The following is a 55909-nucleotide window of genomic DNA, read 5'->3' on the forward strand; positions in this document are numbered from 1 at the left end:
GGACAGGCGGGTGCGACGGCACCGGCGGCGATTGCGGGCGCCGTGGTGCAGGCAGTCGCCGAAGTGCTCGTCGGCCTTATCTATGTCAACGCGATCAAGCCCGGCCATCCGGCGATCTTCGGCACCTGGCCGTTTGTCTCGGATCTCAGGACCGGCGCCATGTCGGGGGGTTCGGCCGAGCAGGCGGTGCTGACCGCGGCCTGCGCGCAGATGGCGCAATTCTACGACCTGCCGGGCGGTTCGGCCGCCGGCATGACAGATTCGAAACTGCCTGACATTCAGTCCGGCTACGAAAAGGGCATAACCGACGTGATGGCCGGTCTCGCCGGCCTCAACCTGGTCTATGAGTCGGCCGGCATGCATGCCTCGCTGCTCGGCTTCTGCCTGGAGAGCCTGATCATCGACAATGACATGCTCGGCCACTGCCTGCGCTGCGTGCGCGGCATCGAAGTGACGGACGAGTCGCTGTCGATCGACACCATTGCCGATGTCTGCCTGAAAGGGCCGGGCCATTATCTGGGCAACGAGCAGACGCTGCGGCTGATGCAGACCGAATATTTCTATCCGGCCGTCGGCGACCGCTTTTCGCCGAAGGAATGGAATGAGAAAGGCAGGCCCGATATCCTGCAACGGGCGATCATCGAGAAGAAACGCGTGCTTGCCGAACGCTTCCCGCGCCATGTGCCAAAACCGGTCGACGACAAATTGCGCGCCCGCTTCGGCGATATGATCAAGCTGCCGCGCGACAGAATGGGCGGCTGAGCGTTACCCGCTCGCCGCCAGCAACAACACACCGGCCAGCGCCGATCCGGCAAGCGTCGGCAGCATGCCGATCTTCAGCTTCAGGATGGCGATCATCGAGGCACAGGAAAGCAGCGCCGCGCGCCAGTCTATCGATGAAAGCACCGGCACGTCCATTCCAAGCCCGACATTGCGCACTTCGCCGAAGATGACGTGCAAGCCGAACCATAGAGCGAGGTTCATGATGACGCCGACGACGGCGGCGGTGATCGCACCGAGCGCCGCCGACAGTGCCTTGTTGCCGCGCAGCGCTTCGATGTAAGGCGCGCCAAGGAATATCCACAGGAAACATGGGGTAAACGTCGCCCACAGCGTAAGCAGCGCTCCAAACAATCCGGCAAGAAGCGGCGCGAGCGCGCCGGAGTGGCGGAAGGCGGCGACGAAGCCGACAAACTGCAAGACCAGGATCAACGGGCCGGGCGTGGTTTCGGCAAGCCCAAGGCCGTCGACCATTTCACCGGGTGCCAGCCAGCCGAAGGACTCGACCGCTGCCTGCGCGACATAGGCAAGCACGGCGTAGGCCCCACCAAAGGTGACGACCGCCATGACACTGAAGAAGCCACCGATTTGCGTCCAAACGCTGGCAGGGCCGGTGACAGCCCAGACGAGCAGAACAGGCCCGAGCCAGATCGGCAGCCAGATCGCCAAAGTGCGCGGCGCATGCCATCGCGTCGGCCTGACGTGGGTCAGTTCGCCGCGCTCGAACATCAGATCGACCGCGCCCTTGATGTCGGGAACATCGCCCTTGCCCTGTGGTGCGCCGGAAAAAAATGCCGGCGCACTACGGTTGCCGATCCAGCCTGCCAGGCCGGCAAGCAGCACGATCAGCGGAAACGGCACGTTCAATGCGTAGATGGCGATGAAGGCGGCGAGTGCGATCGACACCATGACCGGGTTTTTCAGCGCGCGTCTGCCGATCCGGATCACCGCCTCGATGACAATGGCGAGCACGGTTGCCTTGACCCCGAAAAACAGCGCCGCGACGAGTGGTACATCGCCATAGAGCGCATAGAGGCTGCTCAGGACGAGCATTACAAGCGCGCCCGGCACGACGAAGAGAATGCCGGCAACAAGGCCGCCGACCGTTTCGTGCAGCAACCATCCGATATAGATGGCAAGCTGCTGGGCCTCGGGGCCAGGCAGCAGCATGCAGTAGTTCAACGCATGCAGGAAGCGCTGTTCGCCGATCCAGCGCCGTTCCTCGACCAGTTCCTTGTGCATGAGCGCGATCTGCCCGGCCGGGCCGCCAAAGCTGAGCACCCCGATTTTCGCCCAGACCTTCACGGCCTGCCGGAAGCTCGGCACAACCGGCTCCCGGATCTCCGCCGGCTTTTTCGAAAGGACGGCGCTCACGATGGTTTGCCCTTGCCGAGACTGACTGCGCCGGCGGCCGGCCAGTTATGCGTCTCCTCGGTGGCATCGCGGCACCAGCGGAAGAACGCATCGTAGAGCAGCATGCCGGCCTCGAGCTGCTCCAGATCGTCGCGAAACATCCGTGACAGGCCAAGCGAGGCGGCCAGGAACCCGGCCGCCTGTGGAACAAGATCGAGGCTCGCAGTATCGGCAGCGCGTATGATCGTGGCCAGGCGATCGAGCGCTTGGGATTTAAGCCCGAACTCCTCGATCATGGTGTCGAAGGTGCAGCGTTCGCCGCGGTGGCTCCAGAACACGTTCTCGATGTCGAAAGGCACGGCCTGAAAGCGATCGGCGACGGCCGACACTTCAGCCGGCTCGACGAAGAGAAAGACCGCGTGAGGATCGATGAAGCGCCGGATCAGCCAGGGGCAGGCGATGCGGTCGACCTTCGGGCGCGTACGCGTCACCCAAACGGTGCGGCCCTTGGCGTCGGCGGGCGGTATCTTGTCGGCGTGAACGAGAAGGCCCTTGGCATCGCGCCATGCTTCAAACCCGCCGTCGAGCGATTCGGCGGCTATGCCCTCGTGGCGCAGCCATGCGGCCACGCCTTGCGAGAGCTTTTTCCCCTGCTGGCAGACGACTGTCACTTGCCTGCCGGCGAAGTCGGCAGCCCAGTTCGAGACAGTCCTGAAATCACGCCAATCCGACCCCGGCAGCAGGCGCGGATCGGCGTTGTAGTCATCATCGATGCGGACGTCGATGATTGCGGGTGCACCCGGCAGCCCAATCAGACGGGACAGTTGCGATACAGTGATAGCGGTTGTTGACGGCATGGCGTCCACCTCCTTGAAAGAGAAGCTTGGACGCGAACGTTGGGCTGACGCCTCACGGGGTCGTCGCGATGCACCCCTTGCGATGATCGTGGATTTGTCACGCTCGCTTGTCAAGCATTTGTCCCTGCTATCGCAGGACAATCGTTTTTGACAAACGATCGCGTCCAACTCTGTGCCGGGCATTTCTCCCCGTTAGCGGGCTGTTAACGGGGAGAAATGAGGAGACCGCAACACCGGCGACCTGACGGCTGGCCCGTGCGATGGACCCTGGTCAGTGATTGTCCCTCGGCACGCCGCTTGTATGAGCCACATCCTGGTATTTCACCGCCGGCTTCAGCACCATGCCTTCGGAAAACTGGTCGACCATGCCGCGCTGGATTTCCTGCCAGGGCGTCTGGTGCTTCGGATAGTGATAGCCGCCATTGTTCTGCAGCTCGGCGCGGCGCCGCGCGATCTCGTCGTCGCTGACGAGGATGTCGGCGGTGCCCTTGCGCAGGTCGATGCGGACGCGGTCGCCGGTCTTCAGCAGCGCCAGGCCGCCGCCGATGGCGGCTTCCGGCGAGGCGTTGAGGATCGACGGCGAGCCCGACGTGCCCGACTGACGACCGTCGCCGATACAGGCCAGCGCGTGGATGCCCTTTTTGATCAGATAGGCAGGCGGCTGCATGTTGACGACTTCGGCGCCGCCGGGATAGCCGATCGGACCGGCGCCGCGCATGAACAGGATGGTGTGCTCGTCGATGCCCTGTGCCGGGTCGTCGATGCGGGCGTGATAGTCCTCGGGGCCGTCGAAGACCATGGCGTTGCCCTCGAAGGCTTCGGGGTCCTTCGGGTTCGACAGATAGCGCTCGCGGAACTCGGGCGAGATGCCGCTGGTCTTCATGATCGCCGAATCGAACAGATTGCCCTTGAGATTGATGAAGCCGGCATTGGCTTTCAGCGGCTCGGCAACCGTGCGGATGACGTCGAGGTTCTCGTTAACGGCGCCGCGGCAATTGTCGCCGATGGTCTTGCCGTTAGCGGTCGTGGCTTCCGGATAGGGCAGCAGACCGCCCTTCATCAGTTCGGCGATCACGGCCGGCACGCCGCCGGCATGGTGATAGTCCTCTCCGAGATATTCGCCCGTCGGCTGCAGATTGACGATGAGCGGTATGTTGAGGCCGACCTTCTGCCAATCGTCATTGTCGAGCGGCACGCCGAGATGGCGGGCGATGGCGTTGAGGTGGATCGGCGCATTGGTCGAGCCGCCGATCGCCGAGTTGACGACGATGGCGTTCTCGAAGGCCTTACGGGTCATGATGTCGGAGGGCTTCAGATCCTCATGCACCATGTCGACGATGCGCTTTCCGGTCTCGTAGGCGATCTGGCCGCGTTCGCGATAGGGGGCGGGGATAGCGGCCGAGCCCGGCAATTGCATGCCGAGCGCCTCGGCCAGCGAATTCATCGTGGCGGCGGTGCCCATCGTGTTGCAATAGCCGGTCGACGGCGCCGAGGAGGCAACGATATCCATGAACTCGTCATAGCCAATCTCGCCGGCCGACAGGCGCTGGCGCGATTCCCAGACGATAGTGCCGGAGCCGGTGCGCTTGCCCTTGTGCCAGCCGTTGAGCATCGGCCCGACCGAAAGCGCGATAGCCGGGATGTTGACGGTGGCCGCGGCCATCAGCATGGCCGGCGTCGTCTTGTCGCAGCCGATGGTGAGCACCACACCGTCGAGCGGATAGCCGTAGAGCACCTCCACCAGGCTGAGATAGGCAAGGTTGCGATCAAGTGCAGCAGTCGGCCGTTTGCCGGTCTCCTGGATCGGGTGGCAAGGGAACTCGAAAGGGATGCCACCCATCGAGACAATGCCTTCGCGCACGCGCTTGGCCAGTTCGATGTGGTGGCGGTTGCAGGGCGACAGGTCCGAGCCGGTCTGCGCGATGCCGATCAGCGGCTTGCCGGACATCAGTTCGGCCCGCGTCAGCCCGTAATTCAGGTAACGTTCCAGATAGAGTGCCGTCATGCCCGGATTGTCGGGATTGTCGAACCACTCCTGCGAGCGAAATTTTTTCTTGCTGGTGGGGGCGCCTGCCATCGTGGTCTCCGTATTTGTATGACAAATCGATATGACAACGCGCGGGAGCAGGCAAGGGGCACGCGCCATCCGAATCCGCACTTTGGTGCGATAGACACACATCTGCCTCCGCGCTAGTCGGGATCGTGGTTTGTCAGCCCGCTATCCCGGAAAAGCTGGAACGTGTCGCCGCGGACCTACCCGGCCGTTCCGGCCGCCCTCCCCTCAAGGTCCCCTTGGGGGAGGACATCCGCATCACTCGAACACGATGCTCGGCACTGCAGCCTCGGCCGCGCCGCGCTCTTCATTGACGCGGTCCCAAACCTTGGCGGCGATGTCGCGGTAGATTTTCGCCTCGGCGCCATCGGGTTTCGAGACCACCACCGGCGTGCCAGCATCCGAGCTTTCGCGGATGCCCATCTCGAGCGGCACCTCGCCAAGGAAGGTGACCCCGAGACGCTCGGCCTCGCGGCGCGCGCCGCCATGGCCGAAGATGTCGTAGCGTTTTCCCGTATCGGGGGCGAGAAAATAGCTCATATTTTCGACGATACCCAATAGGGGCACGTCGACCTTTCTAAACATGTTGAGGCCTTTGCGCGCATCGATCAGGGCCAGGTCCTGTGGCGTCGAGACGATGACGGCGCCGGCCAGCGGCACCTGTTGGGCCATGGTCAGCTGGGCGTCGCCGGTGCCGGGCGGCATGTCGACGACGAGCACATCGAGCGGTCCCCATTCGACCTCGCGCAGCATCTGCGTCAATGCCGACATCACCATCGGCCCGCGCCAGATCATCGGCGTCTCCTCATCGACGAGAAAGCCCATCGACATGACCTTGAGGCCATAATTCTGCATCGGTTTCAGGATCTTGCCGTCGACGGTCTGCGGCCTGCCACGAATGTTGAGCAGACGCGGCATGGAAGGGCCATAAATATCGGCATCGAGCACGCCGACCCGCAGCCCGTTGGCGGCAAGCCCAAGGGCGATATTGACCGCGGTGGTCGACTTGCCGACGCCGCCCTTGCCGGAAGCGACGGCGATGATGGCCTCGATGCCGGGTACGCCGCGCTTGCCCTGGCTGTGCGAGGCAGGCGCCTGTGGGGCGGGACGGGCAGGTGCGGCTGGTGGAGCGGGCCTCTGAGCCGGTCTTTGCGGAACCGGCGCCTCCATGCCGCCGCCCTTCTTTTCCGCCGTCAGCGCGACCACGGCGCCGGCGACACCGGGGATCGCCTTGACGACACGTTCGGCCGCCGCACGCAGCGGCTCCATCTCCTGGGCACGGGCAGCGGGAACGGTGATCGAGAAGAACACCTTGGCATCGGCAATGAAAATCTCGGAAACCATGCCGAGATCGACGATATTGCCGGTGAAATCCGGCCCATTGACCGTCTTCAGGCGCTCGATAACCATTTCCTTGGTCACGTTTTCATGGGCGGCGGGCATGAGTTTTTCCTCTACTTTTCCGCTCCAGATAATGCAGTTCCGGAACAGAACCAAGCGATGGACCAACAGTTGCAGCGGCGTATTGGGGGAGGAAGCGACCATACGACAGCATTTCCAGCGGGAGTGGCCGTCGCCAAATCGTCAACGCAACCTATTTCAGTGGACATGGAATGACCGCCAGGGAAGGAGACGAATCATGCTCGCAAACAGCAACGCAACGGCCAATCTCGCTGTGAAGGACCTGGCCAAGGCCAGGGCTTTTTACGAAGGAACGCTCGGCCTGAAAGAGGTGCACAATGAGGGTGGGGAACTGATCGTCTATGAAAGCGGCGATACCGCCATCAACGTCTACCGTTCGAACTTCGCTGGGACCAACAAGGCCACGGCTGTGACCTGGACGGTCGGCGACGAACTCGGCAAAATCGTCAAGGCGTTGAAATCGAAGGGCGTCGCCTTCGAGCACTACGATATGCCCGGCCTGGCGCTGGAGGGCGATGTCCATGTCGGCCAGGGCATGAAGGTCGCGTGGTTCAAGGATCCGGACGGCAACATCCTGAACCTTGTGGACAGGTAGTCGCCGCGCCAGAGGCGGCTCCAGGCGCTGGCCCGTTCGCATCACTTTGCCAGGCCGACCGCGAGGTAGGTGAGAGCCGCGATGGCCGCGGTTGCCGGCAAGGTGACGATCCATGCCACCACGATGTTGCCGGCAATGCCCCAGCGAACGGCGGAGACGCGGCGGGCGGCGCCGACGCCGATGATGGCGCCGGTGATCGTGTGCGTGGTCGATACAGGAATACCGAGCCAGGTGGCGGCGAACAGGGTAATCGCACCGCCGGTCTCGGCGCAGAAACCCTGCATCGGGTTCAGCCGGGTGATCTTAGAGCCCATGGTGTGGACGATGCGCCAGCCGCCGAACAATGTGCCCAGCGCCAGCGCCGACTGACAGGTGATGACGACCCACAGCGGCACGTAAAAATTCGCGCCGAGCATGCCTTGCGAATAGAGGAGCACGGCGATGATGCCCATGGTCTTCTGCGCGTCGTTGCCGCCATGGCCGAGCGAATAGAGCGAGGCGGAAAAGAACTGCATGACGCGGAAGGTGCTGTCGACGGCAAACGGTGTCTGCCGCAGGAACAGCCAGGAGACCGCGAGGATCAGGACGAGCGCCAGCAGAAAGCCTGCCGCCGGCGATAGCACGATCGCCGCCGTGGTCTTGCCCAACCCGGCCCAGACGATGGCGCCGGTGCCTGCCTTGGCGACGCCGGCGCCGACCAAACCGCCGATCAGCGCGTGCGAACTGCTGGACGGGATGCCGACGAGCCAGGTGACGATGTTCCAGACGATGGCGCCGACAAGTGCTGCGAAGATCACTGCCGGCGTGACGATGCTGGCGTCGATGATGCCGGTTCCGAGCGTCTCCGCCACGTGGAGACCGAAGAACATGAAGGCGATGAAATTGAAGAAGGCCGCCCAGAACACCGCATAATGCGGCCGCAGCACCCGGGTGGAGACGATCGTGGCGATGGAGTTGGCGGCATCGTGCAGGCCGTTGAGGAAATCGAAGAACAGCGCGACGACGACAAGGCCGACCAGCACGGGAAAGGCTATCGCGGCTTCCACTATACGTTCTCGATGACGATGCCGCTGATTTCGTTGGCAACGTCCTCGAAGCGGTCGACCACCTTCTCCAGCTGGCCGTAGATCTCGCTGCCGATCAGATAGGCCATCGGGTCGCTGCGGCCATGCCGCTTGAACAGGTCCTTCAGGCCTTGCTCGTGCAGGTCGTCGGCCCGGCCTTCGGCGCGCATGACTTCCTCGGCGATGGCATTGAGGCGCACCGTGTGCGCCCCGACCTTGCCGAGCAGCGGGATCGCCTCGGCCACCAACTTGGCGGCCTCGACGATGACGCCTCCCATTTCCTGCATCAGCGGGTCGAATTCCTTCTTCTCGAACAGCCTTACGGTCTTGACGGTCTTGTGCATCATGTCGATGGCATCATCCATCGACTGGATCAGGTCCTTGATGTCGCCGCGATCGAAGGGCGTGATGAAGGAGCGCCGCACCGCAAGCAGCACCTCCGCGGTGATCTGATCGGCTTCGTCCTCGAGATCGATGATCGTCTGACACCAGCGGTCGATGTCGTTGCCCTGCAGAAGCTGCTGCAGTGCCTCGGCGCCACCGACCACGGTGCGGGAATGCCGCTCGAACAGGTCGAAGAAGCGATCTTCGCGCGGCAAAAGCTTGCGGAACCAGCCCAGCATGTTCGGTCTCCCGTCGTGTCCAGTCCACGACCCCGTCTGATCCACATAGCGCCGCATTCCATTGCGGGAAACAGTAAGCCGGCTGAAAGATGTGGATGCGGACGATTTACACAGGCGGCTTGCGGCCGAAGGCGATTTCCACGACCTTGCGCGCTACGACAGGACATATCGTCCGTGACAGGCTCCCGACGGCATGATCGACAAGCTGGAATTCTTCATAGCACTTGCCAAGGAAGAGCATTTCGGCCGGGCGGCCGAAGTATGCGGCGTCACCCAGCCGACACTTTCGGCCGGCATCAAGCAGCTGGAGGGCCAGCTCGGCGTGATGCTGGTGCTGCGCGGCTCGCGCTTCCAGGGGCTGACGCCGGAAGGCAAACAGGTGCTGGTGTGGGCGCGCCGCATCGTCGGCGACAGCAGGACCATGCGCGAGGAGATGCGGGCGGCGCGTCACGGCCTGTCAGGGCGTATCCGCATCGCGGCGATCCCGACGGCGCTGGCCATGGTGGCGCGATTGACGACGCCGTTTCGGGCAAAACACCCCGGCGTCACCTTCTCGGTGCTGTCGCGGACCTCGATCGAGGTGCTGTCGCTGCTCGGCAATTTCGATATCGACGCCGGCATCACCTATCTCGACAACGAGCCGCTCGGACGCGTCACCAGCGTGCCGCTCTATGACGAGCGCTATCAGCTGATCACCGCCGTCGGGAACCCGTATTTCGACCGCGACAAAGTGACATGGGCCGAGCTCAGTCAGCTGCCGCTCTGCCTGCTGACGCCGGACATGCAGAACCGCCGCATCATCGACCAGCATCTGGCCGAAGCCGGCGTGCAGGTGCGGCCGACATTGGAATCCAACTCGATGATCGTGCTGTTCTCGCATATCCGCACCGGCAAATGGTCGTCCATCATGCCGCTTAACCTTGCGGAAACGTTCGGCTTTTCCGAGCCGATCCGGGCTATCCCGATCGTCGAGCCGGATGCCAGCCACACCGTCGGGCTGGTGGCGGCGCCGCGCGAACCGCACACGCCGCTGGTCTCGGCGCTGTTGGACGAGGCAATGGCGCTGGCGGACGATTTCCGCACCCGTCGCTAGGCTAGACAATGCTGGTGACCGCGAACGATAGAAAATTTCTATCGAGCAACGGATCGGCTTTATTGATTTAACGGGTTTCCTCTGATTTCCTAAGCACTTAGCGGAAGACCGCCACGACCAGGGAGGGCGCTGCATGACGATGCAGCCTGCAAGTACCGAGATCGCATCGCGCACCGCGGCGATCATCCACGAGCTGAAAGGCCTCGAAGGCCCGCTGTTGCCGATCCTGCACGGCATACAGGAAGAGTTCGGCTATGTGCCGCAGGGTGCGCTGCCGGTCATCGCCGAGGCGCTGAACATCTCCAGGGCCGAGGTGCATGGCGTCGTCACCTTCTATCACGATTATCGCAGCCAGCCGGCCGGCCGGCATGTGCTGAGGCTCTGCCAGGCGGAAGCCTGCCAGTCTATGGGTTCGGATGCGATTGCCGCCAGGCTCAAAGCATTGCTGGGCATAGGCTTCCACGAGACAACCCGCGACGGTTCGGTGACGCTGGAGCCGGTCTATTGCCTCGGCCTTTGCGCCTGCTCGCCGTCGGCGATGCTGGACGGCGAGGTGATCGGGCGGCTCGACGACGAAAAGCTCAATGAAATCGTTGCCGAGGTGCGCTCATGATCCCGCGTATCTATATTCCCGGCGATTCCGGCGCGCTGGCGCTGGGTGCGGAAAAGGTTGCCAAGGCGGTTCGGGCGGAATTGGCCGAGCGCGGCATCGAGGCCAAGATCGTGCGTAACGGCTCGCGCGGTGCCTATTTCCTCGAGCCGATGGTCGAGGTGGCAACGGCCAATGGCCGTGTCGCCTATGGGCCGGTGAAGCCATCCGACGTCAAAAGCCTGTTCGACTGCGGCTTCCTCACCGGCGGTCACCACAAGCGCTGGCTCGGCGCTCCCGACAAGATCCCATTCCTGGCGAGGCAGACGCGGCTGACCTTTGCGCGCTGCGGCGTCACCGATCCGCTGTCGCTCGATCACTACAAGGCGCATGGCGGGCTGAACGGCCTGCAGAATGCAGTGGCGATGACGCCGGCCGAAATCGTCAAGCAGGTGACCGAGTCCGGGCTGCGCGGTCGTGGCGGCGCCGGCTTCCCGACCGGCATCAAATGGAAGACGGTGCTCGATACGTCGGCCGACCGCAAATATATCGTCTGCAATGCCGATGAAGGCGATTCCGGCACGTTCGCCGACCGCATGATCATGGAAGGCGACCCTTTCGTGCTGATCGAAGGCATGGCGATCGCCGGCATCGCCACCGGCGCGACCAAGGGCTTCATCTATATCCGCTCCGAATATCCGCATGCGGTGGCGGTGATGCAGAAGGCCGTCGAGATCGCCCGCAAGGCCGGCGTGCTCGGCGTCAATGTGCTCGGCTCGGCCAATTCATTCGACATGGAAGTCCGCGTCGGCGCCGGCGCCTATGTTTGCGGCGAGGAGACGGCGCTGCTCGACAGCCTCGAAGGCAAGCGCGGACAGGTGCGGGCCAAACCGCCACTGCCGGCGCACAAGGGCCTGTTCGGCAAGCCGACGGTGATCAACAACGTCATCTCGCTGGCCTCGGTGCCGGTGATCATGGACAAGGGCGCCGCCTTCTACAAGGATTTCGGCATGGGCCGTTCGCGCGGCACCATCCCGATCCAGATTGCCGGCAACGTCAAATATCCCGGTCTCTATGAGGCGGCGTTCGGCATGACGTTGGGTGAGATAGTCGACGATATCGGCGGCGGCACGGCGACCGGGCGTCCGGTCAAGGCTGTGCAAGTGGGTGGCCCGCTCGGCGCCTATTTCCCGCGCGCCCTGTTCGACACGCCATTCGACTACGAAGCGTTTGCCGCCAAGGACGGGCTGATCGGCCATGCCGGCATCGTCGTTTTCGACGACAGCGCCGACATGCTGAAGCAGGCACGCTTTGCCATGGAATTCTGCGCTATCGAAAGCTGCGGCAAGTGCACGCCGTGCCGCATCGGCTCGACGCGTGGCGTCGAGGTGCTGGACCGGCTCGCCCAGAACATCGAACCGGAAAAGCAGATCGCACTGGTCACCGACCTTTGCAACACGATGAAGTTCGGCTCGCTTTGCGCTCTCGGCGGCTTCACCCCATATCCAGTGATGAGTGCACTCAACCATTTCCCGGACGACTTTCGGCCGACGCCGGTCGCCGAAGCAGCGGAATAGGAGCGGACAAGGCATGAACGCGGCATTCGACATCAAATCGCTGGTCCAGGAAATCGACTACGGCACACCCGCCTCCGAAGCCGAACAGCAGGTAACGCTGACAGTCGACGGCAAGTCGGTGACGGTGCCGGCGGGCACCTCGATCATGCGCGCTTCGATGGAAGCGGGCGTTGAAATCCCGAAGCTGTGCGCGACCGACATGCTGGATTCGTTTGGCTCCTGCCGGGTCTGCCTCGTCGAGATCGACGGGCGCGGCGGCACGCCGGCCTCGTGCACGACGCCGGTCGGCGAGGGCATGGTCGTGCACACACAGAGCGACCGGCTGAACGCCATTCGCCGCGGCGTGATGGAACTCTACGTCTCTGACCACCCGGTGGCGTGGGGCGAGAAGGCCGGCACCGGCGCCAGCGAGTTCGACAAGGTCGTCAGGACGGTCGGCCTGACCGAGAACCGCTATGGCGTGGACGGGCGCAACCACGTCAAGCAGGAAAACGGCGTGGCGCCCGGCCATGGCTCGCTGACCATCGACTATATCGCCCGCGATGAATCCAACCCCTATTTCACCTACGATCCGGCGCAATGCATCGTCTGCTCGCGCTGCGTGCGCGCCTGCGAGGAGGTACAGGGCACGTTCGCGCTGACCATCGAGGGCCGCGGCTTCGAATCCAGGGTCTCGGCCGGCCTGCACGAGGCGTTCGTCGATTCCGAGTGCGTCTCTTGCGGGGCCTGCGTGCAGGCCTGCCCGACCGATGCGCTGAGGGAGAAGACCGTGCTGGCGAAAGGCCTGCCCGAGCGCTCGACCGTCACCACCTGCGCCTATTGCGGCGTCGGCTGCTCGTTCAAGGCCGAGGTCAAGGGCGACGAGGTCATCCGCATGATGCCCTACAAGGCAGGCAAGGCCAACCACGGCCACTCCTGCGTCAAGGGCCGCTTCGCCTATGGCTATGCGACGCACAAGGACCGTATCCTGAAGCCGATGATCCGCGAGCGGGTCAGCGATCCGTGGCGCGAAGTGTCGTGGGAAGAGGCGCTCACCCACACGGCGAATGAATTCCGCCGCATCCAATACCAGTACGGCCGCACCTCGATCGGCGGCATCACCTCCTCGCGCTGCACCAACGAGGAGACCTACCTCGTCCAGAAGCTTGTCCGGCAGGGCTTCCGCAACAACAATGTGGACACCTGCGCCCGGGTCTGCCATTCGCCGACCGGCTATGGTCTCGGCCAGACCTTCGGCACCTCAGCCGGCACGCAGGATTTCGATTCGATCGAGCAGACGGACGTGATCCTGCTGATCGGCGCCAATCCGACCGATGCGCATCCGGTGTTCGCTTCGCGCATGAAAAAGCGCATGCGCGAGGGCGCCAAGCTGATCGTGCTCGATCCGCGCCGCACCGACATCGTGCGCTCGGCCCACGTCGAGGCGCAGTTCCATCTGCCGCTGAAGCCGGGCACCAACGTCGCCATGCTGACCGCACTTGCCCATGTCATCGTCACCGAGGGCCTGTTCGACGAGGCCTTCATCCGCGAGCGCTGCGACTGGGACGAGTTCCAGGACTGGGCATCGTTCGTGGCGCTGCCGGAAAACAGCCCGGAAGTGATCGGCCAGCTTGCAAATGTCGATCCCGACGACATACGCGGCGCGGCGCGGCTCTACGCCCGCGGCGGTAACGGCGCGATCTATTACGGCCTCGGCGTGACCGAGCACAGCCAGGGCTCGACCACCGTCATCGCCATTGCCAACCTCGCCATGGCGACCGGCAATATCGGCCGGCCGGGCGTCGGCGTGAACCCGCTGCGCGGCCAGAACAATGTGCAGGGCTCTTGCGACATGGGCTCGTTCCCGCACGAGCTTCCCGGCTATCGCCACATTTCAGGCGACGCGGTGCGCGCCATCTATGAGAGCCTGTGGGGCGTCAAGCTCGACGACGAGCCCGGCCTGCGCATCCCCAATATGCTGGATGCGGCCGTCGACGGCTCGTTCAAGGGGCTCTATGTGCAGGGCGAGGACATCCTGCAGTCGGACCCCGACACCAAGCATGTCGCCGCCGGTCTCGCCGCGATGGAATGCGTCGTCGTGCACGACCTCTTCCTCAACGAGACGGCCAACTACGCGCATGTGTTCCTGCCCGGCTCGACGTTCCTCGAGAAGGACGGCACCTTCACCAACGCCGAGCGCCGCATCAACATGGTGCGCAAGGTAATGGAGCCGAAATGCGGCTATGCCGACTGGGAAGCGACGCAGGAGCTCGCCAAGGCGCTCGGCCTCGGCTGGACCTACACGCATCCGTCGCAGATCATGGACGAGATCGCCAAGACGACGCCGAGCTTCGCCGGCGTTTCCTTTGACCTCCTCGACAGAGTGGGCTCGGTGCAGTGGCCCTGCAACGAGAAGTCGCCGGAGGGCACGCCCATCATGCATATTGGCGGCTTCGTGCGCGGCAAAGGCAAGTTCATCCGCACCGAATACGTCGCGACCGACGAAAGGACCGGGCCGCGCTTCCCGCTGCTGCTGACCACCGGCCGCATCCTGTCGCAATACAATGTCGGCGCGCAGACCCGGCGTACCGAGAACGTGGTCTGGCATAGCGAGGACCGGCTGGAGATCCATCCGCACGACGCCGAAAATCGCGGCCTGCGCGACGGCGACTGGGTGCGGCTGACCAGCCGCTCCGGCGAGACGACGCTGCGCGCGCTGATCACCGAGCGGGTGTCGCCAGGCGTCGTCTATACGACCTTCCACCATCCCGACACCCAAGCCAACGTCATCACCACCGACTTCTCCGACTGGGCGACCAACTGCCCGGAATACAAGGTGACCGCGGTGCAGGTGGGCGCATCCAACGGCCCGTCGGAATGGCAGCGCGACTATGACGAGCAGGCAAAGCAAAGCCGCCGCATCGCGAAGTTGGAAGCGGCGGAGTAGTCCTTGACCGCGCGCCGCAAAGCCATTGCGCAGATCTCGCGGCTGGCGCGCCGCGCGGGCGGCACCGCGGCCGCCAACCGGATGGTGCCGGAAGAGACACCGGTGGCGTTCTCCTTTGCCGGCACCACGCATGCGGTGATGATGGCAAGCCCGGCTGATTTCGAGGATTTCGCGCTCGGCTTCTCGCTGACCGAAGGCATCATTGCCTCGCCGGACGAAATCGAAGCGATCGAGGTCGAGGATCACGGTGCCGGCATCGACATCCAGATCCGGCTGAAGGACAGCGCCAACACCCGCTTCGAAGCGCGTCGCAGACGGCTGGCCGGCCCGGTCGGCTGCGGGTTGTGCGGCATCGAATCGATCGAGGAGGCGATGCGCTCGGTAAACCCGGTCGGTGCGTCGCAACTTACACTTCAGGCCGATGACATCGTCCGCTCGGTCAAGCTTTTGTCGAAGCTGCAGCCGCTGCACGCCGAGACCGGTGCCGTCCACGCCGCCGGTTTTTACCTCCCCGGCAAGGGCATCGTCATGGCGCGTGAGGATGTCGGCCGCCACAACGCGCTGGACAAGCTGGCTGGCGCGCTGGCCAAAGCCGGTATCGACGGCAGGTCGGGGGCCGTCGTCGTCACGTCGCGCGTTTCGGTCGAGATGGTGCAGAAGACCGCGGCGATCGGCTCGGCCGTCATCATCGCCGTCTCGGCGCCGACCGCACTTGCCATCCGCACCGCGGACGATTCCGGCATGACGCTGGTGGCGCTGGTGCGCGGCGACGATTTCGATATTTTCACCCATCCTGACCGCGTGGTTTCCGGAGTTGCCAAGCATGTCGCATGACGAGGGCCACCTCATGAGCACCAGCGAAAAGCTGGTTCGCATGGCCAACCAGATCGCCGCCTTTTTCCACTCCAAGCCGCGCGAGCAAGGCATTGCTGGCATCGCCGAGCACATCAACAAGTTCTGGGAGCCGAGGATGCGCCGGCAATTGTTCGAGATGCTGGACAGCGGGCGCGAGGGGTTCAACGAGCTTGTCGTCGCGGCCGCGCCCAGGATCAAGCGGCCGGGTGCGCCGGAGGGCGCAGGTTTCAGCGCTGGCGGAGCGAACACCGAGACGACCGCCGCGTCACAGAAGTAGGCGCCGCGGGCCCACATTCACGCTCTCTAAAGTTTCACCTGCCGCAAGCTGCGCGCCTCTGCTATGATCCGGCGATAAGAAATCGTCGGGTCGGGCGGACAACTCGTGAGGCTGATCGAAACTCGATACGCGCTCAGTGGCGACGTGCGGATCGCCTATCAGGTGGTCGGCCAGGGATCGTTCGATCTCGTCTTGGTGCCGGGCTTCATTTCCAATCTCGATCTGCACTGGGAAGACGAGGGCTACAGCCGGCTGCTGAAGCGGCTTTCCGCGTTCTCACGGCTGATCCTGTTCGATAAGCGCGGCACCGGTCTGTCCGATCGCGTCGATGCCCACCATCTGCCCAGCCTCGAAACCCGCATGGACGATGTGCGCGCGGTGATGGATGCCGCAGGCAGCGGCCGCGCCGCCTTGCTCGGGGCTTCGGAAGGCGCGCCGATGGCAATGCTGTTCGCCGCCACCTACCCGGAGCGGACGCGGGCGCTGGCGCTTTATGGCGGCTATGCGCATTTCCACAAATGGGTGATGCCGCCGGAACGCCTTGAGGCGTTCATCGCGACGGCGGAGACCGCATGGGGCACCGGCGCCACCCTGCCGCATTTCGCGCCCGGCCGCGTCGACGATCCGCGTTTCGCCACATGGTGGGCGCGCTTCGAGCGGCTGTCGGCGAGCCCGACCGCGGCAATCGCCCTGGCCCGCATGAATGCGGCTATCGACGTGCGCGGCGTGCTGGCGGCGATCAGCGCACCGACGCTGCTGGTCCATCGCCGCAACGATGCGCGCGTCGACCCGGAGGCCAGCCGCTTCCTGGCAAGGAAGATCCCGAATGCGCGGCTGGTCGAGGTGCCCGGGCGCGACCACCCGATCTGGACCGGCGATGTCGACCGGGTGGCCGATCTGATCGAGGAATTCCTGACCGGAGCGCGCGCCGTTGCCGAGGCCGAGCGCGTCCTGGCTGCACTGCTGGTCACCCGGATCTACGACACGGCGCGGCTTGGCGACCGCATGTGGAGCGAGCGCAGCCGACGTTTTCAGGAAACATGGCGGCTTACGGTCGGGCGCCATGGCGGCCGACCGGCCGGCACGCATGGCGAGCTGTTGATGGCGCGCTTCGACGGCCCGGCGCGGGCCGTACGCTGCGCGGCGGCGCTGCGCGATGCGGCGCAGGAGATCGGCATCGCCAGCGCGCAGGGCGTGCATGTCGGCGAGGTCGAGTTGCGTGGGCCGCCGACGGGGTTGACGGCTCGCGTGACGATGCAGCTTGCCGCGCATGCCGGGCGCGGCGACATCCTCGCTTCGCGGCTGGTCGCCGACCTCGCCGCCGCTTCAGGCCTTCATTTCAATGACGCCGGGCGCATCGCGCTTGACGAGCTGGATGAGCCGCTGGCGCTGGTGCAGGCGACCTCGGAACAGCACCTGGAGCCGGCCTGCCGGCCGAAGGCCAAGGCTGCCGAGCCGGCCGCACTGACGGCGCGCGAAAGCGAGGTGGTGAACCTGATCGCCGATGGCAAGAGCAATGCCGCGATCGCCGCCGAACTCGGGCTGAGCGAACACACCGTCAAGCGTCACGTCGCCAATATTCTGCTCAAGCTGGACCTGCCGTCGCGGGCGGCGGCGGCGGCGTTCTCGGCCCGGCACGCTGGCCCGCACGGGCCATAGCAGCCATGGCGCTTTCGGGCGAAGCGGCCAGGCATGCGTAAGCGCTATCACTTCGTCCCATGCAGGCCAGGCGGATGTCGCCGGGAAAGGCGCTGCGAAGGGAGGAATAAAATGCTGAAGTCGACACTCAAATCACTGGTGCTGGTGGCAGGCGTTGGCGCGCTGTTGGCGATCGTTCCTGCCAAGGCCGAAGACGCCTCGGCGACGGCTGCCTACAAGGACATCCAGGCAACGCTCGGCTCGGTGCCGGACATGTTCAAGACGCTGCCGGATGTCGCCGTTGCCGGCGCCTGGGCCGAGATCAAGGGCGTGCAACTCAACCCGAACACCGCGCTCGACGGCAAGACCAAGGAATTGATGGGCCTCGCCGTCGCCTCGCAGATCCCCTGCCAGTACTGCATCTATTTCCACACGCAGGCGGCCAAGCTCAATGGCGCCAGCGACGAGGAGATCAAGGAGGCGGTGGCTATGGCGGCGATCGTGCGCCACTGGTCGACGATGCTCAACGGCAGCCAGGTCGATCTCGCCACTTTCAAGAAGCAGTCCGACGAGGTGTTCGCGGCCGTCAAGGCGAAGTCGCAGTGAAGAAGCCACTGCCCGGCGGCGAGCGCCGGGCAGTGCCTGATCAAGCAACCACCCGATCCGAGAAGACGGGCCTATGGAGGAAAAAATGCTGACCAAGACACAGACGATAGACGGCGCTGCGATCAAGAAGGCGATTGAGGGCCGTGATGGAAAATTGCTGGCGAGCTTCTATGCCGACGACGCATTGGTGCGGGTGATCGACCGCAACAACCCGCCGAGCAAGCCGCGCGAAATCCGCGGGCGCGCTGCGATCACTACATTCTGGGACGACATTTGCAGTCGGGCGATGACCCACAAGGTCGACACCACCATTGCCGACGGCAACAACCTCGCCTTCACCCAGGCCTGCTCCTATCCGGACGGGACCAAGGTATTCTGCGCGGCGATGCTGGAGCTGAAGAACGGCCAGATCGCGCGGCAGACCGTCGTGCAGGCGTGGGACGAGTGAGGCGGCCATATTCGGTACCAGATGGGCATTTGCCAGGCCGCGTACCCCACCCCTAACCCCTCCCCACAAGGGGGAGGGAGACGATGCCGCTGCTGTTTCGGCTAGAATTGTCGAAGTTAATGCTAAGTGGCGCTGCCGCTGCGAAGTTCCCCTCCCCCTTGTGGGGAGGGGCTAGGGGTGGGGGTCTTCTTCGCAAGAATCCGCTGCGGTGCACGGGAGCAGGTGGCGGCAGCCGGGTAGCGCAACCCTCAATTACGGCGAACGAAATCCTACTCGCTCTCGCCGTCCAGCGCCGGCACCGACACGCCGGCAAGCTCCGCCGCCAGCAGCCGCGACGCACCGGCGCGTGCGATCCTCAGCATCAGCGCCTTGCGCGTTGCCGCCGCCATGCGGTGCTCGGGCGCATCGCGCAAAATCTCGGCGCCGTAACCGTCCGAAAGAATGAACCCGCACTCCTGCGGAAAAATTTCCGAAGGCACGCCGGGATGGGTGGCGAAGAAGAAGCGGTCGGAATGCAGCCGGTAGTCCGGCCATTTGCGGTCGACCCTGAAATCCTCGATCGAGGATTTGATCTCGATGATCCAGATGTCGCCGTGGCGGGTCAGCGCAACCAGGTCGGCCCGCCGACCGGTGGCCAGCGACAGTTCGGGCAGCACATGTGCGCCCATCTGCTTGAGCAGCCGCTGCACGCCACGCCTGACCAGCATAGCGCGCTCCGACTGGCGGCCGTCTATGAGGGGGTTGAGGGGTAGAGGTGAGATGATCGGCATGGCGACACCATGCCAGATTTTGTTCACGGTTTGAACCTGGATTTTTTGGGCGATTATCCGGCTGACAAACCCACCGGCAATAGGACTATTGTCCCAATTATATACTTAGAGAGCACGGGAATATGTCCTATGATTCGAGTCGACAGGCCGGCACCGATCCGAAAGCGCAGATAGAGGTAATTCTCAGGGACGCGGAGCTAGAAGGGGAAATCTTCGCGGACACCGCGCAGCGTGTCCTCAATCTCTTCTTCGCTGAGAATGCCAAGGTGCCTAATCGTGAAGACCATCATCGCCAATGCTAGATGGCCGCATTTGCCGGTGGTTTCTCGGATAGTATCCATCGTAATCTCCCTACTTTCTAGGAACTCCATTGCGGGGCGTTCAAAGCGGGAGAGATTCAACGGCTGATCATAAAGTGTGCCACCAATCATTGAAGCGGTCCCATGGATGCACCAGTTTCTATCGTCCACGATTCGGAAGGCTGCGTTGGCTAGTTCCCCCGCTCGTGCGATAGCGCTCGCCAGCTCGGGAGTGGCCTTCACTGCCTTATGGAAGAATTTGATTTTTGCTCGGGCATTGAGCGGTAGGAGGGCAGCCAGAGAACTAGCGCCTTTCTCGTAAAATAGGATAGAAAGACAGTGGTCGAGCGCGTGTTCGGCGGCCGCCCAATTGATGGCTAGCTTGCCGATGGCGCGTTCAAAATCTTCTCGCTGGATAGGTTCCAATTAAAGAATCACCTGGTAATCGTGGTGGCGACAAAGCCGACGATACACGCTTCAACGAAATCGTGAAGCGGATGCTCGAGACACCGCCGAAGCCGCGCGGAAAGACAGGTATCGTGGCAAAGCCAGATAAGAAAAGCCCGCCGAGCGGCGGGCCAACAAGAATTAAGCGTAAAGACGCTCTCGTTCCTTCTCTCGTTCCTTCTCATGCACCGCCTCGTGGCTTTCCTCAAGGCGAGCGTTTGTTTGCCGAAGGATCAGCGCCTCTAGGGCGACTTCCGGCGTCACTTGGCCGCGCTCGAATAACCAAAAGGCCACATCTGTCCAATCCCAGAGCGGATTCTGAGTGGTTACTCTAGCTACAGGCAAGGGAAAGTCCTCGCCGCGTTGCCCCTTGGAATACAAACTGACAGCTGCTCTTGTAAGCATTGCCCGTTCGGCTATCTCGGAAAGACTGACCAAATAGTCAGGCTCAACCCGTTCGACTGTGGCACCCGTGGACTTCACCGCATCAATGACGGAATCAACGGCAGAACTCAAATCTTCTGCCTCGCGGGCGAACTGAAGGATGATTGCGCCACGCGCCACAGCTATTGTAGCGTCATCGCATCCAGCTTCGAAGAAACGGTCTTCGAAGTGCTCATCCTCATGATCGAGGCCAGAGGCTACAATCGTGAATTCAAACTTCTTCATTTTTGCCTCCTTCTTTTTCGTGGGCACATTTTTTACCGTGCCCTATCAGTTGATTTGCGTGGTCTTCGGGAACCCTGGGTGTGGACCAAACCGAGACTTGGCATCCCGACCGGTCGTGCTGGGGGCATAGCATGCGCCCCCAGGCATGAGCGCTTTTCCCGGTCGCTCGATAGGACCATCCAAGAGATTCCAAATGAGAGATCGCGGCCTCAATCTCCTTGTTTGGGTGCTTGGGACGCCTGCTCATGCCAGCGCCCCCAAAATGGGACAGCTGTTAACGGTTGTCAACACTATAGGTTCCGATTCGTGAATTTAGGGTGAACGGGCGTTGGGGTCAGTCCGCTAAAAACGGCTGTCCTTGGCCCGTAAAATTACTGAAGCCGGTGAGGTATTCGCGTGTCCAAGATAGCAGTTCCAATTCCTGAATCACGTCCCCCTCAGTGTTGTCCCGGAGCTCATAATATGCCCGGCGAAGCCGTTCTAAAAAACGCTCTTCAAAGGATGGATCTGATTCATTTAGAGTTTGAACGATGCAAGCGGCAAGGATTGCCGTGCCCCTCTTTGCCCGATGTAGATCAGTTGTTTGGCCGGCCATAAGAATCCCTCCTGCTGAAGTAACGGTAGAGACTACTTCTTTTTTCGTAAATGCAGGAGTCGTTTTGCCTTCATCGCGAAAGTCGGCCTCATGGATGATAATCAGATCCAGTTGAATTGGCGATTGTCCGGCTGACAAACCCGGCCCTCAGCTAACCGGCATCATGCCCTCCAGGGCAATGATTCTCGTCTTTGCGCAGCGTTCGCGGATGGTTTTGAGGCGGCCGTATTCTGGAGAGTCGTACCATGCCAGGAGGGACGCCATGTCCGGGAATTCGACAATGACGAGGCGATGAGGTTCCCAATCGCCCTCCAGAACTTTGGTGGCTCCGCCGCGAGCGATATACCTCCCCCCATAGCGGGCTTCGGTTGCCGGCACGTCCCGGCGGTATTCCTCGAAAACGGCGGCGTCGGTTATGTCGACATCAGCAATGAGATATGCGGCCATTGACCTTACTCCCTGAAAAAAACATTGAAACAGGTCTATTAGCGGCCCCGCAACTAAGCCAGCGGTACTACGCCTCGGAAACGACTCGCGTTCTCCCGGATTGGGGCGCTTAACTGTCTTGGTGGGGGCAGCTCTGGGAGGAGACGAACCATGCCGATGTATCTCACGCGATTCAGCTACAGGCCCGAAACCTGGGCGCGCTTGATGGATAATCCCGAGGATAGACGCGAGGCTGCCCGTTCCTATATCGAGTCGGTCGGCGGAAAGCTGCACGGGTTCTGGTATGCCTTCGGAGAGTACGACGGCTGGAACCTATGGGAGGCGCCGGACAACGTGTCGATGGCATCCGTCATGCTCGCCATCGGTGCGGGAGGCGCGCTCAGCTCGTACCAGACCACCGTGCTGTTAAGTGTCGAAGAGACGATGGACGCTCTTGGGAAAGCCAAGTCGATCCGGTATCGCCCACCGGGATCGTGACCGCCGCCCGCGCTTTGCGGAGTGTCGAAGGCTGGGGAACGCTTGCTCTCGGACGGCGCACGTTGCAGCTTGCGCTTTCAATGTCTGCCACGGATTTTAGGAGGAGCATTAGATGACGGAAGATGACGACCGGAAATCGGCGACGCCGGAGGAAATCCGCTCGGCCATCGGAGGCTGGGCGGTGCTTGGGGCAATTATCGTTGCCGTGTTTGGTGCGGCCTACGTCATGATCGATAGTTGAATGGCCAACGATCCTGGTCGCCCCGATGGATTGCCTGAAAAGATCGGCACGGTCCTTGGTGCATTGGTGGTGATCGGCACGTTCGGGCTTCTGGCTTGGGCCGTGCTTCGCGGCGTCCTTTATTAAACCCGGCCTGTCTGGACTTTCCCCTGCGGCGGCCGCGTCTCAGGCCGATCTCCTCGTAGCAACGGATGGTCTTGGCCGCAGGCCAGAGCGCCGGGCAGCGTCACCGACATTCATGGGTGATTTCTTCGTCTCCTGGTCCTTGTTCCTGGCCCATTGATTTTGCAACATAATCCTGCGGGGGCTGTTGCCGAAATGCCATAGTCGCAGGTTTACCAGCACGCAAGCGCAAGGATATAGGCATCGCCCGCTTGGCAAGCAAAGCAAATGCCAGCATGAATGAAGATGAAAAAAGCGGCCGACTCGAGCCGCTGTTGTTTGGGCAGGCATCGGACCTTTTCATGCGCATGAAGTCACTTGCAATCGTCGCGGCCCTGGCGCTGTCGACGGCTGTCGCCGGTTGCAGCACCATCGGCTCGCAGATCTTCACCAACAACTACGGCGCGGTGACCGACGCCGGCTATCACCTGCCGCGCGTTCCGATCGAAAAGGTGCCGTTCAAATACCGCCGGCAGATCGTCGACTACGACACCAGGGAAAAGCCGGGCACCATTATCGTCGATACGCAGAACAAGTTCCTCTTTTTCGTCATGGGCGACGGCGAAGCGATGCGCTACGGCATCGGCGTCGGCCGTGAGGGTTTCGAATGGCACGGCACCGCCCATATCGCGCTGAAGCGCGAATGGCCGACCTGGACACCGCCTTCGCAGATGATCAAGCGCCAGCCGGAGTTGGCCAAGTTTGCCGGTGGCATGGAGCCGGGGTTGAAGAACCCGCTCGGCGCGCGCGCCATGTACCTGTTCAACAAGGGCGGCGACATGGGTTATCGCCTGCATGGCAGCCCGGAATGGAATTCGATCGGCAAGGCGATGTCGTCGGGCTGCATCCGGCTGATGAACCAGGACATTATCGACCTCTACGACCGCACCTCGGTCGGCGCCAAGGTCATTGTGATATAAAACCCTTATACGCGGACCGTCTAGGCAACAACACAGACGTCGCAAACAGAAAACCGGGCACTTTGGCCCGGTTTTTTGTTGTCTATCGACGTTGACGATGGAACGGTGCGTCAGGAGACCTGTTCGACGTGCTGCACTTCCGGCACAAAGTGCCGGAGCAGGTTCTGGATGCCGTGCTTCAGCGTCGCCGTCGACGACGGACAGCCGGCGCAGGCGCCCTTCATGTGCAGGAACACGGTGCCGTTCTCAAAGCCGCGGAAGGTGATGTCGCCGCCATCCTGGGCCACCGCTGGGCGCACCCGCGTGTCGAGCAGCTCCTTGATGGTGACGACCAACTCCTCGTCGGCCTTGTCGTAGAATTCGCCGGTCTGGCTGGTCTCGGCGGCGGGGCCGGCCTTGGCCATCACCGGGGCGCCGGACATGAAATGCTCCATGATGGCGCCGAGGATAGCCGGCTTCAGATGCTGCCAGTCGGGGCCGTCCTTGGTCACGGTGATGAAATCATAGCCGAAGAAGACGCCGGTGACGCCGGGGATTTCGAACAGCCGGCCGGCGAGCGGCGAAGCCGTCGCGGCGCTATCGGCATCGCGGAAATCGGCGGTGCCTTCTTGCAGCACTTCCTTGCCGGGCAGGAATTTCAGCGTCGCCGGGTTTGGCGTCGACTCGGTCTGGATGAACATGGCCGTCTCCGTGCCCATTTCGGGCAACTAGTTTGGAATAGTTCTAATTAGGCTTTATCCGCCCGACATTCAAGCGAAAGGCATCGCGGGGAACGGCTGGCTGGCGGAATGTTTTGCTAGCGCCCTGAAACGCCTGGAGATGTGTTGAGATTCAGGTCAGGCCGAGCCGAAAATGGTGGGTTCCGAGAACCGGAGCGGAGCGTACTTTTGGTACGTGAGCACCGGAAGCGCAGGAAGCCGCCAATTGCAGGCCGGCCTCACCTGAATATCAGCGCATCTCAGGCGAGGCTGTCGATCTCTTCGTCCGACAGGTTCTGCGGCACCACCGTGACGGGAATCGGAAAGGCGGCGCCCTTGCCGGCGACCGCGCCGACCAGCGGCCCCGGCCCCTCCTTGCCGGCGCCTGCCGCCAGCACCAGGATGGCGATGTCCTGGTCTTCCTCGATCAGCTTGTGAATCTCTTCGGTCGGCTTGCCTTCGCGCACCACCAGTTCCGGCTCGATGCCGAGCTTCTGGCGCACCTTGTTGGCATAGCTGTCGAGTGCGGCACGCGCCGTGGCGGTCGCCTCCTCGCGCATGATCTTCTCGACGCCCAGCCAGTGCTGGAAATCATCCGGCTCGATGACATAGAGCAGCACCAGCACGCCGCCTGTGCTTTGCGCCCGCTTCGAGGCATAGGCGACGGCGCGCTCGCATTCCGGCGTGTCGTCGATGATCGCCAGGAACTTACGGCGATGACCGGCTTCGCGGCTGAGGCGTTTGGAGACCATATTCACCCTGTTCGATGGTTTCGGTCGCAATCTGCCACCGCCACAGCCCGCCCGCAAGCGACAGGCGGCGGTGGCGATATTGGTGCGGCTTGAAGCGCGTCGCGTTCGACCAGCGACGCGCTTCAGGTTCTTGTTTTATGCATGTCGTTATCGCAAACCGCTACACACTTTGCGCGACATGCATCAGCCTTGCAGCAGGCCGATAATGTCGCGCACGGTCTTCATGGTCGCTTCGGCCAATGTGCCGGCACGCTCGCCGCCATCCCGCAGCACCGCGTCGACATAGGCGCGGTCGCCGGAGATGCGGCGCATCTCACCGGCGATCGGCGCCAGCTTTTCCACGGCGAGATCGGCAAGCGCCGGCTTGAACACCGAAAACTGCTGGCCGCCGAACTCTTGCAGCACCGCCTCTTTCGATATTTCGGCGAGGCCGGCATAGATGCCGACGAGGTTCTCCGCTTCCGGCCGGCCGGCAAGGCCGTCCAGTTCGCCGGGCAAAGCCTCCGGGTCGGTCTTGGCCTTGCGGATCTTCTTCGAGATGGCGTCGGCATCGTCAGTCAGGTTGATGCGCGACAGGTCCGACGGATCGGATTTCGACATCTTCTTCGAACCGTCGCGCAGCGACATGATGCGCGCCGCCGGGCCGCCGATGACCGGCTCGGTCAGCGGGAAATAGCCGTTCACCGTCTCTTCGCCGACCTGCATCTCGACGCCGACGCCAAGCGCTGCGATGCGGTCCGAAAAGTCGTTGTTGAATTTCTGCGCGATGTCGCGGGTCAGCTCCAGATGCTGCTTCTGGTCGTCGCCGACCGGCACGTGGGTGGCGCGGTAGACGAGGATGTCGGCGGCCATCAGGGAGGGATAGGCGAGCAGGCCGAGCGAGGCGTTCTCGCGGTCCTTGCCGGCCTTGTCCTTGAACTGCGTCATCCTGTTCATCCAGCCGATGCGCGCCACGCAGTTGAAGATCCAGGCAAGCTCGGCGTGCTGCATCACCCGCGACTGGTTGAAGACGATGTGCTTGGTCGGGTCGATGCCGGAGGCGAGAAACGCCGCGGTGATCGACCGCGTCTGGTCCTGCAGATCCTGATGGACGAGCTGTGCGGTCAGCGAATGCAGGTCGACGACGCAGTAGATGCAATCGGAGGTGTCCTGCAGGGCGACGAATTTCTTGATGGCGCCGAGATAATTGCCGAGATGCAGATTGCCGGTTGGCTGGACGCCGGAAAAGACGAGCTGTTTGAAGGCGGGCTGATCGGTCATGGTGTTTCCCTGGCTTGTGGAGGGCCGTTTCGCGCGCGGCGAAAGTCTTGCGACGGCGCGCTTATGGACGAGAGCGAGGAGACGATCAAGAGGGGCGTTGGCCAGGGCGCGCAGGCTTTGACGTCGGCCGAACAGACGGCTGTTTGAGGGATGGCGCCGACCAGAATAAAAACCCGCCTCGGTGGGCGGGTCGTTGGAGCCAATTAGCACCATACCGAGATTAGTAGCATAGCTGCCGGCACAAAGCAAGAACAAAATTGGCGCTGATGAATTTTCCCCCTCACGGATCCGGAGAGTGCTCCTTGACCGGCTGGGACGCCTTCCGCCCGATATTGCGGCGGATCATGCCGAAATCGGCGCCGCCGGTGGCGAAGGCGGTGACGAAGTAAAGCAGCGCGCCGCCGGCGACGAGCGCAAGCAAGATTACCGCCTTGATCACCAGCGGCGAGCCGGAGCCGAGACTTGCGGCGAACCAGTGTTCGGCAAAATAGAGCGCCGCGGCCATCACCGCCGCCGACAGCACCAGCCGCGGGATGCGTTTCATGAGCGGCACGTCGCGGCCCCAATGGCCGCGCCGGATCAGCACGGCGAGCAGCATCGCCGCATTGACCCAGCCGGCGACGGCGGAGGCAACGGCAATGCCGGGCGCGCCCATGATCGGAAACAGCGTCAGCGCCGTCGTAATGTTAACCGCCACCGAGATGGCGGCAAAAATCATCGGCGTGCGCGTGTCCTCGCGGGCGAAATAGCCTGGGGTGAACGCCTTGATCAGCACGAAGGCCGGCAGGCCGAGGCCGAAGATCGCCAGGATTGCCGCGACCGTCGGCGTCGAATTGTTGGCGGCGAAGGCGCCGCGCTCATAGACCAGCCGCACGATCGGCTCGGACATGACCAGCAGCGCGGCCGCCGCCGGCAACGTCATGAACAGAGTGAACTCGACCGAGCGGTTCTGCAGATTGGCGGCCTCGACCAGATTGCCCGATTTCAGCGCCCGCGACAGTTCCGGCAGAAGCACGATGGCGACGGCGACGCCGACGACGCCCAACGGCAGCTGGTAAACGCGGTCGGCATAGGCCAGCGACGACACCGCGCTGTCCTGCGCCGACGCGATCGCCGTGCCGATCAGCTGATTGATCTGGGTGATGCCGCCGGTGATAGCCGCCGGCAGCGCCAGGATCAGCAGCCGCTTGACGTTCGGCGTCATCTTCGGCCGGCGGAAGCCGATCGAGATGCCGGCATGGCGCACCGCCGCCCAGACGATCGCCAGTTGCACCAGGCCGGCCGCCAGCACACCCCAGGCCAGGCCGAAACCAACGGTGCGGGCGTCCGAACCCTTGTACCAGGCATAGGCGAGCACGGCGATGAGGATGACGTTGAGGAACACCGGCGCCACCGCGGCGGCGAAATAGCGGCGCAGCGAATTCAGCATGCCGGCCATCATGGCGCCGAGCGACATGCAGATCAGGTAGGGGAACATCACGGTCGCCAGTGCCACCGTCGTTTCGAATTTTCCCGGCGTGTCGGCAAAGCCCGGCGCCACCAGGTAGCGCACGATCAGCGGCATCGCCAGTTCCATGGCGATGGTCAGCGCCAGAAGCGCGGTGAACAAGACGCCGAACACCTCTTCGGAAAAGCGCTTGGCGCCGTCGGTGCCGTGCGTCTCGATCTCCTTGGCGAACAGCGGCACGAAGGCGGCGTTGAAGGCGCCTTCGGCGAACAGCCGGCGAAAGGTGTTGGGGAACTGGAAGGCGGCGTTGAAGGCGTCGGCGATCGGCCCGGTGCCGAGTGCGGCGGCCATCAGCATCTCGCGGCCGAAGCCGAGGGCGCGGCTCATCAGCGTGCCGGAAGCGACCGTGGCGAATTTCTTGACAAGGCTCATGCGCTTGAAGACTGCCTGTGGGATTGGGGCAAATGGAAGGTAACAGTCACTCGGCGGCCGTTTTGGTCTTGCCGCGCTCGGACGCCGTGCCCTCGAGCACCGCGATCAGCCTGTTGCGGATGGTCGCCGTACGCGACGGGCTGTCGATCTTCTGGCCGGTGAGATCGGTGACGTAGAACGTGTCGATGACCTTTTCGCCGAAGGTGGTGATGTGGGCCGAGGCGATGTCGAGCGACAGGTCCGACAACATGCCGGTGATCTCCGACAGAAGGCCCGGCCTATCCAGCCCCTCGACCTCGATCACCGAGAACCGGTTCGACAGCGTGTTGCGGATCTCGGCGCGTGGCGGGATGCGGAAAACCTTGGCGCCGCGCCGCGGCTTGGTGCGCTTCTCGATCATTTCAGGCAGCCAGCTCTTGCCCGACAGCACGTCCTCGATCAGCCGGCCGACGCGCTCGGCGCGGCGGCGCTCGTCCTCGTCGCGGTCGAACTCCCTCGAGATCAGGATGGTGTCGAGCGCGCGGCCATCCGAGGTGGTGAAGATCTGCGCGTCGACGATGTTGCCGCCGGCCGCGGCACAGGCGCCGGCAATCACCGAGAGCAGGCGCGGATGGTCCTGCGCCAGCACGGTGATCTCGGTCACCGCCTCGAACTGGTGGGTTTTCACCATGGTGGCGAGCTTCTTGCCGGCATGGTCGGCTTCGCGGATGAATTCGGCATGGCGGAGCTGGTCGGGAAGATCGACCGCCAGCAGATAGTTCTCGTAGTGCTGGCCGACATAACGCTTGCGGGCCTTTTCCGGCCAGTCGGCAAGCGCCTCGGCCAGTTGTTCGCGCGCCGCCGCCGTCCGTTTGGCGCGCGACACCTCCGAAAACCCGCCGGTCAACAAAAGCTCGGTCTCGTAGTAGAGCGTGCGCAGCAACTGGCCCTTCCAGCCATTCCAGACACCAGGCCCGACGCCACGGATATCGCAGACGGTAAGCACTAAAAGCATCTTCAGCCGTTCGACCGACTGCACTATGGCGGCAAAGTCCTCGATCGTCTTGCGGTCGTTGAGATCGCGGGTCTGCGCCGTCATCGACATGACGAGGTGGTTCTCGACCAGCCAGGCAACCGTTTCGGTGTCGGCCGGCGAGAGCCCCATATGCGGGCAGATGCGCCGGGCGATCCTGGCGCCGGCTTGCGAATGGTCCTCCGGCCTGCCTTTGGCGATGTCGTGCAGCAGCACTGCGACATAGAGCGCCTCGCGGCTCTTCTTCAGCCCCGGCATCAGCGAGTGGGAGAGCGGATGGATCTTTTCGCCGTCGCCGCGTTCGATCTCGGCCAGCACGCCGATGCAGCGGATCAAATGCTCGTCCACCGTGTAGTGGTGGTACATCGAGAATTGCATCATGGCGACGATCTTGCCGAAGTCCGGGATTAGCTTGGCAAGCAGTCCGGCCTCGTTCATGCGCCGCAAGTTGAGCTCGGCGTTGCGGTCCGAGGTCAAGATGTCGAGGAACAGCCGGTTGGCCTCCTCGTCGCGCCTGAGCGCCTTGCCGACGAGGCCGAGCGAACGGGTGAGAAGCTTCAGCGCATCGGGGTGGAATTCCAGGCCGTGCCTGTCGGCAAACCAGAACAGCCTGAGCAGGTTGACCGGATCGCGCTCGAACACCTCGTCGTCGGCAATGTTGATGCGGTGGTTGTCGACGATGAAGTCGGCCGTGCCGGCGAGCTTGCGTTTGCGCCGCGAGAAGGTGAGGAAAATGCGGTTGAAGCCCGGCACATGCTTGGCCTGCTCCTCCTCGAGCGCGGCGCAGAAAATGCGGGTCAGGTCACCGACGTCCTTGGCGACGAGGAAGTAGTGCTTCATGAAGCGCTCGACCGCCGACAGGCCGGGATGGGTGGTGTAGCCGAGCCGCTCGGCAATGTCGCGCTGGATGTCGAAATGCAGCCGCTCCTCGGCCTTGCCGGTGAGGAAATGCATGTGGCAGCGCACCGCCCACAGGAAGTCCTCGGCCTTCTGGAATTCCCTGTATTCGGCGTCGGTGAAGACACCCTTTTCGACCAGTTCCTCGCCGGTGCGCACCCGGTAGAAATATTTGCCGATCCAGAACAGCGTCTGCAGGTCGCGCAGGCCGCCCTTGCCGTCCTTGACGTTGGGTTCGACCAGATAGCGGCTCTCGCCGGCCTTGGCGTGGCGCTCGTCGCGTTCGGCGAGCTTGGCCTGAACATATTCGGGCCCGGTAGTGCGCACCACTTCGTGGTCGAAGCGCTGCAAAAGCTCGTCATAGAGTTTTTGCTCGCCCCATAGGAAACGCGCTTCCAGGATCGAGGTGCGGATGGTGACGTCGGTGCGCGACAGTCTGAGGCATTCGTCGATGTTGCGCGTGGCGTGGCCGACCTTCAGCCCCAGATCCCACAGCATGTAGAGCATGTATTCGACAATCTGCTCGCCCCACGGCGTCTGCTTGTAGGGCAGCAGGAACAGGAGATCGATGTCGGAGCCCGGCGCCAGCGTGCCGCGGCCGTAGCCGCCGACGGCGACGACCGCCATGCGCTCGGCGGATGACGGGTTTTTCACGCGATAGACGTGGGTGGCGGCGAAATCGTAGAGCGCGCGGATGATCTCGTCCATCAGATGCGACAGCCGGGCGGCGCAGGCGGTGCCGCTGCCGTCGTCCATCAGCATGCGTTCGGCGACCGTGCGGCCGTCGGCGAGCCGGCTTTTGAGGAGCTTGAGAACACCGCTGCGCGCGGCCTTGCCCGAACCGTCGCCTGCCGTGGCCGCGGTCACTTCGGTCATCTCGCGACGCAAGGCCTCGCCGTCGACCAATTCCTCGAGCTTCAGTGATATTCTTGCCATGGATGCCGTTCGGCCTCGCCGTTTCGGCGGCGTCTATAGCGCGTTTTCGCGGCGCTGGGTATGGGGCTGACGGACGCGTTCTCCGCAGGGGTGGAACAGGACGATCGTCTCGTGCCCGCAGCCGGTTCGGCTTGGGATTGGCCGCGAAAAATCGAAAATCGGCCCTTGACCTTCCAGTTACTGGAAGCACTACCTCCGCCGCAACATCGAAATACAGGGGCTTTCGGCATGACGCATTCCGACCACCATCATCACGCCCATGGCAGCTGTTGCTCGGCAAAAGGCGCCACCTCTGCTGCGGACGCCGTCGCCCGCGATCCGGTCTGCGGCATGACCCTCGATCCGGCTGCCGGCAAGCCGACCGCCGAGCATGGCGGCCATCGCTATCATTTCTGCAGCGAAAGCTGCCGCTCGAAATTCATCGCCGAGCCGGAAAAATACCTGACGGCCAACGATCCCGTCTGCGGCATGAGCGTCGACCGCGCCACGGCCAGGCACTTTTTGCGGCACGCGGGCCAGGGTTTCTATTTCTGCTCCGCCGCTTGCCAGGCGAAATTCGAGGCCGAGCCGGCAAAGTATCTCGGCGACAGGCCGGCGCCGCAGGCGATGCCGAAAGGTACGCAATACACCTGCCCGATGCACCCGGAAATCATCCGCGACAAGCCCGGCTCCTGCCCGATCTGCGGCATGGCGCTAGAGCCGATGGGGGTGCCTACCGGCGACGAGGGACCGAACCCCGAACTGGTCGACTTCACCAGGCGTTTCTGGGTGAGCGCAGTGCTGTCCGTGCCGTTGCTGGTCATCGCCATGGCACCGATGCTCGGCCTGACGTTCCAGGCTTTCATCCACGACGGTGCGAAGGTCGGGCTGGAACTGGCGCTGGCCAGTCCCGTGGTGCTGTGGGCGGCATTCCCGTTCTTCCACCGCGGCTGGGATTCGATCCTGAACCGCAGCCCCAATATGTGGACGCTGATTTCGCTCGGCGTCGGTGCCGCCTATCTCTACAGCGTCGTCGCCACCCTGTTTCCGGGCCTCTTTCCGCACCAGTTCCGCGGCCATGACGGCACCGTGCCGGTCTATTTCGAGGCGGCGGCGGTGATCGTCGCGCTGGTATTCCTCGGCCAGGTGCTGGAATTGCGTGCCCGCGAGAAAACCGGGTCGGCGATCCGTGCGCTGCTCGACCTGGCGCCGAAGACGGCGCGGCTGATCGGCGCGGACGGTTCCGAAAACGACGTGCCGCTCGATACGATCAAGGCCGGCGACCGCTTGCGCATCCGCCCCGGCGATGCCGTGCCGGTCGACGGCATTGTGCTCGAAGGACGCTCCTCCATCGACGAATCGATGATCACGGGCGAGCCGCTGCCGGTCGAAAAGACCGAAGGCGACAACCTCACCGGCGGCACGCTCAACAAGAACGGCTCCCTGGTCATGCGCGCCGAAAAGATCGGCGCCGAGACGACGCTGGCACGCATCGTCGAGCTGGTCGCCAAGGCGCAGCGTTCACGCGCACCGATCCAGGGGCTGGCCGACCGCGTGTCGTTCTACTTCGTCCCGGCTGTCGTTCTGGTCGCGATCATTGCGTTCGTCGCCTGGGCGGTCATCGGACCGCAACCCAGCCTGGTCTTTGCCGTCGTCGCGGCGGTCTCGGTGCTGATCATTGCCTGTCCGTGCGCACTGGGCCTCGCGACACCAATGTCGATCATGACCGCCACCGGGCGCGGCGCGCATGCCGGCGTGCTGATCAAGGAAGCGGCGGCGCTCGAACGTTTTGCCTCGGTCGACACGCTGATCGTCGACAAGACGGGAACGCTGACGGAAGGCCGGCCGCGACTGACCGACGTCGTCGCCGTCGAAGGCATGGCACAAGACGATCTGCTGGCGCTCGCCGCCGGGCTGGAAAAAGGCTCGGAGCATCCGCTGGCCGAGGCTATCGTCGACGGCGCCCACGAACGCTACGTGAAGGTCCCCGACGCGAGCGGCTTCGAGGCCGTCACCGGCAAGGGCGTTTCGGGCACGGTCTCGGGACAGAAGGTGGCGCTCGGCAACGCCGCGATGATGGCCGATCTCGGCATCGACACGGCATCGGTCCTGGCCAGTGCCGAGGCGCTGCAGGCCGATGGCAAGACCGCGATGTTCGTCGCTGTCGCAGGCAAGCTCGCCGGCCTCGTTGCCGTCGCCGATCCGATCAAGGCGACGACCGCCGAGGCGATCAAGGCGCTGCATGACAGCGGGCTGAAGATCGTCATGGCGACCGGCGACAATGAGCGCACCGCCAAGGCCATCGCCGCCAAGCTCGGCATCGACGCGGTGCGTGCCGGGCTTTTGCCCGAACAGAAGAACGCGCTGGTCGAGGAATTGCGTGCCGGCGGTGCGGGCGTCGCCATGGCCGGCGATGGCGTCAACGATGCGCCCGCACTTGCCGCCGCCGATGTCGGCATCGCGATGGGCACAGGCGCCGATGTTGCGGTCGAAAGCGCGGGAATAACGCTGGTCAAGGGCGATCTCAACGGCATCGTCAGGGCCAGGACGCTGGCCCGCGCGACGATCCGCAACATCCGCCAGAACCTGTTTTTCGCTTTCCTCTACAATGTGCTTGGCGTGCCGGTCGCTGCCGGCGTGCTCTATCCGCTCACCGGCACGCTGTTGTCGCCGATGCTCGCGGCGGCGGCGATGAGCCTGTCTTCGGTTTCGGTCATCGCCAACGCATTGCGGCTCAGGACGTTGAAACTCTGAGTAAAACTTCCAGATAGACCCTGTTCAAAAAGGAGACGATGAATGACCTTGGCCAAGAAGATCGTGCTGCTGATGATGGCGGCGGGAATGCTGCTTGCTGTTTTCCTCGAAAGCGTTCCGGCACAAGCCGAGGAGATGAAGCACGACATGGGCGCAATGGGCGCGCAGAGCCCCTCGACCGAGGGCTACAAGGCGGCGATGGACAAGATGCATACCGACATGATGGCAATCGAATATTCCGGCAATGCCGATGTCGATTTCGCCCGCGGCATGATCCCGCATCACCAGGCGGCCATCGATATGGCCAAGATCGAGCTCGCCAATGGCAAGGATCCGGAAATCCGCAAGCTGGCGGAAGCAGTGATCGCCGCGCAGCAAGCCGAGATCAAGCAGATGCAAGACTGGCTCGCCGCCCATCCGGTGAAGTAGGCGTCACGCTGTCGGGGAATCCTGGCGAGAGGCTTCACCTGGATTTCTGCTTCACCTGGATTTCCCTTGGCGGCTATGGTGCTATCCGGGCCTCGGACTGGAGCATGCCATGGCATCGACGATAAGAACGACCACCCTGCCCTGCGGCGAAGCCGTGCCGGTGCTCGGCCAGGGCACCTGGAAGATGGGCGAGGACGGCCGCCGCCGCGCCGACGAGGCCAATGCCCTGAAGCTAGGGCTGGATCTCGGCATGACGCTGATCGACACCGCCGAAATGTATGCCAGCGGCGGTGCCGAGCAGGTGGGGGCCGAGGCCATCGCCGGGCACCGCGACGAGGTTTTCCTGGTCTCCAAAGTGCTGCCGTCCAATGCCTCGCGCGCCGGCGTGAAACGGGCCTGCGAGAACAGCCTGAGGCATCTCGCCACCGACCGCATCGATCTCTATCTCTTGCATTGGCCGGGCAGCGTTCCTTTGATGGAGACGGTAGAGGCGTTCGAAGCGTTGAAGGCGGCCGGCAAGATCCGCCATTGGGGCGTCAGCAATTTCGATACCGATGAGATGGAAGAGCTGGTTCGGTTGCCGGCCGGCGGCAACGTCCAGACCAATCAGGTGCTCTACAATCTGTCGCAGCGCGGCGTCGAGTTCGACCTTGCCCCGTGGAGCCGGCAACGCGGCATGCCGCTGATGGCCTATTCGCCGGTCGATCAGGGGGTATTGGCGCGGAACGCCAGGTTAGATGCCATCGCCGCCCGCCACGGTGCGACGCCGGCGCAGATCGCACTTGCATGGGTGATGGCGCAGCAGGGCGTGATCGCCATTCCGAAGGCCAGTCGCCCGGAGCATATCCGGCAGAATGCCGCGGCGTTGGACATCGAGCTCACGAGCGAAGATTTCGCCGAAATTGACCGCGCCTTCCCACCGCCGAGGCGGAAGTCGGGCTTGGCGATGATTTGAGGGTGAAGCTGCCAATCTCCCCCCTGGTGGGTCCCTCGAGGGGGAGATTGGCGGTTTCGCCGACGCCGCTCCGATTGCAGAAGCCCTACTTCGCCAGCATCCCCTTCAATCTGTACAGCGCCTCCAGCGCCTCCCTTGGCGTCATCTCGTCGGGATTGATCTCCGCTAGCGCCAAACCCAGCCCATCACTCTTCGCCGGCTTCGACGCTTCCCGCTGCGCCGCCACAGAAAACAGCGGCAGGTCGTCGACCAGACGGTTGGCCTTGCCCGAGACCTCGCCGGCTTCGAGCTGGTGCAGCACTTCTTTGGCCCGGCCGACGACGGCTTCCGGCAGGCCGGCCAGCCGCGCCACCTGGACGCCGTAGGAACGGTCGGCCGCACCCTTGCCGACCTCGTGCAGGAAGACCACGTCGCCTTCCCATTCCTTGACCCGCATGGTGACGTTGTGGAGCCGTGTAAGTTTCCCGGCCAGCGCCGTCATTTCGTGGAAATGCGTGGCGAAGATCGCCCGGCAGCGGTTCTTCTCGTGCAGATATTCGACCGCCGCCCAGGCAATCGACAGGCCGTCGAAAGTGGCGGTGCCGCGGCCGATCTCGTCGAGGATGACCAGTGCGCGCTCGCCTGCCTGGTTGAGGATCGCCGCCGTCTCGACCATCTCGACCATGAAAGTCGAGCGGCCGCGCGCCAGGTCGTCGGAGGCGCCGACCCGCGAAAACAACCGATCGACGACGCCGATATGGGCTGATGCCGCGGGCACGAAGGAACCGGTCTGGGCAAGGATGGCGATCAGCGCGTTTTGCCTGAGGAAGGTCGACTTGCCGCCCATATTGGGGCCGGTCAGCAGCCAGATCGCGCCGGTCTTGGCATCGCCTTGCGGCGACAGATCGCAATCATTGGCGACGAACGGGCCTTCGCCGGAACGCCGCAGCGCCTGTTCGACCACCGGGTGGCGTCCGCCCGAAATCTCGAAGGCAAGGCTCGCATCGACCAACGGCCGGCACCAGGCCTCGCTCTCGGAAAGCAAGGCAAGTGCGGCCGAAACGTCGAGCACGGCGAGCGCTTCGGCGCCGGCACGGATCCTGTCGGCGTGGCCGACCACTTGCGCCGTCAGCGCCTCGAAAGCGGCAAGCTCGATCGCCAGCGCCCGGTCGGCCGCATTGGCGATCTTGGTTTCCAGCTCGGCGAGTTCGGTGGTGGTGAAGCGCATGGCGTTGGCCATGGTCTGGCGATGGATGAAGCGCGCCCTGGCGCCGTCGCTGCCGGTCATCAGCGCATGATGATTGGCGATGACTTCGATATAATAGCCCAGCACATTGTTGTGCCTGATCTTCAGCGAGCGGATGCCGGTCTCGTCGATCAGCGAGCGCTCCAGCCCGGCGATCACTTTTCGCGACTCGTCGCGCAACGCCCGCATCTCGTCGAGTTCGGCGTGGTAGCCGCCGCGGACGAAGCCGCCGTCGCGCTTGAGCAACGGCAGCTCGTCGCTCAGCGCCTGCGCCAGATGCGCCGCCAGTTCATTGGGCAGCGTCTTGATAGCTCCCAACGCCGCGGCCAGTTCGCCCGGCAAGGCGATCTGGCCGAACAGTTCGGCGATGGCGCCGGCCGCTTCGAAACCGGCGCGCAGCGCGCCGAGGTCGCGCGGGCCGCCGCGGTTGAGCGCCAGCCTGGACAGCGCGCGCGGCATGTCGGCAACGCTCTTCAGGCTTGCCCGCACCGCCTGGCAAAGGCGCGTCTCGGAGCGGAAGAACGACACCGAGTCCAGCCTTGCAGCGATTGCCGCCGGATCGGTCAGCGGCGCCATCAGCCGGTCGGCGAGCAGCCTTGCACCGCCGCCGGTCACCGTGCGGTCGATCGCCTTGAACAGCGATCCGTCGCGGCTGCCGGACAGCGTGCGCAGCAGTTCCAGGTTGGCGCGCGTCGCCGGGTCGATGAACAGCGTCGAGCCCTGCTCCTCGCGCTCCGGCCGCGACAGCGGCGGCCGCTCGGCTTTCTGCGTCTTTTCGACATAGGCGATGACGCCTGAGATCGCCGACAGCTCGGCGCGCGAAAACGAGCCGAAACTGTCAGGGGTCGCCACCTCGAAGAAGCGCGCGATGCGGCCGGCGGCCGAAGCCGAATCGAACAGCGACGGCGGCTGCGGGCTGGCGACACGGCCGAGCACGTCGAAGACCGGTTTCAGCTCCGGGTCGTAAAACACCGGCTCGGCGACGATCAGCTCGCGCGGGTCGACGCGGAAGACATCGGCGAGCAGCCGGTCGGCGGTGGTCTCGGCGACGCGGAAGACACCGGTCGAGATCTCGATCCAGGCCAAGGCAAAGGAATGCTCGGCCCCGCCCTTGACCCGTCCCAGCGCCATCAGAAAACTCGATTCCGACGGCGCCAGCAATTTGTCTTCGGTGATGGTGCCGGGCGTTACCAGCCGCACCACGTCGCGGCGCACCACCGATTTGCCGCCGCGCTTCCTGGCCTCCGTCGGATCCTCGATCTGCTCGCAGACGGCGACGCGGAACCCCTGGCCGATCAGCTTCTGCAGATAATCGTCGGCGGCATGCACCGGCACGCCGCACATCGGGATGTCGAGCCCCTGGTGCTTGCCGCGCTTAGTCAGCACGATGCCGAGCGCCCGGCTTGCTTTCTCGGCGTCGTCGAAGAACAGCTCGTAGAAATCGCCCATGCGGTAGAACAGCAGCGAATCCGGGTTCGCCGCCTTGATCTCGATATACTGCTCCATCATCGGCGTCGCCGGCGCGAAGGCCGGCGTGGCATTGTCGCTTCGAATGGGCGTCTCGTCGTTCAAGAAGCTGCTTCCAAAATTTTCCAGGCCATGCTTGGCGGTTTACAGCGGCGAAGTGTAGCCTTAATCCCGAACCTTCCACAAAAGAAAGCATGCGCACCCATCTCAAGCGGTGCCGTACGGGCGAGGAACCGAAAGCATCATGGCCAAGAAATCCGAAAGCAACGGGCCCTCCGTCAGCGCCCAGGAGGCATTGGAATTCCATGCCATGGGGCGGCCGGGCAAGCTGGAGATCGTCGCCACAAAACCGATGGCGACGCAGCGCGATCTCAGCCTCGCCTATTCGCCGGGCGTCGCCGTGCCGGTTCTCGCCATTGCCGAGGATCCGAGCCGCGCCTTCGACTATACGGTTCGCGGCAACATGGTCGCCGTCATCTCCAACGGTACCGCCATCCTTGGCCTCGGCAATCTCGGCGCGCTTGCTTCGAAGCCAGTGATGGAAGGCAAGGCGGTGCTGTTCAAGCGCTTCGCCGATGTCGATTCCATCGATCTCGAGGTCGACACCGAGGATGCCGACGAATTCATCAACTGCGTGCGTTTTCTCGGCCCCTCCTTCGGCGGCATCAACCTCGAGGACATCAAGGCGCCGGAGTGTTTCATCATCGAGCAGCGGCTGCGCGAGCTGATGGACATACCGGTCTTCCATGACGACCAGCACGGCACTGCCATCATTTCGGCCGCCGGCCTGATCAACGCGCTGGAAATCACCGGCCGCGACATGAAGACCACGAAAATGGTCTGCAACGGCGCCGGCGCTGCCGGCATCGCCTGCATCGAACTGATGAAGGCGATGGGCTTTGCGCCAGAAAATATCATCCTGTGCGACACCAAGGGCGTGGTCTTTCAGGGCCGCACCGAAGGCATGAACCAGTGGAAATCGGCGCACGCCGTGAAAACCGGTGCGCGCTCGCTGGCCGAAGCGCTGGACGGCGCCGACGTGTTCCTCGGCCTCTCGGCCAAGGGCACGCTGACCACCAGGATGGTGCAGTCGATGGCCAAGAACCCGATCATCTTCGCCATGGCCAATCCCGACCCCGAGATCACGCCGGAGGAGGTCGCCGAGATCCGCACCGACGCCATCATGGCGACGGGGCGGTCCGACTATCCCAACCAGGTCAACAACGTGCTTGGCTTCCCCTACATTTTCCGCGGCGCGCTCGATGTGCGGGCGACCACCATCAACGACGACATGAAGATCGCCGCGGCCAAAGCGCTCGCCGAACTGGCGCGCCAGGACGTGCCCGACGACGTCGCCGCCGCCTATCAGGGCATGCGGCCGAAATTCGGTCCAAACTACATCATCCCGGTGCCGTTCGATCCGCGCCTGATCTCGGCGATCCCGATCGCGGTCGCCAAGGCGGCGATGGACTCCGGCGTCGCCCGCAAGCCGATCCTCGATCTGGACCGCTACGCGCAGGAGCTTTCCGCCCGCCGCGACCCGATCGCATCGACGCTGCAGCGCATCTACGACCGGGTGCGCCGCCAGCCCAAGCGCATCGTCTTTGCCGAGGGCGAGGAGGAGCAGGTGATGCGCGCCGCCGTCTCCTATGTGAACCAGCGGCTCGGCACCGCCATCCTGCTCGGCCGCGACGACATCATCAAGGAAAACGCCAGGAACGCCGGCATCGACCTCGGCAAGCAAGGCATCGAGATCATCAATGCGCGGCTGTCGCGGCGCAACTCGGTCTACGCCGACTATCTCTACGAGCGCATGCAGCGCAAAGGCTTCCTGTTCCGCGACTGCCAGCGGCTGATCAACAACGATCGCAACCATTTCGCCGCCTGCATGGTGGCGCTGGGCGATGCCGACGGCATCGTCACCGGTGTCACCCGCAACTATTCGACGGCGCTCGATGACATCCGCCGCGTCATCGACGCAAGGCCCGGCCACTGCGTTATCGGCGTGTCGATCGTGCTGGCGCGGGGCCGCACCGTCCTCGTTGCCGACACCGCCGTGCACGACATGCCGAATGCTGAACAGATCGCCGACATCGCCGAGGAGGCCGCCGGCTTTGCCCGCCGCATGGGCTACGAGCCGAGGCTCGCCATGCTCGCTTATTCGACCTTCGGCCATCCGCAGGGCGAGCGCTCCGAGCGCGTCCAGGAAGCGGTGCGCATCCTCGACAAGCGCCGCGTCGATTTCGAGTATGACGGCGAAATGGCCGCCGACGTGGCGCTCAACGCCCGCGCCATGGCGCAGTACCCGTTCATCAGGCTGACCGGCCCGGCCAACGTGCTGGTGATGCCGGCTTTCCACTCGGCCTCGATCTCGACCAAGATGCTGCAGGAACTCGGCGGCTCTACCGTCATCGGCCCGCTGCTGGTCGGCCTGAACAAGCCGGTTCAGATCGTCTCGCTCAATGCCAAGGACTCAGACATCGTCAATATGGCGGCGATCGCGGCGTATAGCACCGGGGCTTGAGGAGCGCCTAGCGGCACCTCTTCCTTCTCCCTTGGGGGAGAAGGAAGAGGCGCCGCGCTACAGCAACCCCGCCTGTTCGGCCTCGCGGCGCAGATTCTGCCTTGGCCTTGGGCCGATCTGCTGGATGACCAGTCCGGCGGCCAGCGAGCCGAGGTCGCCGCACTGCTTCAGGCTGCGGCCTTGCGTGTAGCCATAGAGGAAACCGGCGGCATAGAGGTCGCCGGCGCCTGTCGTGTCGACCAGCTCGCGGATCCTGGTCGCCTCGATGGTGACGGTCTCGTCGCCGCGCACGATCACCGAGCCCTTTTCCGAGCGGGTGACGGCGGCGATCTTGCAATCCTTGCGGATCTGCGCCAGCGCCTCGTCGAAGGACGCGGTCTGGTAGAGCGACTTGATCTCGTGGCTGTTGGCAAAGACGATGTCGACGGTGCCGGAGCGCATCAGATCGAGGAACTCGTCGCGGTAGCGGTCGACGCAGAACGAGTCCGACAGGGTCATCGACACTTCGCGCCCGGCGGCGTGGGCGAGTTTCGCCGTCTGCCGGATCGCTTCCTTGGCGCGCGGCGGGTCCCACAGATAGCCCTCGAAATAGGTGACGGCGGCGCCCGACGCCTTGTCGGCCTCGACGTCCTCCGGGCCGAGCTCGACGCAAGCGCCGAGATAGGTGTTCATCGAGCGCTCGCCGTCCGGCGTGACGAAGATCATCGAGCGCGCCGTCGGCGGTTCGCCGTTGAGCGGCTTTGTGTCGAAGGCGACGCCCTGGGCATGGATGTCATGCGCGTAGATTTCGCCGAGCGCGTCGTTGGAGACCTTGCCGAAGAAGGCGGCGCGGCCGCCGAAGGAGGCAACGCCCGCCGCCGTGTTGCCGGCGCTGCCGCCCGAGGCTTCGATGGCCGGGCCCATGCGGCTGTAGAGCAGTTCGGCGCGCCTCGTGTCGATCAAATTCATCGCGCCTTTGATGATGCCGTTGGTCTCCAGGAACGCCTCGTCGCACTGGGCGATGATGTCGACGATGGCATTTCCGATACAAAGCACGTCATAATCCGGCATCAATTCATGTCTCCGCCAAAAGCCACCGGCTTTCTGCCACGCCGGGCGCGGGCGGGTCTAGCGGTTTGATGCGGCTTTGCCTAGCGGCGATCCGACGAATGTCAGCATAGCGACCATCGTTGGATGGCGGCCGAAGCATTTCCCGCGTGCCTGGCTTACAAGCATGGCTGAGATGAGCGATGCCCAGAGGTTCCAGCCGGCCATGTCCATGAAAACCGACACGAGGCTCGAGTTGGTGCTGCTCGTCGTATTGGCGCTGCTGTGGGGCGTATCCTACAGCTTCATCAAGATCGGCGTCGCGACGATCCCGCCGGTAACGCTGATCGCCGCGCGAACCCTGGTCGCGGGTGGCATCCTGTTCGCCTGGATCCGCTGGCGCGGGCTGGCCTTGCCGGGTGATGCCGCAAGCTGGCGCCGGTTTGCATTCCAGGCATGCCTCAACAGCGTCGTGCCGTTCACGCTGATCGCTTGGGCCGAGCGCTCGCTGGATGCCGGGCTGGCCACGATCCTGAATGCGACCTCGCCGATCTTCACCTTCTTGCTGACCGCCCTCATCACCCGCCATGAACCGGCGACCATGCGCAAGCTGTTCGGTGTCGCGGCGGGAATCGCCGGAATATGCCTCGTTGTCGGCGCCCCAGCGCTAGGCGGCCTCGGACAGCAAATATTGCCGCAACTTGCCGTGGTCGCGGCGACGATCTGCTACGCCGGCGCTGCCGTTTTCGGCCGCGGCTTCAGGGGGCTCGACCCGATGGTGCCGGCCGCCGGTTCGATGCTCTGCGGCGCCGCGATGCTGATCCCGTTGAGCCTTGCGTTCGACCGGCCATGGACCTTGGCGCCATCGACAGCTTCGGTCCTTGCGCTGCTCGGGCTTTCGGTGTTTTCGACCGCGCTGGCCTTCTCGATCTATTTCCGCCTCCTCCATTCGCTGGGCTCCGTCGGCACCACCTCGCAAGCCTATCTGCGGGTGCCGATCGGCGTTGCTATCGGAGCCGTGTTCCTTGGCGAAAGCCTTGGTCCGAGCGCGTGGTGGGGAATGGCCCTGGTCGTCGTCGGCGTGGCGGCGATGACCATTCCCCAGGCGAAGGTCGCGCGCTAGGAAGCCGCGCTTGCGACTTGGGCGGTCTCCGCCTATTCGGAGATATCAGCCACGGGCATGTTTGACATGGAATTGGAAACGCCGTGATCCTCGACGCCGCCCGCGCCGCCTTGAGCCGGCTGTTCTCGCCCGAATTCCGTTCCGTGTTCGTGAAGACACTGGGGCTGACCTTGCTGGCACTGGCGGCGCTGTGGTTCGGGATAAAGAGCCTGTTCGAATGGCTGGCCTGGCCGTGGATCGATGCATGGCTGCCCGCCCTTCCCTCCTGGGCCGGATGGCTGGGCGCCGTCGTCGCCGGCGTCGGCCTTGCGCTGGGGCTGGCGCTTTTTATCGCGCCGGTGACGGCGATCATCGCCGGCCTGTTCCTTGACGACGTCGCCGAAGTGGTCGAGCGCACCGACTATCCCAACGATCCGCCCGGCTGCGCCGTGCCGGCGCTGCGCTCGCTGGTGCTGGCGATCAGGTTCTTCGGCGTCGTCATCCTCGGCAACATCATCGCTCTGCTGCTTCTGCTGGTGCCGGGCATCAACATCGCCGCCTTCTTCATCGTCAACGGTTATCTGCTCGGGCGCGAGTTCTTCGAGTTCGCCACCATGCGCTTTCGCCCGGAGGCCGAGGCCAGGGCGCTGCGCAGAAAGCACGCGGTCACCGTATTCCTGGCCGGGCTGGTCGTCGCCGCTTTCCTGGCCGTGCCCCTGCTCAACCTTTTGACGCCGCTGTTCGCCGCCGCCATGATGGTGCATCTGCACAAGGCGATCTCGGCGCGGGAAGGGAGCTAGCGCAGCAGGAAACCCCTGCCCAGGTCATCATCGTCCTCGACGATGAATTCGGCCCGTCCTGAGTAATAGGCGCGGCCGCCGACCCGGGCGATGATGGCATCATGCGGCCCGGCTGTGGCCCTGCGTGCGACCGCGCCGGAAAAGCGCGAGCCGGCGATGCTCTCGAACAGCCGCGCCCGGCCAATCTCGATTTGCCCCTTGGCGTGCATGGCCGCCAGCCGCGCGGTGACGCCCGAGCCGGTCGGCGAACGGTCGACCTCGGCTTCGGCGAAAACGCAGATGTTTTTGGTCGGCGTATCGGAGAACGCATCCTGTCCGTCAGTCAGGATGGTGCCGTAGAGAAAGGCGAGATCGGCATGGTCGGGATGCGACAGCGGCAATTCGGCCTTGAGCTTATCGGTCAGCGCGGTCGCTGCATCGACGAAATCGCGCACCCGGTTCCTGCCGAATTCCAGCCCGAACTGGCGGCAGTCGGCGAGCGCATAGAAGGCGCCGCCATAGGCGATGTCAAAGCCGACCGGACCATAGCCCGGCAGCTCGATCCGCCGGTCGCGGGCGAACAGAAACGCCGGCACGCTTTCGAAGGACACCGCACCGGCCTTGCCATTCCTTACGTCCACAGAAGCCGAGATCAGCCCGCACGGCGCCTCGATGTTTACGGTCGTCAACGGCTCGCGTGGCGCCACCAGCCGCTCGTCGACGGCGTAGCGGCCGAGCGCGACGATGGCGTGGCCGCACATCGTCGAATAGCCCTCATTGTGCATAAACAGCACCGCGAGGTCGGCGCCCGGCAGGTCAGGCTCCACCAGCAGCGCGCCATACATGTCGTAATGGCCGCGCGGCTCGAACATCAGGATCTTTCTGAGATGATCGAGATGGTCGCGCACATAGGCACGCTTTTCGAGGATCGTGCCCTTGGGAATGTCGGGGTAGCCGCCGGTGACGATCCGCAGCGGCTCGCCGCCGGTGTGCATGTCGACGACGGTGAGGGTCATTCGCCGGGCCCGACCTAGGCTGAAGATTTGGCAAACAGCGCCTGCAGCTTGCCGAACGGCATGGCGGCGCGGGTGAAGCCGAAGGTGCCATCCTGCTGGATCTCGCGCGCCGCGGTCTCCAGCATGCCGAAGGCGAAATTGGTGAGCCATGGACCGAGCGAGACGCGCTTTACCCCCGCCGTGGCCAGGTCGGCGATGGTGAAGCCGGGCCTGGCCATGACGTTGACCGGCTTGGTCAGCGCCGAGCAGACGGTTCGCACCATCTCGATGTCGCCTAGCCCCGGTGCATAGAGCACGTCGGCGCCGGCCTTCTCGAAGGCCTGCAGCCGCTTGATCGTATCGTCAAGATCGGGCTTGCCCCACAGGAAATTCTCGGCCCGCGCGGTGAAGACGAAATCGCGTTTCAGTGCCCGTGCCGCTTCTGCCGCCGCCGCGACGCGCTCGACGGCATGCGCAAAATCATAGATCGGCTTGTCGGGCTCGCCGGTATGGTCCTCGATCGAGCAGCCGGCGAGGCCAGCCGCCTCGGCGGCGAAGATGGTCTCGCCGGCACTTGTTGCGCTGTCGCCCTTGCCCTTTTCGAGATCGGCCGAAACCGGCAGCCCGGTCGCCGCCGACACTTCACGGCAATGATGGATCATCGCCTCGAACGTCACCGCACCATCGGGCAGGCCGCGCGAAAAGGCAAAGCCGGCGCTGGTCGTGGCCAGCGCCTTGAAGCCGAACGAAGCCAAGAGCTTGGTCGTCCCGACGTCCCAGGAATTGGCCATGACGAAGATCGAGGCATGCAGGTCGCGAAAAATCTTACCCTTGTCCATGGATGCTCCCCTCCAGTGCAGAATGTGAGGCAAATTCTAGCCCGGCGGAAGGCGCCGGGCAAACAAATGCGGTTGGCTCAGAAGCGTTTGGCGTTGTCATCTGCCAATCGGTCCAGCGCATCGGAATCCTTGACGTAGCGCGAAGCATTTTTGTTCCAATGATAGGTGACGGAAATGTCGCGCGAAGACGCCTCTGGCGGCGGCTGGCCGTCGCAGCTTTCTTCTCCCGGTAGCGTCGCGTCGGTCACTGTGACCTTGATGGCTGCATAAGGCTGGCCGTCGGCGACCACCTGGAACGCCGCATTCTGTGTCCTCCTATGAGTGCAGAGGTTTTCGTCGAACGTATAGATCATGTCGATCAGCTCGAACCTGTCGTTGCGGACCATGATCAGCGGCGTGATCCCATAGCCCTGGCTCGAATTGAAATGCATGCTCATGCTGATGATAGCGTCGTCACCAGGCCCGATCGCCAGCTTGCCCGGATCGCGAAGATAGGTGATGCGGTCGACGGCGACATTGACCGCGTCGAGCAGCGCCGGCTTGCCGGTGATGTCATAGAGTGCCAGCACGGCATAGCCCTCGGCGCTGTCAGGCGAGTCGCCAAGGTCGAACAGCATGGCCAGCCGCTCCTTGCCGCCGGCCTTGATGCCGAGCACGCCGGCGTTGGAAAGACCCGACGTCGCCGGCGGGGAGCCGCCGTAGTCCGGACCAGCGATGTGGCGCATCTCGATCGGCGTCGAACCCCGGAAAAAGCCGTCCTTGTCCGCGGCCAGATCGGGAATGACCATCCTGGCGAGGTCGAGATAGGTGACATCGCCGTGGCCGGGGACAGCGCTGCCGAGCTCCGGGAAACTGACGGCCTCGGCGCTGGCCGTCGTCCAAAGACAAGGCAGCAGCAGGCAGGCAAGGATGAAACGAACCAGCGAGAAGGCCATGCGCGCGCTCGTTATGTCGGGCGCGCGCAAGCTAGAGCATTTTGCGGCCAAGAGGAAACACCTGGCGTTACCCCGCTATGTTGGTTTGGCTTCGGTCGCCAGGGTCTGCTGGAAAACAGGCACCAGCTGATCCATGGCGGCTGCGAGCCACGCGCCGAGTTCGTCCGGCAGAGTGTCATGGATCCAGACCAGGCGGCTCCGGCCCTCACCCTCGGCAAAGACCTGCATGGAGGTGTTATCATGGGCGACCTCATCGCCGAGCCATCCCCACACGATGCGCCGGCTCTGCTCGTCGCGGGCGATGAGCCGCTCTCGCACAATCTTGCCGTCGGCGAAAGTAAGGGCCCGTACGTCGTCCTCATCCACCCTGCAGTCGACGAAAACGCCTGGGGCTATCCGTTGGGCGCCGCCGGCGAAGTCGCCGACCGTCGCCCATACGCTTTCCGGTGAAGCATCTACGATGATTTCCCTGACTATCGAAGCCATGTTCGCATTTCCTTCATTAGTAGGTAGACCTGTCTGTCTACATGTGGATGTATACAGACCTGTCTGCTATACAGTCAAGGCATGTCCGCAGCCCGAATCAACAATCGTCCCGAAAGTCTTGCGCGCCGTCGCATCCTCGATACGGCGACCGCGCTGTTTTCTCTGGAGGGGGTGCGCGCAGTCGGCATCGACCGCATCATCGCCGAGGCCGGCGTTGCCAAGGCGACGTTCTATCATCACTTCGCGGCCAAGGACGATCTGGTCCGCGCCTATATCGAGGAGCTCAGCAAGGGAGGACGGGCGGCAATCGCGAAGCTTGGGCGGCGGCCACCTCGGCAGATGATCCTTGCGATATTCGATCTCATCGCCGATGCGGCAGATCAGCCGGGCTACCGCGGCTGCCCGTTTCAGAATGCCGCCGCTGAATATCCGGATCCCAGCAGCCCGGTTCGCCAGGCGATCGATCAGCATCGTCACTGGAAGTGGGGTATCCTCAGGGATCTGCTGATCGCGGACGCAAATCCCGATCCGGACCGCACAGCGGACGCGCTAACGGTGGCGGCCGACGGCCTCCTTGTCGTCAGTCATCTCGACAGGCCGGCCAAGCTGCGCAGCCTCATACGCGACACGGTCGACCGAGTACTTGGAGCCCCACGCCCGGTCTGAGACCGGATGCGCATGCAGCTTACGCAAAGGCGATCAGTGGATCGGCACCAGCCCGGCCAGTTCACGCATGTCGTCGAACAGGATGCCGCCAGCTTCGATCAGTCCATCGCGGTCGGAAAGCGGGTCGCCGTGGTAGGAATAGACGCGCATGCCGGCGGCGATGCCGGCTGTCGTCCCGGCGACGCTGTCCTCAATGACGATGCAGTCGGCGGGCGCGAAGCCCATCGTCGCTGCCGCATGCAGGAAGAGGTCGGGGAACGGCTTGCCGCGCGAGACCATGGTCGAGCTGAACAGCGCATGCTCGAACAGCGGCAGCAGCCCGGTCTGGCCGAGTGTGATGTGCATTTTCGATACCCGTGCCGACGAGGCGACGCAGGTGGCGATGCCGGCGGCGTGCACGGTTTCGATGAACTCGCGAACGTAGGGGATGGCCTCGACGCCATGTGCGAACAGGTCCGGCAGGCCGGCGTTCCAGCGCTCGACAAAATCGGCGCCAAGACTGACGCCGGTCGCCTCGACTTCCTTCTGCACCGAGACCATGCTGCGGCCGGAGAAATTCTTGCGGCAATATTCGAAGCTGGCCGGGAAGCCTGCCGCGGTCAACCATTCGGCGAGGCGCCGATTGGCCAGGTTCTCGGTATCGACCAGAACCCCGTCGCAATCGAAGATGACGAGTTTGGGTATTTTCATCAAGCGGTGCCGGTCGATCCGAAGCCGCCCGAGCCGCGCGCCGTGCCGCCGGCCAATGTGCGCTCCTCGACGGTCGCCTGCGTTACCGGGGCGAAGACGATCTGGGCGATCCGCATGCCGCGCGTCACGGCGAAATCCTCGTCGCCGAGATTGATCAGCAGCACCTTGACCTCGCCGCGATAGTCGCTGTCGATGGTGCCCGGCGTGTTGAGGCAGGTGAGCCCGTGCTTGACGGCGAGGCCCGAACGCGGCCGGACCTGGCCTTCGACGCCCTCCGGAATTTCCAGGACCAGCCCGGTCGGCACCAGCGCGCGCTTTCCGGGCAGGATCAAAAGCGGCCTGTCGTCGGGGACGGCGGCGCGCAGGTCCATGCCGGCGGCGCCCGAGCTCTCATAGGCGGGAAGCGGCAAGCCCTCGCCATGCGGCAGCCTGACGAAACCGACAGCCGGACCGATGACGGAGGTAGGATAAGGTGCTGCGCGCATAAGGCTGATCCTATCGTCGCGAACGCCGGTTCAGTCAACTCGGCGGCAATGCTATCAACGGCTTTCTTTCAGCGCAGTTCCGCCTCAGCGCAGTTCCATCGGAACGACCGTGGTCTCCTTGATCTCCTCCATGACGAAAGAGGCCGAAACGTCCGACAGCGCCACCTTGGCGATCAGCCGCTGGTAGAGCCGGTCATAGGCCTTCACATCGGCGACGCGGGCGCGCAGCACATAGTCGAGATCGCCGGACATGCGGTAGGCGCCGGTGATCTCGGCAAAGCCGGTCACCGCCGCCCGGAATCTTTGCAGCCAGTCGGGATCGTGGTTCGAGGTGCGGATCAGGATGAACACCGAAAGCCCGAGTCCGAGCTTGTCGGCGTCGACCAGTGCCACCCGACCGGTAATGACGCCGTCTTCCTCCAGCCGCTTGACCCGGCGCCAGCAGGCATTGCGCGACAGCGATATTCTTGCCGAGAGCTGGTCGACGGACAGCGTGCCGTCGCGTTGCAGCTCGGCCAGCAATCTCCGGTCTATTTCGTCGATTTCCGCCATCATGCGGGATGTTTGTCCCAAAATTTGGCTTTAGACAAGGACAATTTGAGACCGATGACCCTGATAGCCGTGGCAGGATATTCATCGCTGGCTCTTCATGCCGGCAGGAGGGATCGACATGACAGCACGGCTCGCAAGACTTTTCACCTCTCACCCGGCCGCGGTCGGCGAGAGCTATTTCGGCCATATGGCTTTCGCCGCATGGTTCTCGTCGCGATTGTTCATGGCGGCCTTTGCCGCGCTCATTCATGCTTTCTTGCCGTTTCTGTTCGAGACCACGGCAAGCGGCATCATCCGTGAGCTCTACGAACGGACGCATAACAGGGGACGGTAAGCCGTAGAGGTGCCGATCGCGGGAGGCCGCGGTACAGCGCCCCCTCAACAAATCCCGGCAGCGCAATCCGATCAAGCGCCGCCGTCGTCAAAATGCCGAGCCAGGCTTGAAGCCGCGCCGCAATCCACCATTTTGAGGAGCGCGACGCGATAGCCCGGAGCGGTCATGATGGATATCGTCTTTTCCTCGACCACCAAACTGGCCGCGGCCATCCGCGACCGTACGGTTTCCGCAATAGAAGTGCTGGACGAGCATCTGGCGCAGATCGACAGGCACAATGAGGCGGCCAATGCCGTCGTCACGCTCGACAGGGAGGAGGCTCGCGCTCGAGCGAAGAAAGCCGACGAAGCGCAGGCGCGCGGCGAGGCACTTGGGCCGCTGCATGGCCTGCCGTTCACACTGAAGGACACGCACGAAACCGCTGGCATGAGAACCACCGTCGGCTTCCCGGCCTTCGCCGACTATGCCCCGAGGGCAGACAGTTCGGTCGTTGCCCGGCTAAAGGCGGCAGGCGGCATACTGGTGGGCAAGACGAACGTGGCGACAATGCTCGGTGACTGGCAGTCGAGCAATCCGCCATTCGGCCGCACCGGCAATCCCTGGGATCTCCAGCGCACCGCCGGCGGCTCCAGTGGCGGTGCGGCGGCGGCGCTCAGCACCGGAATGACGCCGTTCGAGGTCGGCACCGACATGCAGGATTCGATCCGGCTGCCGGCCGCCTTTTGTGGCGTCTACGGCCTCAAGCCGACCGAGCACCGCGTCTCGCTCGCCGGCGCCTTCCCCGATCCAGGCGGGGCGCCGCGCAGCGTGCGGCTGATGTCCTGCCTCGGACCGCTGGCGCGCAGCGTCGAGGACCTGGCGCTCATCTACGGCCTCATTGCCGGGCCGGATGGAAGCGATACCGACCTTGCGCCGGTCCCGGTCGAAACCATGCCTGAGCTGGACCTCAAAAATTTGCGCATTGCCGTCGCGCCGTCCTTTCCGGGCTTTCCAGTGGCCGGCGAGATCAGCGCGGCGGTCGAAAGTCTGGCAAAAGAGCTTCAGGCTGCGGGCGCCATCGTCGAGGAAGCCGAATTGCCGGAGCTCGACCTGCACGACGACCTGAAGCAGGGCGGCGTCCTGATCGGCATGATGCTGGAGGCGGCGCAGCCCGAACCACCGGAGAAGCCGACGCCGGTCTCGCGCTGGTTCGAGGCGCTCGCCCGCCGCGACCGCTCCATCCTGGCATGGGAACGGTTCTTCGACGGTTGCGACGCCTTGCTGTGCCCGGTGGCCATGGTCACCGCCTTCCCGCATTGCGAGCCGGGAACGCCGATCGAGGTCGACGGCGAGAAGCAAAGCTACTGGATGCTGCCGGCCTATGGCGCGGTGTTCAACTACAGCGGCCATCCGGCACTGTCGCTGCCCTGCGGACAGGATCGCGACGGCCTGCCCATCGGACTACAGCTTGTTGGCAAACGCTGGTCGGAGTCGCGCCTGCTCGGGATCGCCAGGGCCATCGAGCCGCTGGCCGGCGGCTTTCGCCGCCCACCCGGTTATTGAGTAAACCGCGCCAGTCCGTAGGGATCAAGCAGCGGATCGCGCTCGCCGTCGAGGATTTCGCGGGCGGCGAACAGGCCGACGGCCGGCGCCAGCGTGATGCCGGAATGCATAACGGCGACGTAGACGCCGCCCGTGCCTTCGGCGCGGCCTATGATGGGAAAGCCATCGACCGGCGTCGGCCGGTAGCCAATGGTGTGGAAATCGAGTTCCAGCCCATCCGCGCCGCGCAGCATCGCCTTCATCGCTGCAAACAGGTCGCGGGCGGTGGCCGCGGCATCCATGCCGGGATCGGCGCCGCCGAAATCCGAGCCGGCGATGACGCGGCCTCCCGCTGTCTGGCGCATATGCAGGCGGTCGCCGATCACCAGCCCGTTGAGCAGCTTTTCGTAGGGGCGCGAATGCACGATCAGGCCGGGCGGCGTTTCGATCGGGAGTTCTATCCCGGCTGTTGCCGCTAGTGCCGGAGAGCCGGCTCCGGCCGCGATCACCACCTCGTCGGCAGTAATCGGCCCGCCGGATGTATCGACGCCGGCAATCCTGCCGTTGGCCTGCACAAGCGCGGTCGCGGTAACTCCCGTCAGCAGCCGCGCGTCGCGCCGTTCGGCGTCGGCCAGCAGTGCTTGCGTGGCGGCGACCGGCTCGGCGACACCTTCCTTGGCGACATAAAGGGCGAAGTCGGGAAGTTCGGCCAGATTGGGCTCGATGCGGGCCGCTCCGGCACGGTCGACACGCTCGATGCCGTAGCCCCATAGGGAATGTTCGGCGGCATAGGCTTCCAGTTCGGCCGCGGGCAGGTCCCAGCACAGGCCACCGCACCATTGCAACGGGATGCCCGGCACCTCGTTCGCCAATCGCGTCCATTCGGCCATCGATCGAGTCCGTAGCCGGAAGTAAGGCTGCGGATTACCCCAACTGGCATTGATCCAGGCAAAGGAATTCGGCGTCGCGACGCCGCCGGCACCGCTGCCGGCAATGACCGTCACCTTTGCTCCGGCCCTGGTCAGGTGCCAGGCGATGGAGGCGCCGATGATGCCGGCGCCGATGACGATGACTTGTTTCGCCGCTGCCATGCTTCACTCCTCGTTCCAACGCCACCACTGCGATGCCATTGCCCGTGGGTTCTGCCAAGAGCGCGCGGTATAAAACATGCTTCTTGACTTTAATACGTACGTACGTATTATACGGCATGGCTAGACATTCACTTCGCGAAAAACTTCTCGACGCCGGTTTCAAGACCATCTGGAGTTCCGGCTATTCGGCCGCCGGCGTACGCGACATCGTCGCCGCGGCCGATGCCCGCCCGGGGTCCTTCACCAATCATTTTGCATCCAAGGAGGCGTTCACCGGCGAGGTGCTGGACCGCTATTTCGCCTATGTGAGCGGTTTGGTGGAGCAGGCCCTTGCCCGGGACGGCACGCCCCCGGTCGGGCGCTTGCGCCGCTATCTCGAAATCATCACGTCGAAGCTGGAGGCGCATGATTGGGCACGGGGCTGCATGATCGGCAATCTCAGCCTCGAGACGGCGGCTCACAGTGAGGCGCTGAGGCTGCAACTCGTCGCCATTTTCGAACGCTGGCGCAAGCCGTTCGCCGAATGCATCACCGAAGGCCAGGCGGCCGGCGATATCACCGACGCATTCGATGCCGAGGACCTCGCCGATTTCCTTTTGAGTTCCTGGCAAGGTGCGATGCTGCGCATGAAGGTGGAGCGCAGTCCCGAACCGGTCGAGCGTTTCAAGAATATCGTCTTCAAAACAGTCTTCGCAAAAAGGAGCTGATCCGATGAACCCGAAACTCGAAAAGCGCAGAATGTTGCCGCGCTCGCAAGTCGCGGTACTCGATTCCACCATTTCCTATATCGAGGCAGGCACGGCTGGCCCGACAGTACTCTTCCTGCACGGCAACCCGACGTCGTCCTACATCTGGCGCGACATCATCCCGCATGTAGCGCCGTTCGGCCGCTGCATAGCGCCCGACCTGATCGGCTATGGCCAATCCGGCAAGCCGGACATCGACTATCGCTTCTTCGACCACGTCCGGTATCTCGACGCTTTCATCGAGACGCTTGGCATCACCGACATGGTGGTCGTCGCGCAGGACTGGGGTACCGCCCTTGCCTTCCATCTCGCCGCCCGGCGGCCGCAGCGGATCCTCGGCCTCGCCTTCATTGAATTCATCCGGCCCTTCGAGAGCTGGGACGATTTCCACCAGCGTCCGCAGGCGCGCGAATTGTTCAAGGCAATGCGCACGCCTGGCATCGGTGAGAAGCTTGTTCTGGAAGACAATGTTTTCGTCGAAAAGGTGCTGCCGGCCTCGGTTCTGCGCACGATGAGCGATGCTGAAATGGCAGCTTATCGGGCGCCGTTCCCGACACCGCGATCGCGCGAGCCGATCCTGAGGCTGCCGCGCGACCTGCCGATCGAAGGCCAGCCCGCCGACGTCGCCGCCATCAGTGAGAACGACCATCGGGCGCTCCGGGCTTCCTCCTACCCGAAGCTGCTTTTCTCAGGCGATCCGGGCGCCCTCGTCTCGCCGCAGGCGGCACGGGAATTCGCGGTGGGCCTGAAGAACTGCCGGTTGATCGATCTCGGACCCGGCGCGCATTATCTGCAGGAGGACCATGCCGACAGGATCGGTACCGCCATTGCCGAGTGGATTCCCGAGATAGCCTTCGAGAGCCATGCCGCCGAACCGGCGTGAAGCCGGGAGCGTGGCCACTCCGCCGGAGAGGTCGACAGCTCTGCACTCCGCTGCTAGAAGCCCGGCCTCACACGGAAATCCTGAAAATGTCCGAAACGATTACAGATGCGGTATCGCGCCGCCGCACTTTCGCGATCATTGCTCACCCCGACGCCGGCAAGACAACGCTCACCGAAAAGCTGCTTTTGTTTGGCGGCGCGATCCAGCTTGCTGGCGAGGTCAAGGCCAAGAAGGACCGCATCCAGACCCGGTCCGACTGGATGAAGATCGAACGCGAGCGCGGCATTTCGGTGGTCACCTCGGTGATGACCTTCGAATATGAGGACACCGTCTTCAACCTGCTCGACACGCCCGGCCACGAGGATTTCGCCGACGATACTTATCGCACGCTGTCGGCGGTCGACAGCGCGGTCATGGTCATCGACGCCGCCAAGGGTATCGAGCCGCGCACGCTGAAACTGTTCGAGGTCTGCCGGTTGCGGGACATCCCGATCATCACCTTCGTCAACAAGATGGACCGAGAAAGCCGCGACCCGTTCGACATCCTCGACGAGATCGAGCAGAAGCTGGCGCTTGATACCGCACCGATCACCTGGCCGATCGGCCGCGGCAAGACCTTTTCCGGGACCTACCATCTGGCACTGAATGCTGTGCGCAAGGGCGACGCCGAAAAGGAGCGCACGCCGGTCAACGGTCCCGATTCCAACCGCGTCGCCGGCCTGCTGCCGGAGAACGAGCGCGAGGCTTTCATCGAGGAGCTGGAGCTGGCGCGCGAGGCCTGCCGCCCGCTCGATCTGGAAGCCTTTCGCGAAGGCCATCTGACACCGGTCTATTTCGGCTCGGCGCTGCGCAATTACGGCGTGCGCGACCTGATCGAGGCGCTCGGCGCCTATGGGCCGCCGCCGCGCGCGCAGGAGGCCGACACGCGCAAGGTCGAGGCAACCGAGGACAAGATGACCTCCTTCGTCTTCAAGATCCAGGCCAATATGGACCCCAACCACCGCGACCGTATTGCTTTCGTCCGTGTCTGCTCCGGCAAGCTCGAGCGCGGCATGAAGGCCAAGCTGGTGCGCACGGGAAAGCCGATGAGCCTGTCGGCGCCGCAATTCTTCTTCGCCCGCACCCGCGTCACGGCCGACGAGGCGTTCGCCGGCGATGTCGTCGGCATCCCCAACCACGGCACGCTGCGCATCGGTGACACGCTGACCGAGGGCGAGGAGATCCTGTTTCGCGGCGTGCCGAATTTCGCGCCGGAAATCCTGCGCCGCGTCCGCCTCGGCGACGCGATGAAGGCCAAGAAGCTCAAGGAGGCGCTGCACCAGATGGCCGAAGAAGGCGTCGTGCAATTGTTCTCGCCGGAGGACGGCTCGCCGGCCATCGTCGGCGTCGTCGGCGCCCTGCAGCTCGATGTCCTGAAAGAGCGGCTGAACTTCGAATACACACTGCCGGTCGATTTCGAGATGTCGCGCTTTTCGGTCTGCCGCTGGATCTCGGCCGACGACAAGGCCGAGCTCCAGCGCTTCATCGAGGCGCATCGCGGCGACATTGCCCGCGATCTCGACAACGATCCGGTGTTCCTCGCCCAGCACGCCTTCTCGCTCAACTACGAGGCTGAACGCTGGAAGGCGATCCGCTTTGCCGCGGTGAAGGATTATCAAGTCCGCGACAAAGCGGCTTGATGCGGCCCCTTCCCTTCTCCCCTTGGGGGAGAAGGTGTCGCCGAAGGCGACGGATGAGGGGTGTTCCAGGAAACACCAACGTCTCATTCCGTCCAACATCCCTCAACCGTCTCGGCGCTTCGCGCCGATCCACCTTCTCCCACAGGGGGGGAAGGCAAGACCGCGTTCGTTCACCCCCTGGCTGCCTCTTCGATCTTGGCGATGTCGATCTTGCTCATCTGCATCATCGCCTGCATCACGCGGCCGGCCTTTTCCCTGTCGGGGTCCAGCAGCAGCTTGGGCAACTGCTCGGGAACGACCTGCCAGGAGAGGCCGAACTTGTCCTTCAGCCAGCTGCACTGGCTGGGCTCGCCACCGCCCGCGATGAGCCTGTCCCAAAAATAGTCGACCTCGTCCTGCGTCTTGCAGTCGATGGAGAGCGAGACTGCCTGGGTGAACTTGAATTGCGGCCCGCCGTTGAGCGCCTGGAACTGAACGCCGTCGAGCTCGAATGAGACCATCAGCACCTTGCCCTCATTATCGCCGCTGCCCTTGGGCCAGCGCATCACGC

At 63.8% G+C, this 55909-nt stretch carries 54 protein-coding genes (2 of these 54 only partly in view); 27 read left to right on the forward strand and 27 right to left on the reverse strand.

Going from position 1 to position 55909, the window contains the following annotated elements:
* Positions 1-762, forward strand: partial view of a trimethylamine methyltransferase family protein gene (locus NKJ17_RS03130; RefSeq protein ID WP_352686915.1) — the end only. Its footprint begins 828 nt before the window's first position; 762 of the gene's 1590 nt are visible here — the last part of the coding sequence; the start codon falls outside the window, past its left edge; its stop codon occupies positions 760-762.
* Between the two features lie 3 nt (positions 763-765).
* Here the strand turns inward: NKJ17_RS03130 and chrA are convergent, their stop codons facing one another.
* From chrA to NKJ17_RS03150, 4 genes are all read right to left on the reverse strand, one after another.
* Positions 766-2154 carry a chromate efflux transporter gene (chrA, locus tag NKJ17_RS03135; protein ID WP_352506074.1) on the reverse strand — a complete coding sequence of 463 codons (1389 nt, stop codon included), beginning with the start codon at positions 2152-2154 and terminating at the stop codon, positions 766-768.
* The gene (locus NKJ17_RS03140; protein WP_352686918.1) at positions 2151-2990 is read right to left on the reverse strand and encodes a chromate resistance protein ChrB domain-containing protein; all 840 of its coding nucleotides are present in this window, start codon (positions 2988-2990) and stop codon (positions 2151-2153) included. The genes chrA and NKJ17_RS03140 overlap by 4 nt, the downstream gene beginning before the upstream one ends.
* A gap of 271 nt (positions 2991-3261) precedes the next feature.
* A complete protein-coding gene (locus NKJ17_RS03145; RefSeq protein WP_352686921.1) occupies positions 3262-5067 on the reverse strand; it encodes an IlvD/Edd family dehydratase in 1806 nt (601 codons plus the stop codon).
* Positions 5068-5301: 234 nt separating this feature from the next.
* Positions 5302-6486 (reverse strand): Mrp/NBP35 family ATP-binding protein, encoded by a 1185-nt coding sequence (locus NKJ17_RS03150; protein WP_352476039.1) that lies wholly within the window; start codon positions 6484-6486, stop codon positions 5302-5304.
* Positions 6487-6682: 196 nt separating this feature from the next.
* Here NKJ17_RS03150 and NKJ17_RS03155 point away from each other — a divergent pair, with 196 nt between their 5' ends.
* Positions 6683-7060 (forward strand): VOC family protein, encoded by a 378-nt coding sequence (locus tag NKJ17_RS03155; protein ID WP_352506071.1) that lies wholly within the window; start codon positions 6683-6685, stop codon positions 7058-7060.
* A gap of 41 nt (positions 7061-7101) precedes the next feature.
* On the opposite strand, the gene NKJ17_RS03160 is transcribed toward NKJ17_RS03155, so the two are convergent.
* Positions 7102-8106 carry an inorganic phosphate transporter gene (locus tag NKJ17_RS03160; RefSeq protein ID WP_352506070.1) on the reverse strand — a complete coding sequence of 335 codons (1005 nt, stop codon included), beginning with the start codon at positions 8104-8106 and terminating at the stop codon, positions 7102-7104.
* Positions 8106-8747, reverse strand: a complete 642-nt coding sequence (locus tag NKJ17_RS03165) for a DUF47 domain-containing protein (protein WP_254816177.1) — start codon at positions 8745-8747, stop codon at positions 8106-8108. The genes NKJ17_RS03160 and NKJ17_RS03165 overlap by 1 nt, the downstream gene beginning before the upstream one ends.
* 193 nt (positions 8748-8940) lie before the next feature.
* On the opposite strand from NKJ17_RS03165, the gene NKJ17_RS03170 reads away from it, so the two are divergent.
* The 9 genes from NKJ17_RS03170 to NKJ17_RS03210 all read left to right on the forward strand — a co-directional run bounded on the left by NKJ17_RS03170 (position 8941) and on the right by NKJ17_RS03210 (position 18756).
* Complete coding sequence (locus NKJ17_RS03170; RefSeq protein WP_254816176.1) at positions 8941-9840, forward strand: LysR family transcriptional regulator; 900 nt, start codon at positions 8941-8943, stop codon at positions 9838-9840.
* A 133-nt stretch (positions 9841-9973) separates the two neighbouring features.
* A complete protein-coding gene (locus tag NKJ17_RS03175; protein WP_352506069.1) occupies positions 9974-10453 on the forward strand; it encodes a formate dehydrogenase subunit gamma in 480 nt (159 codons plus the stop codon).
* Entirely contained in the window at positions 10450-12006 is a 1557-nt protein-coding gene (locus tag NKJ17_RS03180) for a formate dehydrogenase beta subunit (protein WP_352506068.1), read from the forward strand. The genes NKJ17_RS03175 and NKJ17_RS03180 overlap by 4 nt, the downstream gene beginning before the upstream one ends.
* A 13-nt stretch (positions 12007-12019) precedes the next feature.
* A complete protein-coding gene (fdhF, locus tag NKJ17_RS03185; RefSeq protein ID WP_352506067.1) occupies positions 12020-14932 on the forward strand; it encodes a formate dehydrogenase subunit alpha in 2913 nt (970 codons plus the stop codon).
* A gap of 3 nt (positions 14933-14935) precedes the next feature.
* Complete coding sequence (fdhD, locus tag NKJ17_RS03190; RefSeq protein WP_352455049.1) at positions 14936-15766, forward strand: formate dehydrogenase accessory sulfurtransferase FdhD; 831 nt, start codon at positions 14936-14938, stop codon at positions 15764-15766.
* Positions 15756-16064, forward strand: a complete 309-nt coding sequence (locus NKJ17_RS03195) for a formate dehydrogenase subunit delta (RefSeq protein WP_352506066.1) — start codon at positions 15756-15758, stop codon at positions 16062-16064. Before fdhD ends, NKJ17_RS03195 begins: the two co-directional genes overlap by 11 nt.
* Before the next feature lie 105 nt (positions 16065-16169).
* A complete protein-coding gene (locus NKJ17_RS03200) occupies positions 16170-17723 on the forward strand; it encodes an alpha/beta fold hydrolase (protein ID WP_352686927.1) in 1554 nt (517 codons plus the stop codon).
* A gap of 111 nt (positions 17724-17834) precedes the next feature.
* Complete coding sequence (locus NKJ17_RS03205; RefSeq protein WP_352506919.1) at positions 17835-18308, forward strand: carboxymuconolactone decarboxylase family protein; 474 nt, start codon at positions 17835-17837, stop codon at positions 18306-18308.
* Positions 18309-18393: 85 nt separating this feature from the next.
* On the forward strand, positions 18394-18756 hold the full coding sequence (locus NKJ17_RS03210) for a nuclear transport factor 2 family protein (protein WP_352448516.1): 363 nt from the start codon (positions 18394-18396) through the stop codon (positions 18754-18756).
* 269 nt (positions 18757-19025) lie between these two features.
* On the opposite strand, the gene NKJ17_RS03215 is transcribed toward NKJ17_RS03210, so the two are convergent.
* The 5 genes from NKJ17_RS03215 to NKJ17_RS03235 all read right to left on the reverse strand — a co-directional run bounded on the left by NKJ17_RS03215 (position 19026) and on the right by NKJ17_RS03235 (position 21983).
* Positions 19026-19526, reverse strand: a complete 501-nt coding sequence (locus NKJ17_RS03215) for an MmcB family DNA repair protein (RefSeq protein WP_352506996.1) — start codon at positions 19524-19526, stop codon at positions 19026-19028.
* 197 nt (positions 19527-19723) lie between these two features.
* The gene (locus NKJ17_RS03220; RefSeq protein WP_352506920.1) at positions 19724-20251 is read right to left on the reverse strand and encodes a hypothetical protein; all 528 of its coding nucleotides are present in this window, start codon (positions 20249-20251) and stop codon (positions 19724-19726) included.
* Positions 20252-20413: 162 nt separating this feature from the next.
* The gene (locus NKJ17_RS03225) at positions 20414-20941 is read right to left on the reverse strand and encodes a hypothetical protein (protein WP_352506921.1); all 528 of its coding nucleotides are present in this window, start codon (positions 20939-20941) and stop codon (positions 20414-20416) included.
* A 334-nt stretch (positions 20942-21275) separates the two neighbouring features.
* Complete coding sequence (locus NKJ17_RS03230; protein WP_352506922.1) at positions 21276-21674, reverse strand: hypothetical protein; 399 nt, start codon at positions 21672-21674, stop codon at positions 21276-21278.
* Positions 21675-21683: 9 nt separating this feature from the next.
* Complete coding sequence (locus NKJ17_RS03235; RefSeq protein ID WP_023676391.1) at positions 21684-21983, reverse strand: DUF1330 domain-containing protein; 300 nt, start codon at positions 21981-21983, stop codon at positions 21684-21686.
* 150 nt (positions 21984-22133) lie between these two features.
* On the opposite strand from NKJ17_RS03235, the gene NKJ17_RS03240 reads away from it, so the two are divergent.
* The 4 genes from NKJ17_RS03240 (at position 22134) to NKJ17_RS03255 (ending at position 23783) form a co-directional block, all read left to right on the forward strand.
* Positions 22134-22460 (forward strand): GYD domain-containing protein, encoded by a 327-nt coding sequence (locus tag NKJ17_RS03240; protein WP_023676390.1) that lies wholly within the window; start codon positions 22134-22136, stop codon positions 22458-22460.
* 112 nt (positions 22461-22572) lie between these two features.
* Positions 22573-22701 carry a hypothetical protein gene (locus NKJ17_RS03245; RefSeq protein ID WP_352506923.1) on the forward strand — a complete coding sequence of 43 codons (129 nt, stop codon included), beginning with the start codon at positions 22573-22575 and terminating at the stop codon, positions 22699-22701.
* Complete coding sequence (locus NKJ17_RS03250) at positions 22702-22827, forward strand: hypothetical protein (protein WP_352506924.1); 126 nt, start codon at positions 22702-22704, stop codon at positions 22825-22827.
* Between the two features lie 338 nt (positions 22828-23165).
* Entirely contained in the window at positions 23166-23783 is a 618-nt protein-coding gene (locus NKJ17_RS03255) for a L,D-transpeptidase (protein WP_352506997.1), read from the forward strand.
* A 110-nt stretch (positions 23784-23893) separates the two neighbouring features.
* On the opposite strand, the gene NKJ17_RS03260 is transcribed toward NKJ17_RS03255, so the two are convergent.
* The 5 genes from NKJ17_RS03260 to NKJ17_RS03280 form a co-directional block, all read right to left on the reverse strand.
* Entirely contained in the window at positions 23894-24463 is a 570-nt protein-coding gene (locus NKJ17_RS03260) for a NifU family protein (protein ID WP_023676386.1), read from the reverse strand.
* Positions 24464-24741: 278 nt separating this feature from the next.
* The gene (locus NKJ17_RS03265; protein WP_023717912.1) at positions 24742-25233 is read right to left on the reverse strand and encodes a universal stress protein; all 492 of its coding nucleotides are present in this window, start codon (positions 25231-25233) and stop codon (positions 24742-24744) included.
* Positions 25234-25416: 183 nt separating this feature from the next.
* Positions 25417-26493, reverse strand: a complete 1077-nt coding sequence (gene trpS, locus NKJ17_RS03270) for a tryptophan--tRNA ligase (protein WP_352506925.1) — start codon at positions 26491-26493, stop codon at positions 25417-25419.
* A gap of 280 nt (positions 26494-26773) precedes the next feature.
* A complete protein-coding gene (gene murJ / locus NKJ17_RS03275) occupies positions 26774-28372 on the reverse strand; it encodes a murein biosynthesis integral membrane protein MurJ (RefSeq protein WP_352506926.1) in 1599 nt (532 codons plus the stop codon).
* Positions 28373-28418: 46 nt separating this feature from the next.
* A complete protein-coding gene (locus NKJ17_RS03280) occupies positions 28419-31217 on the reverse strand; it encodes a [protein-PII] uridylyltransferase (RefSeq protein WP_352506927.1) in 2799 nt (932 codons plus the stop codon).
* 228 nt (positions 31218-31445) lie between these two features.
* On the opposite strand from NKJ17_RS03280, the gene NKJ17_RS03285 reads away from it, so the two are divergent.
* The 3 genes from NKJ17_RS03285 to NKJ17_RS03295 all read left to right on the forward strand — a co-directional run bounded on the left by NKJ17_RS03285 (position 31446) and on the right by NKJ17_RS03295 (position 35334).
* Positions 31446-33950 carry a heavy metal translocating P-type ATPase gene (locus tag NKJ17_RS03285; RefSeq protein WP_352686935.1) on the forward strand — a complete coding sequence of 835 codons (2505 nt, stop codon included), beginning with the start codon at positions 31446-31448 and terminating at the stop codon, positions 33948-33950.
* Positions 33951-33992: 42 nt separating this feature from the next.
* A complete protein-coding gene (gene copM / locus NKJ17_RS03290; protein WP_352455040.1) occupies positions 33993-34379 on the forward strand; it encodes a CopM family metallochaperone in 387 nt (128 codons plus the stop codon).
* A 109-nt stretch (positions 34380-34488) separates the two neighbouring features.
* Positions 34489-35334 (forward strand): aldo/keto reductase, encoded by an 846-nt coding sequence (locus NKJ17_RS03295; protein WP_352686938.1) that lies wholly within the window; start codon positions 34489-34491, stop codon positions 35332-35334.
* Between the two features lie 85 nt (positions 35335-35419).
* Here the strand turns inward: NKJ17_RS03295 and mutS are convergent, their stop codons facing one another.
* Positions 35420-38068, reverse strand: a complete 2649-nt coding sequence (gene mutS / locus NKJ17_RS03300) for a DNA mismatch repair protein MutS (RefSeq protein WP_352506998.1) — start codon at positions 38066-38068, stop codon at positions 35420-35422.
* Positions 38069-38270: 202 nt separating this feature from the next.
* On the opposite strand from mutS, the gene NKJ17_RS03305 reads away from it, so the two are divergent.
* Complete coding sequence (locus NKJ17_RS03305; protein WP_352506930.1) at positions 38271-40550, forward strand: NADP-dependent malic enzyme; 2280 nt, start codon at positions 38271-38273, stop codon at positions 40548-40550.
* A 57-nt stretch (positions 40551-40607) separates the two neighbouring features.
* Here the strand turns inward: NKJ17_RS03305 and NKJ17_RS03310 are convergent, their stop codons facing one another.
* Positions 40608-41600, reverse strand: a complete 993-nt coding sequence (locus NKJ17_RS03310) for an adenosine kinase (RefSeq protein WP_352506999.1) — start codon at positions 41598-41600, stop codon at positions 40608-40610.
* Positions 41601-41808: 208 nt separating this feature from the next.
* Here NKJ17_RS03310 and NKJ17_RS03315 point away from each other — a divergent pair, with 208 nt between their 5' ends.
* Entirely contained in the window at positions 41809-42699 is an 891-nt protein-coding gene (locus NKJ17_RS03315; protein ID WP_502896077.1) for a DMT family transporter, read from the forward strand.
* An 83-nt stretch (positions 42700-42782) separates the two neighbouring features.
* The gene (locus NKJ17_RS03320) at positions 42783-43478 is read left to right on the forward strand and encodes a sulfate transporter family protein (protein ID WP_352506931.1); all 696 of its coding nucleotides are present in this window, start codon (positions 42783-42785) and stop codon (positions 43476-43478) included.
* On the opposite strand, the gene NKJ17_RS03325 is transcribed toward NKJ17_RS03320, so the two are convergent.
* The 4 genes from NKJ17_RS03325 to NKJ17_RS03340 all read right to left on the reverse strand — a co-directional run bounded on the left by NKJ17_RS03325 (position 43475) and on the right by NKJ17_RS03340 (position 46712).
* Positions 43475-44473 (reverse strand): proline racemase family protein, encoded by a 999-nt coding sequence (locus tag NKJ17_RS03325; protein WP_352506933.1) that lies wholly within the window; start codon positions 44471-44473, stop codon positions 43475-43477. The genes NKJ17_RS03320 and NKJ17_RS03325 overlap by 4 nt on opposite strands.
* 14 nt (positions 44474-44487) lie before the next feature.
* Complete coding sequence (locus NKJ17_RS03330; protein WP_352506934.1) at positions 44488-45291, reverse strand: isocitrate lyase/PEP mutase family protein; 804 nt, start codon at positions 45289-45291, stop codon at positions 44488-44490.
* 77 nt (positions 45292-45368) lie between these two features.
* Complete coding sequence (locus NKJ17_RS03335; protein WP_352506935.1) at positions 45369-46226, reverse strand: hypothetical protein; 858 nt, start codon at positions 46224-46226, stop codon at positions 45369-45371.
* A 75-nt stretch (positions 46227-46301) separates the two neighbouring features.
* Entirely contained in the window at positions 46302-46712 is a 411-nt protein-coding gene (locus tag NKJ17_RS03340) for an SRPBCC family protein (RefSeq protein WP_352506936.1), read from the reverse strand.
* Between the two features lie 81 nt (positions 46713-46793).
* Between NKJ17_RS03340 and NKJ17_RS03345 the strand changes: the two genes are divergently transcribed.
* Complete coding sequence (locus NKJ17_RS03345) at positions 46794-47378, forward strand: TetR/AcrR family transcriptional regulator (RefSeq protein ID WP_352506937.1); 585 nt, start codon at positions 46794-46796, stop codon at positions 47376-47378.
* Positions 47379-47411: 33 nt separating this feature from the next.
* Here NKJ17_RS03345 and NKJ17_RS03350 read toward each other — a convergent pair whose 3' ends face one another.
* From NKJ17_RS03350 to NKJ17_RS03360, 3 genes are all read right to left on the reverse strand, one after another.
* Positions 47412-48068 carry an HAD family hydrolase gene (locus NKJ17_RS03350; protein ID WP_352479875.1) on the reverse strand — a complete coding sequence of 219 codons (657 nt, stop codon included), beginning with the start codon at positions 48066-48068 and terminating at the stop codon, positions 47412-47414.
* Positions 48068-48553: a dUTP diphosphatase gene (dut, locus tag NKJ17_RS03355; protein ID WP_352506938.1), complete on the reverse strand. Its 486-nt coding sequence runs from the start codon at positions 48551-48553 to the stop codon at positions 48068-48070. Before dut ends, NKJ17_RS03350 begins: the two co-directional genes overlap by 1 nt.
* A gap of 84 nt (positions 48554-48637) precedes the next feature.
* Positions 48638-49108 carry an Lrp/AsnC family transcriptional regulator gene (locus NKJ17_RS03360; RefSeq protein ID WP_254816142.1) on the reverse strand — a complete coding sequence of 157 codons (471 nt, stop codon included), beginning with the start codon at positions 49106-49108 and terminating at the stop codon, positions 48638-48640.
* Positions 49109-49223: 115 nt separating this feature from the next.
* Between NKJ17_RS03360 and NKJ17_RS03365 the strand changes: the two genes are divergently transcribed.
* Both NKJ17_RS03365 and NKJ17_RS03370 read left to right on the forward strand, forming a co-directional pair.
* On the forward strand, positions 49224-49439 hold the full coding sequence (locus NKJ17_RS03365) for a DUF6356 family protein (protein ID WP_023717932.1): 216 nt from the start codon (positions 49224-49226) through the stop codon (positions 49437-49439).
* A gap of 168 nt (positions 49440-49607) precedes the next feature.
* Complete coding sequence (locus NKJ17_RS03370; RefSeq protein ID WP_352507001.1) at positions 49608-50981, forward strand: amidase; 1374 nt, start codon at positions 49608-49610, stop codon at positions 50979-50981.
* Here the strand turns inward: NKJ17_RS03370 and NKJ17_RS03375 are convergent.
* Entirely contained in the window at positions 50975-52051 is a 1077-nt protein-coding gene (locus NKJ17_RS03375) for an NAD(P)/FAD-dependent oxidoreductase (protein WP_352506939.1), read from the reverse strand. The genes NKJ17_RS03370 and NKJ17_RS03375 overlap by 7 nt on opposite strands.
* 116 nt (positions 52052-52167) lie before the next feature.
* Between NKJ17_RS03375 and NKJ17_RS03380 the strand changes: the two genes are divergently transcribed.
* The 3 genes from NKJ17_RS03380 (at position 52168) to NKJ17_RS03390 (ending at position 55359) form a co-directional block, all read left to right on the forward strand.
* Positions 52168-52758 (forward strand): TetR/AcrR family transcriptional regulator, encoded by a 591-nt coding sequence (locus NKJ17_RS03380; RefSeq protein WP_352506940.1) that lies wholly within the window; start codon positions 52168-52170, stop codon positions 52756-52758.
* Between the two features lie 4 nt (positions 52759-52762).
* Positions 52763-53680 (forward strand): haloalkane dehalogenase, encoded by a 918-nt coding sequence (locus NKJ17_RS03385; RefSeq protein WP_352506941.1) that lies wholly within the window; start codon positions 52763-52765, stop codon positions 53678-53680.
* Positions 53681-53766: 86 nt separating this feature from the next.
* Positions 53767-55359: a peptide chain release factor 3 gene (locus NKJ17_RS03390; protein ID WP_352506942.1), complete on the forward strand. Its 1593-nt coding sequence runs from the start codon at positions 53767-53769 to the stop codon at positions 55357-55359.
* A gap of 170 nt (positions 55360-55529) precedes the next feature.
* On the opposite strand, the gene NKJ17_RS03395 is transcribed toward NKJ17_RS03390, so the two are convergent.
* A protein-coding gene (locus tag NKJ17_RS03395; protein ID WP_352506944.1) for a VOC family protein crosses the window boundary here: on the reverse strand, positions 55530-55909 show its 3' portion. Its footprint extends 94 nt past the window's final position; 380 of the gene's 474 nt are visible here — the last part of the coding sequence; its start codon lies beyond the right edge, outside the window; its stop codon occupies positions 55530-55532.

Origin of the sequence: Mesorhizobium sp. M0208, from assembly GCF_040322015.1 — a bacterium.
In the GTDB taxonomy this organism is placed as follows: Bacteria; Pseudomonadota; Alphaproteobacteria; order Rhizobiales; family Rhizobiaceae; genus Mesorhizobium.

Excerpts from the sequence above, each read along its gene's own strand:
- NKJ17_RS03225 (WP_352506921.1), bottom strand. The coding sequence starts at position 20,941 with ATGAAGAAGTTTGAATTCACGATTGTAGCCTCTGGCCTCGATCATGAG.
- NKJ17_RS03215 (WP_352506996.1), bottom strand. The coding sequence starts at position 19,526 with ATGCCGATCATCTCACCTCTACCCCTCAACCCCCTCATAGACGGCCGC.
- NKJ17_RS03325 (WP_352506933.1), bottom strand. The coding sequence starts at position 44,473 with ATGACCCTCACCGTCGTCGACATGCACACCGGCGGCGAGCCGCTGCGG.
- NKJ17_RS03140 (WP_352686918.1), bottom strand. The coding sequence starts at position 2,990 with ATGCCGTCAACAACCGCTATCACTGTATCGCAACTGTCCCGTCTGATT.
- NKJ17_RS03175 (WP_352506069.1), top strand. The coding sequence starts at position 9,974 with ATGACGATGCAGCCTGCAAGTACCGAGATCGCATCGCGCACCGCGGCG.
- NKJ17_RS03145 (WP_352686921.1), bottom strand. The coding sequence starts at position 5,067 with ATGGCAGGCGCCCCCACCAGCAAGAAAAAATTTCGCTCGCAGGAGTGG.
- dut (WP_352506938.1), bottom strand. The coding sequence starts at position 48,553 with ATGCGCGCAGCACCTTATCCTACCTCCGTCATCGGTCCGGCTGTCGGT.
- NKJ17_RS03365 (WP_023717932.1), top strand. The coding sequence starts at position 49,224 with ATGACAGCACGGCTCGCAAGACTTTTCACCTCTCACCCGGCCGCGGTC.
- copM (WP_352455040.1), top strand. The coding sequence starts at position 33,993 with ATGACCTTGGCCAAGAAGATCGTGCTGCTGATGATGGCGGCGGGAATG.
- NKJ17_RS03305 (WP_352506930.1), top strand. The coding sequence starts at position 38,271 with ATGGCCAAGAAATCCGAAAGCAACGGGCCCTCCGTCAGCGCCCAGGAG.
- NKJ17_RS03385 (WP_352506941.1), top strand. The coding sequence starts at position 52,763 with ATGAACCCGAAACTCGAAAAGCGCAGAATGTTGCCGCGCTCGCAAGTC.
- NKJ17_RS03310 (WP_352506999.1), bottom strand. The coding sequence starts at position 41,600 with ATGCCGGATTATGACGTGCTTTGTATCGGAAATGCCATCGTCGACATC.
- NKJ17_RS03370 (WP_352507001.1), top strand. The coding sequence starts at position 49,608 with ATGGATATCGTCTTTTCCTCGACCACCAAACTGGCCGCGGCCATCCGC.
- NKJ17_RS03205 (WP_352506919.1), top strand. The coding sequence starts at position 17,835 with ATGCTGAAGTCGACACTCAAATCACTGGTGCTGGTGGCAGGCGTTGGC.
- NKJ17_RS03165 (WP_254816177.1), bottom strand. The coding sequence starts at position 8,747 with ATGCTGGGCTGGTTCCGCAAGCTTTTGCCGCGCGAAGATCGCTTCTTC.
- NKJ17_RS03245 (WP_352506923.1), top strand. The coding sequence starts at position 22,573 with ATGACGGAAGATGACGACCGGAAATCGGCGACGCCGGAGGAAATCCGC.
- NKJ17_RS03240 (WP_023676390.1), top strand. The coding sequence starts at position 22,134 with ATGCCGATGTATCTCACGCGATTCAGCTACAGGCCCGAAACCTGGGCG.
- NKJ17_RS03235 (WP_023676391.1), bottom strand. The coding sequence starts at position 21,983 with ATGGCCGCATATCTCATTGCTGATGTCGACATAACCGACGCCGCCGTT.
- fdhF (WP_352506067.1), top strand. The coding sequence starts at position 12,020 with ATGAACGCGGCATTCGACATCAAATCGCTGGTCCAGGAAATCGACTAC.
- NKJ17_RS03170 (WP_254816176.1), top strand. The coding sequence starts at position 8,941 with ATGATCGACAAGCTGGAATTCTTCATAGCACTTGCCAAGGAAGAGCAT.
- NKJ17_RS03315 (WP_502896077.1), top strand. The coding sequence starts at position 41,809 with ATGAAAACCGACACGAGGCTCGAGTTGGTGCTGCTCGTCGTATTGGCG.
- murJ (WP_352506926.1), bottom strand. The coding sequence starts at position 28,372 with ATGAGCCTTGTCAAGAAATTCGCCACGGTCGCTTCCGGCACGCTGATG.
- NKJ17_RS03285 (WP_352686935.1), top strand. The coding sequence starts at position 31,446 with ATGACGCATTCCGACCACCATCATCACGCCCATGGCAGCTGTTGCTCG.
- NKJ17_RS03350 (WP_352479875.1), bottom strand. The coding sequence starts at position 48,068 with ATGAAAATACCCAAACTCGTCATCTTCGATTGCGACGGGGTTCTGGTC.
- trpS (WP_352506925.1), bottom strand. The coding sequence starts at position 26,493 with ATGACCGATCAGCCCGCCTTCAAACAGCTCGTCTTTTCCGGCGTCCAG.
- mutS (WP_352506998.1), bottom strand. The coding sequence starts at position 38,068 with ATGATGGAGCAGTATATCGAGATCAAGGCGGCGAACCCGGATTCGCTG.
- NKJ17_RS03250 (WP_352506924.1), top strand. The coding sequence starts at position 22,702 with ATGGCCAACGATCCTGGTCGCCCCGATGGATTGCCTGAAAAGATCGGC.
- NKJ17_RS03340 (WP_352506936.1), bottom strand. The coding sequence starts at position 46,712 with ATGGCTTCGATAGTCAGGGAAATCATCGTAGATGCTTCACCGGAAAGC.
- NKJ17_RS03295 (WP_352686938.1), top strand. The coding sequence starts at position 34,489 with ATGGCATCGACGATAAGAACGACCACCCTGCCCTGCGGCGAAGCCGTG.
- NKJ17_RS03260 (WP_023676386.1), bottom strand. The coding sequence starts at position 24,463 with ATGTTCATCCAGACCGAGTCGACGCCAAACCCGGCGACGCTGAAATTC.
- NKJ17_RS03360 (WP_254816142.1), bottom strand. The coding sequence starts at position 49,108 with ATGATGGCGGAAATCGACGAAATAGACCGGAGATTGCTGGCCGAGCTG.
- NKJ17_RS03195 (WP_352506066.1), top strand. The coding sequence starts at position 15,756 with ATGTCGCATGACGAGGGCCACCTCATGAGCACCAGCGAAAAGCTGGTT.
- NKJ17_RS03255 (WP_352506997.1), top strand. The coding sequence starts at position 23,166 with ATGCGCATGAAGTCACTTGCAATCGTCGCGGCCCTGGCGCTGTCGACG.
- NKJ17_RS03210 (WP_352448516.1), top strand. The coding sequence starts at position 18,394 with ATGCTGACCAAGACACAGACGATAGACGGCGCTGCGATCAAGAAGGCG.
- NKJ17_RS03265 (WP_023717912.1), bottom strand. The coding sequence starts at position 25,233 with ATGGTCTCCAAACGCCTCAGCCGCGAAGCCGGTCATCGCCGTAAGTTC.
- NKJ17_RS03375 (WP_352506939.1), bottom strand. The coding sequence starts at position 52,051 with ATGGCAGCGGCGAAACAAGTCATCGTCATCGGCGCCGGCATCATCGGC.
- NKJ17_RS03335 (WP_352506935.1), bottom strand. The coding sequence starts at position 46,226 with ATGGCCTTCTCGCTGGTTCGTTTCATCCTTGCCTGCCTGCTGCTGCCT.
- NKJ17_RS03345 (WP_352506937.1), top strand. The coding sequence starts at position 46,794 with ATGTCCGCAGCCCGAATCAACAATCGTCCCGAAAGTCTTGCGCGCCGT.
- NKJ17_RS03380 (WP_352506940.1), top strand. The coding sequence starts at position 52,168 with ATGGCTAGACATTCACTTCGCGAAAAACTTCTCGACGCCGGTTTCAAG.
- NKJ17_RS03155 (WP_352506071.1), top strand. The coding sequence starts at position 6,683 with ATGCTCGCAAACAGCAACGCAACGGCCAATCTCGCTGTGAAGGACCTG.
- NKJ17_RS03150 (WP_352476039.1), bottom strand. The coding sequence starts at position 6,486 with ATGCCCGCCGCCCATGAAAACGTGACCAAGGAAATGGTTATCGAGCGC.
- NKJ17_RS03280 (WP_352506927.1), bottom strand. The coding sequence starts at position 31,217 with ATGGCAAGAATATCACTGAAGCTCGAGGAATTGGTCGACGGCGAGGCC.
- NKJ17_RS03390 (WP_352506942.1), top strand. The coding sequence starts at position 53,767 with ATGTCCGAAACGATTACAGATGCGGTATCGCGCCGCCGCACTTTCGCG.
- NKJ17_RS03330 (WP_352506934.1), bottom strand. The coding sequence starts at position 45,291 with ATGGACAAGGGTAAGATTTTTCGCGACCTGCATGCCTCGATCTTCGTC.
- NKJ17_RS03180 (WP_352506068.1), top strand. The coding sequence starts at position 10,450 with ATGATCCCGCGTATCTATATTCCCGGCGATTCCGGCGCGCTGGCGCTG.